The organism is Paraburkholderia sp. PREW-6R (assembly GCF_039621805.1).
Taxonomy (GTDB): Bacteria; Pseudomonadota; Gammaproteobacteria; order Burkholderiales; family Burkholderiaceae; genus Paraburkholderia.
In genome coordinates this window covers 459,754-516,778 of record NZ_CP155075.1, presented here as the reverse complement: position 1 = coordinate 516,778, position 57,025 = coordinate 459,754, and the positions used below count along the sequence as shown (strand labels likewise).

The following is a 57,025-nucleotide window of genomic DNA, read 5'->3' as shown; positions in this document are numbered from 1 at the left end:
GCAACCTGCTCGAGATCTACGACTTCATCGCCTACGGCATCTTCGCTGTTCCCATCTCCCGCACTTTCTTCGCCACCCACTCCGAATTCGTGTCGCTGCTGCTGACGTTCATCACGTTCGCAGTCGGCTTCGTCGCGCGTCCGCTCGGCGCGCTGGTGCTCGGCCTTTACGCGGATCGCGCCGGCCGGCGACGCGCGCTCAGTCTCACGCTGCTGCTGATGGCAGCGGGGACGCTCGTGCCAGCCGTGTGTCCGCCGTACGCGGCGATCGGTATCGCGGCACCAGTGATCGTCGCGTGCGGTCGTCTGTTGCAAGGCTTTTCCGCGGGCGGCGAGATCGGTGGTGCGGTTGCACTGCTGGTGGAGAACGCGCCCGAATCGCGCAAGGGTTTCGCTTCGTCGTTCCAGCAGATGTCGCAAGGCGGCGGCGCGATGCTCGCGGGTCTCGTCGGACTCATGCTGACGCATCTGTTCACCGACGCGCAGATCACGGGCGGCGCATGGCGTCTAGCATTCGTGTTCGGTCTGCTGATCGGGCCGGTCGGCTGGTACGTGCGCCGTTCGATTCCGGAGACGGCCGCCTTCGAACGCGCGAGCCTGCAACGCAAGGCCGACCTGTGGCCGCAACTCGTGCTGTATCGCTGGCGTCTGCTCGGCGGCATCGGCATCCTGGTCTTCTGGACGATTGCCACGTACGTGTCGAACTATTTCACCACCTACGCGGTGCGCGAGTTGCATCTGAGCCTCTTCGACAGCTATCTCGGCCAGCTCGGCTACGGCATCACGATGGTGATCGCGTGCCCGCTGATCGGCGCGCTGTCCGACCGTATCGGCGTGCGCAAGCCGATGCTCGTCGGCGCGCTCGCCACCGCTGTGGCCGCGTATCCGCTGTTCTGGTTCCTGGCCCAGCATCCCAACCGCTTCACGCTGATCGCGGTGCAGATGGTCATCTCGATCCTGCTCGCCTGCTATGCGGCCTGCGCGTCGAACATGCTGGCGAGCTTCTTCCCGGTGCAGTTTCGCGCGACCGGCGTCGGCTTCTCGTATGCGACCGGCGTGACGATTTTTGGCGGTCTGACGCCGCTGCTGGTGACGAGCCTCATCGCTGTGACGGGCGACAAGCTCGTGATCGGCTACTACCTGGCCGCTGCCGCGCTCGTGAGCTGCATTCCGGTCGTGCTGTCGCCGCGCACGCACACTTCCTCCCAACCACAGGCACCTGTTGCCTTGACCGAATGACCATGCTGAATGACCCGCGTCTCGCCGCTATCGAAGACGAACTCATCAAGATCCGCCGCCATCTGCACGCTCATCCGGAGCTGCGCCACGAAGAGGAACAGACGGCCGACTATGTGGCCGCACGACTCGCCGAGTGGGGCATTGACGTCGTGCGCGACATCGGCGGCCACGGCCTCGTCGGTGTGCTGCGCAACGGCACGTGCAGGCGTTCGATCGGCCTGCGCGCCGACATGGACGCGTTGCCGATGCAGGAGCAGAACCGCTTCGCACATGCGTCGCGTTTTCCCGGCCGCATGCACGCGTGCGGGCACGACGGCCATACTGCGATGCTGCTGGGCGCCGCGCGCTACCTCGCGGCGCATCGTGAGTTCGATGGCACCATCAACTTCATTTTCCAGCCGGCTGAGGAGGGCGGCGCCGGTGCGCGCCTGATGATCGAAGACGGTCTCTTCGAACGCTGCCCGATGGATGCCGTGTTCGGCGCGCACAACTGGCCAGGCATCGCAGCCGGCGCATTTGCGTTGCGGCCCGACGCGATCATGGCGTCGAGCAACACGTTCAAGGCGGAACTGTCCGGCTTTGGTTCGCACGCGGCACAGCCGCATCGCAGCGTGGACCCGGTGATGGCCGCCACCACGCTCGCGCAGGCATGGCAGACCATCGTGTCGCGCAACATCAATCCGAACGACGCCGCTGTGCTGTCGATTACCGAGATCCACGCGGGCTGCACCGTCAACGTGATTCCCGGACACGCGAGCCTGAGCGGCACGGTGCGCACCTTCAGCGTGGACGTGCTCGATCTGATCGAGCGGCGCATGCGCGAAATCGCGCAAGGGGTGGCCGCCGCGTTCGACGTGCGGGTAAAGTTCGAATTCCGGCGCATGTATCCGCCGCTCGTGAACGATCGCGAATCCACCACGTTCGCGGGGAACGTGCTGAAAAAGGTGTTCGGCGAGGATAACGTGGACGAGAACGTCGCTCCGCAGATGCCCTCGGAGGACTTCGCGTTCTACCTGCAGCACAAGCCCGGCTGCTACGTGTTCATCGGCAACGGCGATGGCTCGGAGTACGGTAACTGCGGCTGCGCGATTCCGCTGCACAGCCCGAACTACGACTTCAACGATGCGTTGCTCAAACCGGGCGTTGCGTGGTGGGTGTCGCTGGCTCGGGCGTTTTTGCCGCAGCCGCGCTGACGCGGTTCGCCGCGGCCGGCGTGCGTCGTCCTGCCGGCCGATGCGGCTTCGGTTGATGCCCTGGCCGTGCCGACCGCCGCATCAGATGGCGCAATGCCATTATCGCGCCGATCGCTTCATGCACGCCGGCGGGCAACCACATGACGAGTCCGCCGAGGCTTTGATCGAGCGACGCGGGTAGCGATGTGAACGCGCGCCCGCACAGCGTGAACACCGGGTAGAGGTCGTGCTGCGAGAACGTGATGATGGCGCCGACGACAATCTGCGGCGTCATCGTGACGACCGGCGACAGCACACGCAGGCTGGGCCGTGCTTGGCTCGGCGGCGACGGACCATGGTCAGGCAGCATCCACCAGTACAGCAGACTGCTGATCGCAACCCTCCGGTTCATCAACCTGTAGAGCCGCCAGTCGACAGTTGTTGCAGGTGACACAGGCCGGAACCTTCAGCAAACGTAGAACAAAGTAATTTCGTCACCAAAACGAAGTAAATGTGTGTCGCCACCCGTTTTTGCGTACTTTCACGGGCCAGCTCCGTTGCAATGATCGGCGGAGCTTTTGCCGCATCGAGCGTCCGCTCCTGCCGCTCAAGGGTTCGAGTTATACGTCGTGATCTTCATCGCCAAGGCAGAAGCTGACTGCCTTGCGGTTATGGAGGTGTCGCGCGGTCGCAGTTCGATGCTCCTTGCGCATCGCCGTCGCGTTGCAACGGGGAGGATATCGAGTCGCGTCACGCTCGCCGCACTGCGCACCGCGATACGGAGCGCCCACAAGACTTGCATCGAGCGTGTAGCGCATCTCTCGACCGCACCTAAGGCCCTCAATCTCAAGCTTTCGCCGGACCGGAGAAACGGTCTTTGCTTGACATCGGGCGCGTCACGCTGTGTTGACCGAGCAAAATGCACTGCCTTCGATCCGGAAAACCGAACGATGCCTACCTACCTGGTCCGCCTCAAGTAGCAAAGCGCGCGCACCGTGCCAAACATCAGCAGCATGCGCCGCAGATGTCACACATCGACGGCATCGCGCTTCGGCTCCACGCCTTCGTAAGGGTCAATATCAGCGGGCACCAGCCGCAAAAGCGCATGCCCGGAAAGCCCGTTCGCACGCGCGAACTTCAACAGGATCGATACGATCAACTCGCCAGGTAACACCATCTGGAATTGAATATGAAGCCAAGTACCGGGGTCAGCCGTTGCTCACCCGGACTGAGCATCGTGAAGCGCGAGGCAATGAGCGCGGACGCCTTCATACGCGTGGACAAGCACACGACCGGTTGCATGGCGGACGCCGAAGGCCTCCTGATCAAAGTCAATACGGTTTGCGGACGATCGTCCGTAGCGGCCACTTCCGATAGTAGTACCAGGTATTCTCGGTCATAAGACGTCGTCCAGAAATTGACGATGCAATGTTGTCCGTCCAGTGCAATGAAGCATGCTCGCTGACAGAACGTCGTTGAAGCGGGATCCGCTTCCGGCCCTATCCGGGCTTGGAAGGCGCTGCGCCGATATAGCGTCAGGCGTCACCCGAGTTTGGACGGAAAACGTCTACCGGTGCGCGCCGCGAGGACGCCAGAGCATGAGCAGATCGAGGCTTCGAAAAAAATCGACCATGTGTTCAACCTGCCAGAGAAAGTTGTCGCTACAACGAACGGGCAGTGACAGATTTACTTCGCACTGAGGCGAAGTGACGGGTTTACTTCGCGGACAAACGAAGTAATCTCGTCACCTTAAAGGCGTCCAGCCTTGGCCTAGCGTGCATCAGCCGGTGACAAGATTACTTCGCTGTACGGCAATGCTCATGAGCGCCACCGTCTGACGCTGCACGCACGACGCAATCTCGTCGACGAGCGGCAGCATCGACTTCGTGTCCGTGGTTTCGCCCAGACGCGCGTCCGTGAAAATAGTGCCAATCTTGCTTTTCGCGAGCGTACAGATGGTCTGCGCGCGTTTCCCTCTCGTCGCGAACCGACACGCGTTGATCATGCGCAGCCGCCGCCGTCTCGACGATTTTTTCCGGCGGAGGGCTATCCGGCGGCGGGTTAAAACCCGACCGCGACAGATGCCGCTGAAACAGGATAGACGGCTTTTCATCTTCCGCGACACGACGTGCGGGTTTCAGGCCCTTTTCCGGGTCGATCCACACTTCGTCAATGCCGGCGTCGATAATCGCCTGAAGATCTCCCCGTTTGTCCAGCAGAAAACGCGACCGGAAGAACGGATGGCTAAGCCACGACCCGCCGAGCTTCTGGATATACATCCCTACTCTGAGCTGGTCCGCCGATATCTTGAGAACCGTAAATGTTTTGCCTTCTATTAGCGACAGTCTGAACCGGGCTCGACCTGTTACCGCGACTGTTCCATGCGTTCCGCTGTCCCCGTCTGACAGCTTGCCCGTTCCGGCCAACGAGATTACGACTGCTCGTTTCCGGTTATCAGCACGCGACTTGATAAATACAGGCCGATCGAGCGGTAAAAAATGGACGCAAACGTTTTCTGTATATTCATTTTTCAATCGCTCCAATCAATTCATTAGAAAAGCGCAAGCTGAAAGAAGGCTTCCCGCAAAATGCGAATAACAACCAGGGAATATGCGGTGGTCAACCAGGCGTGGTTGAAAACATGATTTTCACCTGGCGTTCAGACAATCCCGGTAATATGAGCCGGCTTTAAGCGGACCGATTTTCAGGCGATTTTTTCGCGTGGCATGCGCAGGTGCTTCGATGCTAAAGGACGGGAGCGGCAGGCCGTAATCCAGTTAACGCCACTGTTTATTCGCCTGACGGGCACGGCGCGCGACGCGATCCGGGGCGAGGTTCCAGCTAGCAACGGCGACGACGAGCGCGAAAGCGCCTGGTGACTATGAATCCGACTGCCGCACATTCTCCGCCTCTCGCCGGCGCCCAGGCGTCGCATCACGAGACGCGGCGCGGCGCCGGCCTTGCGCGCCGCGCATACGGCTTGCGCTGCGTCGGTCTCGCCATGGGCTTTTTCCTGGTGCAGACAGTGCTGTGGCTTCAGCACGCAAGCCTGTTTCCGCGCCTGTTCGTACTGGTTTACTGCTACGGCTGGCCGCATTTCGCGTTTCTGATGACGCGGTGGAGCGCTCAGCCGGGGCGCAGCGAGCGCGTGAATCTTTTCGTGGACAGCATGGTCGGTGGGATGATCGTCGTGGCGATCAAATGCACGTGGCTACCCTCCACGCTCATTCTGCTGATGTTCATGATGAACAACGTCGCGGCTGGCGGCCCGCGTCTGCTTGCCCGCGGCGCGCTTGCGTGCTGCGTCGGTTTCGGGCTGGGCGCGCTCGCGTTCGGCGTGCAGTTCGACTGGGGCAGCGTCTCCGCCACGACCATCGCTAGCGCGCCCATGCTGCTCGTCTATCCGCTCTCGCTCGGCGTGGTGACGTACCGCACGTCGATGAAACTCGGCGAACGCTCGCGCGCGCTGAAGGTGCTGAGCGAGCACGACACCCTCACGGGGCTGCTGAACCGCGCGACGCTCGCGCGGCACCTGTCCGACACGCTGGCGCGCGCCCGCGCGTCACGCGACCGGGTCAGCGTGCTTTTTATCGACCTGGACGGCTTCAAGACGGTGAACGACACGCTCGGCCACCAGCACGGCGACCACCTGCTCACCGCCGTCGCCCTCCGGCTGATGGAAGCGTGCGGCGCGACGGAACGGATCGGCCGGTATGGCGGCGACGAGTTCGTCATCGTGTCGACGCAGCGCGCCATGCAAAACGTCGAGGCGCTGGCCAGCCGCATCGTTCTGTCGGTCAATTCGCCGCTTGCGCTCGGCAGCTCGACTATCCGGCCCTGTCTGAGCGTGGGCATCGCCGCGTTCCCCGATCACGGCGAGGACGAACAGACACTGCTGAGCAAGGCGGACGCGGCGATGTACGAAGCCAAAGGCAGCGGCACGAACTGCGCCGTGACGTACAACAACGGCAACGGCATTGACGGCGAAGCGGACAGCTTCGCTTCGACCGATCACGCGGACGCCGCCGCCTGACTCCGCCGCTCACACGTGAAAAATCTGCGCAACCAGCGCGGCGCCCACGAACGTGCCCGCATTCGCCACGAAAGACACCAGCACGATGCGCCAGCCAAGCCGGCGGAACGCGGGAATGTCCTTCGCGATGGAAAGGCCCGCGAACGTCAGCATGGGCGTGACGACACCGAGAAAGTCGTTCTTCGCGCTCAGCGCGGCGATCTGCGTCGCCCACGGGCACAGCGGCGAGGTCATGAACATCGCGACAATGGATACCCAGCACACCGCCGGAATCTTGCGCCGCGTGACGACCGCCAGCCCGTCGCCGATCACCGTGGCGAGCACCATGAAGCACATGCCCGGCAGCCCCATCAGCAGCGTCGTGCCGTGCGTGATCCAGTCGCATACGAGCGAGAACACGGCCGTCAGCACCCACGCGGCCATCTTCCCTGAATAGCTGAGCGTGGGCGCTTCGGTCTGCACGTCGCCGAGTTTCGGACGCGTGGCCTCGATGGCTTCTGACGCGCCCGATGCCTTCGTCGTCCGGCCAATCAACGGCTCCAGCACCCGGTAGCCGAACACCGCGAGCGGCAGCGAAATGAACAGCGTGAAATACGTGCCGATGGTGGTCGTAATCAGGTTACTGGCCGCCGCGAACGTCAGCACGTCTTTCGCGACGTCGGGCGACTGCTGCGCCGCCGCGATCGCGCCCGAGGCCGCCGCCATCATGCTGCCCGAACCCACGCCCGCGCCCATCGCCAGCGCGAGCGGATGAAAAATGTGCAGGCTCGCAATGAAACCCGCGAAGATCGCGATGAACACGGCGCCGAACACCGTGCCGGTCAAATACTCGGCCAGCACGCCGCGCCCTTCCGCCGAATCCATCCCATACTTTTCGCCGATGATCGCGAGGCTCGGCTCGCGGCCCACGGAGAAGGTGGCGCCAATCGCTTCGCGCTTGATGCCCAGGACCAGCGCGAGCGGCAGGCCGAGCAGAATGGTGCCGACAAAGTGCCCGAGTTCCTGGAAGGCGAGCGCCCAGCCCGCCGCGGCGAGCTTAGGCAACGCGCTGCCCACCATCAGACCGAGTTTGGAGACGAACAGCAGCAACGCGGGTTGCAGCACGGCCGCCGCGAGGAACTGTGTCTTCACGTCGAGCCGCATGCTGCTGCGCCAGCGTTCGGAGACGAGACCGAGCGCACCGCCCATCAGCAACGCCCACACCATGGGCAACAGCACGACCTTGCCCGGACCGACGCTGAACGTCGACGCGCCGATGAATTGCGCGATCAGCAGAATTGCCGCCGCATAGACCAGCAGCTTTGCGCCCGTAAAGCCGACGCTCCCCGCGCGGTTCGTCGTTATCGTATGTTCCATGCTGCTCTCCGCCCCGTGGCACGCCGGCCCGGTATCAAGGTTGTCAACGCTGGTTCTGGTCTTCGTCTTTGTCTTCGTTTATTGCGCTTACAGATAGCCGAACGCGGTGGGCGGCGCCGCCGCCGTTTCGACCCACACGCTCTTGGTCTGCGTGTACTCGTACAGCGCCTCCACGCCGCTCGAGCGTCCATAACCACTCATGCCATAACCGCCGAACGGCGACGCGACATTGATCGTCTTGTAGCCGTTTACCCAGAACGTGCCGGCGTCGATCTGCGCGGCCACGCGGTGCGCGCGGGCCACGTCGTTGGTCCATACCGCGCCGGCCAGGCCGAAGTCGGTGTCGTTGGCGATACGGATGGCTTCTTCCTCCGTGTCGAACGGAATTGCCACCACGACCGGCCCGAAGATCTCGGTACGCGCCACGTCCATCTCGTTGGTCACATTGGCAAGCACGGTGGGTGCGACGAAATAGCCGCCGTCCGAGCGTTCCGCCGTGCCGGCCGTGAGCGTCGCGCCCGCCGCCACGCCGCTCGCGATCATCTTCATCACGTGGTCGTATTGCGTGCGATTGCAGATGGGGCCGACTTCGGTGGCGTCGTCGGTCGGCGCGCCTACCTTGATCTTTTTCGCGCCCGTGGACACCCTCGCGACGAACTCGTCGTAGATGGAGCGCTGTACCAGCAGACGCGAACCCGCCACGCAACTTTGCCCCGCGCCCGCAAAGATCGCGGCCTGCGCGGTGAGCGCCGCGCGCTTCAGGTCAGCGTCCTCGAACACGATGTTTGCCGACTTGCCGCCTAGTTCCAGCACGCAAGGCAGCACGCGCTTCGCCGCCGCTTCCGCGATACGCGCGCCGGTCGCGGGTGAGCCGACAAAGACGACCTTCTTGATGACCTTATGCGCGATGGCCGCCTGCGCGACCGTGTGGCCGTAGCCCGCGAGCACGTTGATCAAGCCCTTCGGCACGCCGGCCCGCTCGGCCAGCCTGCCGACCGCGAGCGAACTGAACGGCGTAAGTTCGGACGGCTTGAGCAGCACGGCGTTACCCATCGAAATAGCGGGTGCGACCTGCCAGCCGCATGTGAACACCGGCGCGTTCCACGGCGTGATCTGCAACACGGTGCCCGCCGGTTCGCGGCGCGTGTAGTTCAGGTGCGAAGTGGGCACCGGAATCACGTCGCCATAGAACTTGTCGGCCCAGCCGCCGTAGTACTCGAACATCTCCGCGACCTTGGCGACTTCGCCACGGCAATCGCGAATAGGCTTGCCCGAGCCGAGCGATTCGAGGCGCGCGAGCGCTTCGGCGTTCTGGCGCACCTCACGCGCCACGTCGAACATCGCGCGGCCGCGCGCGGCGTGCGTCAGCGCCCACCACTGCTTCTGCGCGGCCTGTGCCGCCGAGGCCGCGAGCGCCACCACTTCCGCGCCGCCATCGCGGTAAGCAATGCTCTTCTCGCCGCTTGCCGCGTCGTACAGCTGAATGAGGTCGCCCTGCCCTTCGACCAGTTCGCCGTTCACGTACGAGCCAATGGTTTTCGCGGCCGGAAAGAAGTGCTGAAAAGCCGCGAGCAGGTTATCCGCAATGCTTTGAGTCATGACGTTTCCTCTTTATATTCCGTGGGCCATCAATGCGTGTCAACGAACTGGACGATGCGGTTGAAATCTTCCGCGTCGCCAATCGATTCCTCGCTCTTCGCCCACAGCCGCCCCGCCTCGTTCGCGACCGGCGCGCTGATGTTCTTGCTTCGCAGCAGTTCGAGCGCGAGGCGCATGTCCTTGCGCATGAGTTTCATCGTGAAGCCCGAATCGAATTTTTCGTTGAGAATCCAGGTGGGATAGTTGGTGAGCGTCGCGCTGTTCTTGCCCGAGCCGCCGCTGAGCGCTTCGATCAGCCGGGTCTTGTCGACGCCCGCCGCTTCCGCCGCGCGCACCGCCTCGCTCGTCACAAGCAGATGAACGCCCGTCAGCAGGTTGTTGATGAGCTTGGTCACGTGACCCGCGCCCGCCGGGCCCACATGCACCTGCTTCGCGCTGATCGCCGAGAGCACCGGCTGCACGGCGGCGATATGGTCCTCCGCGCCGCCAAGCACCATCGTCATCGTGGCGGTGGCCGCGCCCTTCGGGCCGCCGCTTACCGGGCCGTCAATGAACCCCACGCCGCATTCCGCGAGCGCCGCCGCCACCTTGCGCGTGCTGTTCGGATCGGCCGTGGTCGTGTCGATCACGATCAGGCCGCGTTTCGCGTTCGTCGCCACGCCGCCTGCGCCGAGCACGACTTCTTCGACAATCGCCGAGGTGGGCAGCGAGAGAATCAGCACGTCGACCGCGCCGGTCATCTCCGCGATCGAAGCGCACGGCTTCACGCCCTCTGCCGCCAGCTTCTGAACGCTGTCCTGACTGGCATCGAACCCCGACACGTCGAAACCCGCCCGCTTCAGTGACAAGGCCATTCCGCGGCCCATGTTTCCGAGTCCGACGACACCTACCTTTTTCATTGCTGCGCTCCTGATCAGTGCATGGGAATGCCCGGCGGGAAGTCAGATTCCGCGCCGGTTGTCGTCGATATTCGATCCATTGGCCATTTCAACCAATAAGTGCCAATATTGAAGTTGTTCTAAAAATTCGAACGCTCGCCATGTCCAATGCCTTGACGGAAAGCCGGATTGCCTATTTCTTCGAAGCGGTACGCTGCGGCACGATCCGCGCGGCGGCGGACTGGCTCGACGTTGCGCCTTCGGCGGTGAGCCGCCAGATTGCTTTGCTCGAAGAAGAACTGGATGCGCCGCTGATCGAACGTCATGCGCGCGGCGTCACGCCGACCGAAGCGGGACAGTTCGTGATCCAGTATTTCCGCGAGCAGCGCGCGCATCGCGACGATCTGCTGTCGCGGCTACATGATCTGCGCGGCCTGCGCACGGGCCGCGTGAGCGTGGTGTTGGGTGAAGGATTCGTCTCGGACCTGCTGGGCGGCCCGATGCAGCACTTCTGCAAGCTCTACCCAAACATCAAGGTCAATCTCGACCTGGGCAGCACGAACGACGTGATGACCAGAATTTCCGAGGACGAAGGCGAGATCGGCCTCGTCTACAATCCGCCGGCCGAGCCGCGCATCGTGTCGCGTGCGTCGCGCCGCCAGCCGATGATGGCGATTGTCGGCACCAAAACGGCACGCAGCATCAAGCGCAAAAGTCTGACGGTGCAGGAACTGGCGTCCTACCCGATCGCCGCGACGCACGCCACGTACGGCACGCGGCAAATGCTGCAAGCGGTGGAATACGCCGAGAAAATCAGCCTGGAACCGGCGGTGACGACCAACTCGATCAACATCATGAAGCAGTTCGCCCGCTCCGAGCTGGGCATTGTCGTGCTGCCCGCGTTCGCCGTCACGGTCGAACTGAAGGCCGGCGAACTGAAGGCCATTCCGATCGAACATCCGATCCTGCAAAATGCCGAGGCGCATCTCGTCACGCGCGTGGGACGCACGCTTTCCGCGGCGTCGAACAAGATGCTGCAGATGATGGCTTCGCAGATGAGTGCGTTTCGTTGAGCCAGCCGGTTCCAATGGAGGCACACGCCTCGCTCACGTTGCAAGCAACGACCGATACAACTTCAGGTGACGGTCGAGCATTTTCGTATGCGAGAAGCGCGCCGACCGCATGCCGTCGACAGTTCTCCGACCAGCGAGCCGCGCGCGCGGGTTCAATGCCGCGACGCAGCGCCGGTTCGTCGCCGGTCGGAACGAGAAAGCCGGTCTCGTCGTGCAGCACGATTTCGGGAATGCCTTCGGTTGCGAAGCCGACGAGCGGCGTGCCCGCGCTCATCGCCTCGATGATCGACAGAGGCTGGTTGTCCGCAATCGTAGAGCGAAGTAAAGTCGTCACCAAAAACGAAGTAAAGTCGTCAACGCCCATTATTGCGAATCTTGCACGACAGTTTCTGCCCGCGGTGAGCGTCAGCCCCCTAAGCAGATAAATTAGCCATGCCGCGCGCCAGGGAAATTCCAGTCTATGACGTTAATCCCCGACGATATGAAAGGTCGTCCTGTCAGGTCGGTCGGCCAAGGGTTGCGGATCAGGTACCGGGCCGCAGATAACTGAACAACCTCTCCCGGCTGGACAGCTCGCGGCCCTACAAGATCGGGCTTTCGGGCCGGCACAGTCCCAGCGCTCATCGACACTGGCACCGCGCCAGCGACGGCACGCACAAATTCGAGTTGTGCCTTCAGTGCCCCGACGTCGGAAAGTGCATGCGCCAGACGCGTTTGCAATTCTGCAATAACCTGCTCGCTTCTCGCCTGCGTGCAGGCCGCTTCCGCGCGCTCATCCACGAGGCGGCGCACTACCTGCAAAACGCGTCGCTCGGCAGCCAGCGTTGCCCGCATCTCGGCACGGGCGACCAGGTCGGCAACCTCCCGTGTGATGCCCGCCGTGAATGCAGCGAGGTCTTCTGTCGTTGTGGCGGCTTCGGTCGATGCAGTGTGCGAAGCGACGGACCTGTCGGCGGGCAACGCATTGTTCGGATTGGCTCCCGCTATTTGTGTCTTGTCCATGAGCTTATCCAGGTGGGAAACCCGGTAAGCTTACCGCAATCGCAAACGTCGATATGCAGTCCGTCGATATGCCATCATATTGGTGCGTTCAAGCGAAAAAGCGGCATTCAGGAAATGAAAGTCGCGGCACACGGTCTGACACACTGCACTCAGACAACGGCGCCTTGAGCGTTCAGCGCGATGAATGGAGAATAGCCGGCGAACGCCGCGCGAGTAGCGACAGCGGAATCGCGGCGGACTGCATCCCAATCGCCGGAGACTCTCCCGACGGCACCCGCTGACGGGTCAGCGTCGAAGGAGCTGGTGGAATCGCTTCGCAACCGCTTGCAACCGATTACATGGCGAGCATCGATCCGCTGCACCGTTTTGCCCCGCAATAACAGACATAGTTGGCGACAACTTCCGGCGTCGGCACTTCATCGATCGTCAGTCCGTACGCGATAAACAGCTCGTCGTCCGGCATTACCTTCCTGATAGTTTCGATGAAGACCCGTCCCCGCTCGTCCTCGATTGCCTCGCAGTTCGGCCGGCACGAGTGGTTCAGCCAACGCGCGCTATTGCCGCCCACACTGCCATCAATCACGCGTCCGTCGGCCAGGCCGAAAATAAATGTATGGCCCGGCGCGCCAGAGCGTTTGTGTCTGGCCGCTGCCCGGCGCCAGGAGGTGATTTCGCCACGGTATTCAAGGATCCGCTCACCCGCAGCGATAGGCTGCAGCGCAAAAACGCCCCGTCCATGGATTGAAGATTTTCTGACCGTTACACGCCGCACGTTTTGCCCCTGCCATCCTTGATGGCAACGAGCATATCGGGAGCCGTGTGGCACGGCAACCGCCCGCGTGCTCTAGAAGAGACGGGTCTGTCGGGGGTCGCGCCCGGGCGGCCGGGACGTAGCAGCACGGGCGCCCTGGCGGTGACCGGCCTCTCCCTGACCACCAGCGTCACACCGGAGCCCCCTACCACGCGAGCGCTTCAGTCCATCGGCTAATTTCGACCGGTCGCCCTCCCGCATTGAGCGTCCCTGCTGTGCTCCAGAACAGGCAGTTATGTGTCGCCTGTAAATGCGGTTCGGCGCGCCGCCATAAGACCGTAGCGTGCGCCGAACGAGCTCCACGATGAAACTTCGGCACCCTCATGAGCTCGAACCCGTTCCCACATCGTCAGTTCCCGGCTCGAGCGGGTCTCCTGCGCTCAGGGGCCGCTTTGCCGGTGTCGACCGGAATAAACGGCGCTTCGAAATGCTTGACCAGGAAATCTATGAACGCTCTAGCGCGAGTTGACTGGTTGCGCTGGCCGGGGTAGTAGACGAACAGATCCGCAGACGGCAAACCCACCTCGGGCAGCACAAGACTGAGCCTCCCGCTCTGGATGTATTTCGCGAGATCCCATTCGGAGCGAATCAGAATGCCGTGCCCATCCAGCGCCCATCGCAGCACGATATCCCCATCATTGCTGGATAGCGAACCATTCACCTTCAAAGCCTCCAGATGATCGTCCTGCATGAATCTCCAGACACCAAATGCATCGTCGTTCTGCGTGTGAATAATGCAGCGATGATTGACGAGATCCTCTTTTCGCTGTGGAACGCCGTGCCGTTCGAGATATTTTGGCGACGCACATAGAAATCGACGATTGCTCATCAATCGGCGCGCTCTCAGGCGCTGATCCGGCAGTTCGCCAAACCGGATCGCCATATCGAATGCACCTTCGACCAGATCGACGGGCCGGTCCGTCACCACGAACTGGATATCGACGTGTGGATACCGTTTCGCAAATGCCGACACTAAAGGCGCGATCGTCGTTCGCCCAAACCCCAAGGTCGCGTTGACGCGCAGGCGGCCGTGCGGATCGGCGGGCGTCCCGGCGATTGCATCCTCCATTTCCCGCATCTGGTCGAGAATCTGCGCGGCGTAGCGCGCATAGATCTCGCCTTCTGAGGTCAGGCTGACGCTGCGCGTCGTCCGATTCACCAGTCGCGCTCCCAATCTTTCCTCGAGTATGCCGAGCCGCTTGGTGGCCGCAGGCGGCGTGAGGCCTAGTGAGCGCGCCGCGCCAGACAGGCTCTTCAGCTTCGCCAACTGGACAAAAAACTCAAAATCGGTCGCGGAATCAGTTCTCACTTTTGGTAAAAAATGAAATGAATTCTGGTGAAGTATAAGCCGTTCTCACGCGGCTATGCTACCTCCCATTGCAGCACTGACAGTCCAGAGACACCACCATGAAAATCGTTGAAATCCGCGAAAAGACCGTTCCGATCAGCTCCCCGATCCGCAACGCGTACATCGACTTCAGCAAGATGACGCTGAGCCTCGTCGCCGTGATCACCGATGTAATCCGCGATGGCAAGCCGGTCGTCGGCTATGGTTTCAATTCGAACGGCCGTTACGGCCAGGGCAAGCTGATGCGCGAGCGCTTCATCCCGCGCATTCTTGAAGCCGATCCCGCCTCGCTCGTCGACGACGCGGGCAACAACCTCGATCCGCACAAGATCTGGGCGACGATGTTCACCAACGAAAAGCCCGGGGGCCACGGCGAGCGCTCGGTCGCCATCGGCACCATCGACATGGCGGTGTGGGACGCCGTGGCCAAGATCGAAGGCAAGCCGCTCTTCCAGTTGCTGGCTGACCGCTATGGCAACGGCCAGCCAGAGCGCAAGATATTCGTTTACGCGGCGGGCGGCTACTACTACCCGGGCCAGGATCACGAGAAGCTGAAGGACGAGATGCGCAGCTACATCGACCGCGGCTACACGGTCGTGAAGAAGAAAATTGGTGGCGCGTCGCTTGACGAAGACCTTCGCCGCATCGACTCGGTCCTGGGCGTGCTGGGCGACGGCCAGAAGCTCGCAGTCGATGCGAACGGCCGCTTCGATCTCGATACCGCGATCCAGTACGCGAAAGCCCTCTCGCAATACGATCTGTTCTGGTACGAGGAACCGGGCGATCCGCTCGATTTCGAACTGCAGGCGACGCTGCGCAACTACTACGACAAACCGATGGCGACCGGCGAGGACCTGTTCTCGATGCAGGACGCACGCAACCTCATCCGTTACGGCGGCATGCGCGCGGACCGCGACTGGCTGCAATTCGACTGCGCGTTGAGTTATGGCCTCGTCGAGTATCTGCGCACGCTCGACATGCTGCGTCAGCATGGCTGGTCGCCGCGTCGCTGCATCCCGCACGGCGGCCATCAGATGTCGCTGAACATCGCCGCCGGTCTCGGCCTGGGTGGCAACGAATCGTATCCGGATCTATTCCAGCCATACGGCGGCTTCCCGGACGGCGTGACGGTCGACAACGGCTACATCACCATGCCGGACCTGCCAGGCATTGGCTTCGAAGGCAAGGCCGATTTGTTTGCGGAAATGGTGAAACTGTCGGCGTGACGCAATCAGTGAAACAAGCAGAGCCGCGACCGGAAACACAATCGCTGCACGCACAGCGATTGGCGGTCGCCCGGATTCAGGTAGATGGCGCCATGCTCAGGAGACAGACATGCGGCCCTCAAAACTCAAAAAGACCCTTTCGAAGCTCTATGTCCAGGTGCTGATTGGTATCGTGGCCGGCATTCTCGTCGGCCACTTTTACCCGGATATCGGCGCCGATCTCAAACCGCTTGGCGACCTGTTCATCAAGCTGATCCGCATGTTGCTCGCGCCGATCATCTTCGCCTCGGTCGTCGTCGGCATCGCGCGCATGAATGACCTGCACGAAGCGGGTCGCGTCGGCGTAAAGGCGGTACTCTATTTCGAGGTTGCGTCGAGCATTGCGCTGCTCATTGGCCTCTTTGTCGTCAACGTGATCAAGCCCGGCAGCGGCATGAACATCGACCCGACGCACATCGACAGCTCGGCGATCGCCACCTACGCACACGCCGCGCATGACCACACGGCGCTCGGTTTCCTGATGAGCATCGTGCCGAACAGTATCGTCGGCGCATTTGCGAACGGCGAAATCCTGCCGATCATCTTCTTCTCCGTGCTGTTCGCCGTCTCTCTGGCGAAACTCGGCCCGCGCACCGCGCCGCTCGTGGATACGCTCGACATGTTTCTGCAAGGCATGTTCGGGGTCGTGCGCATCGTGATGTACGTCGCCCCCGTAGGCGCGTTCGGCGGCATGGCCTTTACCATTGCCAGGTATGGCCTCGGCACGCTGACATCGTTCGGGCAATTGATGCTATGCCTGTACATCACGTCGATTTTCTTTGTGGTGGTCGTGCTTGGCATCGTCATGCGGCTCTGCGGGCTGTCGATCTGGAAGTATCTTCGCTATATCCGCGACGAGATTCTGATCACGCTCGGCACGGCGTCGACTGAAGCCGTGCTGCCTCAGATGCTGATCAAGATGGAGAATCTCGGCTGCTCGCGACCTGTCGTCGGCATGGTGCTGCCGACCGGCTACACCTTCAACGCCGATGGCACTGCGATCTACCTGACGATGGCAGCGATGTTTGTCGCGCAGGCGATGAATATCCATATGACGCTGCTCGATCAGCTTGTCGTGCTCGGCGTTCTGCTGCTGACGTCGAAGGGATCGGCCGGCGTGGCGGGAGCGGGTTTCGTCGCACTCGCAGCGACACTTGCGTCGATGCACAAAATACCGGTCTCGGGCCTCGTGCTGCTTCTGGGCGTGGACCGCTTCCTGAACGAAGCTCGCGCTGTGACGAACCTGATCGGCAACGGTGTAGCGACCATCGTGGTCGCACGCTGGGAGGGCGCGATGGATGTCGATCGAGCCCGTGCGGTGCTCAATCGCGATCCCGACTACAGCGTGGTTGACACAAATGCGGAAAAGCCACAGTCCGCGGCTGTTTCTTCGCTAGTTGGCGAGCGCGCAACAGGCATCGGAGGTGGCCGGTGACCGGGGAAATAGTCTTCGCCTGACATTGGGCAAGTCACGCGGAGGTGGCCGAGCCATATGCACTGCCCTCAATCCGGAAGACCGAACGAAGCCTACCTCGCTGGTCCGCCTCAGGGAGCAAAGCGGGCAGCATCGCCAGACACTGGCAGCATGCGCCGCAGATGTCCCACATCGACGGCATCGCGCGTCGCCTCCACGCCTTCGTATGGGCCAATATCAGCGGCCACCAGCTGCACGAGCGCGGGGCGCGCGGGCAAGCGTAGTGTCCTGATGTCGGTGACGATAGACATCAGCAAAGGCAATGAGAGTCGATTCCTTGCATCTTTTTGCCACATGCGAAAGCTGCCAATCGGATTGCGTGAATTTGTCTGACAGAATTGCTCTCAGAGATACGGCGCGCTGCGCACGTTGGTCGGGTGATACACGGAAAACTCACCGTTGAAACGCAGTTGGGGCGGCGGTGCGTCATCGGTCATGGAGAGCAGTCGCGCAAGCGCCGTGACGGCTTGCCCGTCCGGGTCCTGATCGATGGCGACGTCCATCAGGCGTGCTTCGAGCAGACGGCGATGCAAGTCCTCGATTTCGTGTCCCGCCCACACGACGCGTCCCAGCAGTTGCGCGCGCTTTAACGCGGCCTCGATGCCCTCGCCTCCATCGCCCGTGTTGTAGATGCCCGCAATGGGACCGTCGCGCAGTGCGTGTTGCACGAGACGGTAGCAGCGCGCGGCATCGTCGAGCGTGTCTTCGTCGGGAACGATCAGGCGGCGCCCGGGGAAATGTGTCGCGATTTCTTCAACGCAGCCCCGCACACGCTCCGCATGCGCGCGATACCCACGCATTGCCTGAATGATCAACACAGCGCCATCGCCTTTCGCGAGCCTCCCCAGCATATAGCCCGCCGTGCGTCCAGCGCGGTAGTGATCGATGCCGACATAGAAGCGCTGCGGCACTTCCGGCACATCCGAGACCATCGTCACCACTGACGCGGCGCAATCACGCATGCGAACCCGACGGGAGCGGCCATGCCCGCATTCGCGTGGAAGCTGTCGGACGAACAGATCGCGGCGGTCATCACGTATGTGCGCAACGCGTGGGGCAACGCCGCGCCGCCGATCACGGCGCAAAACGTGAAGGATTCGCGCAAGGCACGCGGCGCATCGCAGCAGCTGGCGACGCACTAGGCGTCGATGCTTTTTGACACCCGTTTTCAACGAAAAACCAAAGATCTCGGATAGACACGACGTGCCAGGTCGAATTCAGATCAACAATTCCACCGATCGCAGCACGTGCTGCGTCTCCGATGATGTCGATGCGACGCCCTCTCGAATCGTCTCGATCATGCAATCAAGAAAGCACGTCGACGCGGCGCTCAGTGGATGGCCGCTACGGAAAATCACGCCGACCATCGCGTCTTCGACGTCTTCTCTCAGCGGAATTGCGCACAGTCCTTCGCGAGCCGCGGTCACCTCGACCAGCGGCCACGGAAACACGCTGACCATATCCGTTTTCCTGAGCAACGATAGCGCGATGGACAACGAATGTGTGACGTGAATCTTGCGCGGCGTCGCCACGTTGTACCGGTGGAACATCGAGTTGGAGCCGGGTGTGTCCGTCTCCGGATCCCACGTTAACAGCCAGTCGAGATCGACCAGATCGGCGAGCGAGCGGGCGTTCGCAAGCGGATGCCGGTCGCGTGTCACCAGCGCACACGTCGAAGAAAACAGCAGGCGGCAGTCGAATTCCGTGCTCGATACCCCCGGTGTCGGGCGGCCAATGAAAAGATCGAGGCTGCCATCGCGCAAACGTGGATTCGCAATGGACAGCAAGCCCTCGAAGAATTCGAGGCGGATGTTCGGCATACGCTCGCAGAAGCGCGTCACGGTGTCGGGCAGGAACGTCATCGCGATCCATGGCGTCACCGCGATCGTGAGTTTGCCGTGCGTGACCCCGCGTAGCGTATCCATTGCTTCCTGCGCACGCGCGATCTGACCGATCATCAGCCGTGCATGAACCAGCAACGTCTGGCCGCTCTCGGTGAGCGTCACACCGGTCGAAGTCCGGGTAACCAACGACATCTGCACGCTTTCTTCGAGCTGCCGCAAATTTTTCGTGATCGCAGCTGGCGATGCGTTCAATGCGCGCGCAGCGCCACGCACGCCCCCAGCTTCGGCGATCGCGACGAGGGTTCGCAGGTGGTGCAGTTTCATGCTTCTCCTGGAACAGGATTGGGTGGCGCACAGCCTAACCGCCAAACCGTGGGCGACGAAGTGTTCACCTTTGGTTGACGTGTTCACAATTCTAGCTCTCCCGGACCTTTTTCTGAAAAGCTACGTTAGCGCTACGTGTTCACTTTTCGGAACCAGGCGACCCGACACGAATGGCCTCTACCCCGGATAATCTCGCCTGCGGCGACGAGATGATTGCGCTGCGCCAGCGCATCCATGCGCATGCCGAACTCGGCTACGAAGCGTTCATGACCTGCGATCTATTCGCGGAGCGCCTTACGCAGTGGGACTACAGCGTCGAACGCGGGTTCGGCGCGACCGGTCTGGTCGGCACGCTGAAGGCAGGCGATGGTGCTCGCAGTTTTGGATTGCGCGCCAACTTGGAAGCGCTGCCGGTCACCGAAAACACCGGTTTGCCCTACGCCAGCGTGCATCCCGACAAGATGCGAGGGTTTCGCGCCGGGCCGTTCATCGCGTCGGCGGATCAGGCAACGGTGCGCGTAACGGGGCACGGCGCGATGCCGCGCAAGAGCGTCGGCCCTGTCGTCGTGTGTGCGGCGATCGTAGTCGCGTTGCAGACCATCGGGCGGTTGGATGCCCATTCACTTTAGACACAACCTCACCGGGGAATGCCATGAAAAACGCGATCTACTCAACCCTTTGGGCGCTAACGATGGCGTCGTTCGCCGCGCACGCGCAAGATCCGCAGACGCTGCGCTTCGGCGTCGATCCGAGTTATCCGCCGTTCGAATCGAAGGCGCCCGACGGTTCGTATGTCGGCTTCGATATCGATCTCGGCAACGCGTTGTGCGCACAATTGCACAAAAAGTGCGTATGGGTCGAGCAGAATTTCGACGGCATGATTCCCGCGCTGAAGGCTCGCAAATTCGACGCGATCCTATCGGCAATGTCGGCAACACCGACGCGCCGTCAGCAGATCGACTTCAGTGATCGCCTGTATATGAGCAGCTCGGCGCTGATCGCGGCTGCGGGTTCGAGTCTTCAACCGACGGCGCAGGCGCTGCAGGGCAAAAGCGTGGGCGTGGTGCAGGGCTCGACGCAGGAAAGCTATGCGAACGCCGAATGGGCGCCTAAAAACGTGAAGGTGGTCGCGTATCAGACGCAGGATCAGATCTATCAGGATCTGGTGACGCACCGGATTGATGCGGCTTTCCAGGCAGCCGTCCAGGCGGATTTCGGTTTTCTGAAGACTCCGCGTGGCGCGGGCTTCGCGCTCGTCGGCAAGCCGGTGAGCGACAGCCGCGTGGCGGGCGATGTCGCGATCGGCCTGCGCAAGGGCGATACTGCACTCAAGACGCAGTTGAATCAGTCGATCATGGCGATTCGACAGGACGGCGTTTATCAGAAGGTCGCCGCGAAATACTTCAATTTCAATATCTACGGCGATTGAACCGCTGGGCCACGTTATTCAGGAGGAGGCAAACAATGGCTGAGTCTTTGAACGAACGCATCGCGCGTGCGGTCACGCCGCAGCTGATCGACGATTTTCGTCGCGATGGCGCAGTGTGTGTCCGGCAGATATTCACCGCCGACGAGATCGACCTGTTACGCGCCGGCATCGAAAGCAACATCGCTTCGCCGAGTCCGCGCGCGAAAGTGGCGAGCCGTCCTGACGACCCCGGCTGGTTCTTCGAAGATTTCTGCAACTGGTCGGAAATCGACGCATACCGCCGCTTCATTTTCGACTCCGCCGCGCCCGCGGTCGCCGCCGCATTGACCGGCAGCGAAACGGTGCGTCTATATCACGATCATCTGCTGGTGAAGGAACCGAACACGCGGCAGCGTACTCCCTGGCATCAGGACCAGCCTTACTACAACATCAGCGGCGGCGACAATGTCAGCATGTGGATTCCAGTGGATCCGGTCACGCACGCGTCGCGGCTCGAATTCGTCGCAGGTTCGCATCTCGGGCCCTGGTTGATGCCGCGCACGTTCATGGATAATCAGGCGAAGTGGTTTCCGGAAGGAAGCCTCGCCGACCTGCCGGATATCGAAGCAAACCGGGACGCGTTTCCGATCATCGGCTGGGCGCTCGAGCCGGGCGATATGGTGTGCTTCAACATGCTGACGTTGCATGCATCGGGCGGCGTCGGCGGGGCGTCGCGGCGCCGCGCGTTTTCGGTTCGCTTCATTGGCGACGATATCCGTCATGCACCGCGTAAGTGGCGCACATCGCCGGAGTTTCCCGGCCTCGCCGAAACTTTGGGAGAAGGGGCGCAGATGGAAAGTCATCTGTTTCCGGTGGTTTGGTCCCGGAGAGGCTTGGAGAAGGCAGAGTAGTCCTGAAATTTCGGGGCTACCGCTGAGTTCCTCAGGCCCCGTCATGTCGGGACGACAGGCGCATCCCGCCAACAGCGGCGGAGAATCGTCGTCTGGATGGCTATGGCCTCGCGTATCTGCATGTCGTCGCGCCACGTGTGCGTGGTAACGATGACGTCACCGCAGTCGGATCTGCGGTATCAGCGAAAGACTTGCGGCGCGTGTTCAACGGCACGCTCATCGCGGCGGGTGGCTTTACTGCGGATAGTGCCCATCGCATGATCGAAGCAGGCGACGCCGATCTCGTCGCATTCGGGCGCCTGTTTGTTTCCAATCCGGATTTGCCGAGCGACTGCGCCTCGGGGCACCGCTGAACCATTACGACCGCTCGACGTTCTACGGCGGCAACGCGCGGGGTTACACCGATTATTCCTTCCATAGCGCTGCGGCGGTTCTCTGAACCGGACTGCGCGCATCGCAAACCGGCCCTGCCGCAGGCGATCCTGCGGCAGGCGATCCTGCGGCAGGGCCGGCTCTTTTGCGGATTGCTTTTGTGAACGGGAGTCAGATGACAAAGACCGATCATTGGCAATTTCATCTCCCTGAGGTTCTGACGCGCTAGACTTCCGCCTGAACACATCTCAGCCACAGATTAACCACAGATCGACCACAGCAGGGACTTTCACGGTCCTCATGGAGAAGCCACAGCATGGACCGGATGGCAGCAATGGAAACGTACGTCAGCGTCGTGGAGGCGGGCTCGTTCTCGGCAGCCGCCAAGCGGCTCAAGCTCGGGCAGCCGGCCGTTTCGAAGTCGATCGCGCAGCTCGAAGAGCGGCTTGGCGTGCGACTGCTGTTGCGCTCGACGCGCGGCCTGACGCCCACCGATGCAGGTCAGCGATTCTACGAGCACGCGAGGCGCGCAATCGAAGAAGTGGACCTGGCCGAGCATGTCGCGCGTGACGCGTCGACCGGGCTATCCGGCGTGCTGCGCATCAGCGCAGCCGTGACCTTCGCCCGGCTTCACATTCTGCCGGCGTTGAAGGCGTTTCTGGACCGGCACCCGAACTTGCAGATCGATATCGTACTGGACGATCGCACCATCGACCTGCTCGAAAACGGCGTGGACGTGGCGCTGCGCATGGGTTCGCTCGACGATTCGACGATGACCGCACGCCGCATCGCGCAAAGCCGTCGGCTGGTAGTCGGAACGCCTGCTTATCTTGCCGGAGCGGGCGTGCCGAAGACCCCTGCGGAGCTCAGCCAACATCAGGTCATCGTGTATTCGTTGCGAGGCGGCGGCGAGTCGTGGGCGTTCAGCCAGCAGGGAAAAGAAGTGGCGGTGGTGGTGTCGGGGCGTGTCAGCGTGAGCGCGGCCGAGGGCATGCGTACGACCTTGCTCGGTGGCATGGGCCTCGCAATCGCGTCGGAATGGATGTTCTCGCCCGAACTTGCCGACGGCACAGTCCAGGCGGTATTGACCGACTGGGAACTGCCCCCGATCGACCTGTGGGCGGTATTCCCGGCGGGACGGCTGGTGAGTGCGAAGGCGCGGGCGTTCGTCGCCTTCGTGGAAGAGATCCTTGGTGTCGCAGGCACGGGCAACGGCAGCGCGCCATCAGAAAGCGAGCTTGCCGATTGACGCACCGCCGTCGACGTAAAGCGTCTGACCGGTCATGAAACCGGCGGCATCGGAGAGCAGAAACGCGATCGTCGCGGCTATTTCATGGGGCTGGCCCAAACGACCCACCGGCACCGAGGCCAGATAGCGCTTCTCGCCTTCACTGCCGGGAGGATTGTTCGCGCGAAACAGCACGGTCTCGGTCGGCCCCGGCGCGACGGCATTCACCGTAATGCCCGTGCCCGCCAGTTCCAGCGCCCACGAACGCGCAAAACTCACCAGCGCGGCCTTCGCTGCTGCATAGGCCGTGCGTTGCGTCATGCCGAGGATCGTCAGGCTGGAAATATTGACGACGCGTCCCCACCCCCGGTCCCGCATGCCGGGAAGCAACGCCTGCACGGTCTGCACGGCAGGGTGAAGATTTAGCGCGAGAACGTCGTCGAGATCGTTTAGCGCGACTTGCCCCAGACGCTGCGGCCTGACTAACGCAACATTGTTCACCACACCATCGAACGCATGACGTCGAACGAGGTCATCGAGCACCGCACCGGTAGCGGCACGGTCGGCCAGATCGACACGGACCAGTTCGCCCGGAAAATTGTTTGCTTCGCGCGAGACCTACCACGTGGTGGCCCTCGGCAATCAGACGTTCTGTCAGCGCGAGGCCAATACCCCTGGTCGCGCCGGTTATAAGGAATTGACGCTGTGTCATCTGATGCCCTCTACGAATCAGAAGGAAGGGAAAGCCGCGCCGAATTCTCCGGCGCGGCGCGGCGTGACGTGGCAGTGGCCAGACGTTGAGCGGTAGGGCTCACGCGTTGGCCGTCGCCTTTTCCAGAACCGGGAACATGTCCGACGGATCGGGACGACGCGTGTAATCCGGGTTGACCTCCGAATACAGCACGATCCCATCCTGTCCGATGACGTAGCGCGCGGGCATCGGCAATGTCCAGCCCGGATCGCTATTGAATGCGGGCAGGTCATTCTTCAGGTTTTTGTACAACTCGATCAGGTAGTCGGGCAACGCGAAGCGCAGGCCGAAGTCAGCGCCCGTCTGACCGTTCACGTCGCTCAATACCGGGAAGCCAAGTTCGTTAGTGCGCACAGACTTTCGGCTGTTGACCGGCGTCTGCGGAGAGATCGCCACCACGTTTGCGCCGTAGGCCTGGATCTGCGGCAGCACTTCGTTGATCGCCTGCAATTCGATATTGCAGTACGGACACCAGACGCCGCGATAGAACGTCACCACCAGTGGACCCTTCACCAGCAGCGCGGCTGAAGAGACGTCGTTGCCATCCTGATCTTTCAGATTGAAATGCGGCGCGCGGTCGCCAGCCTTGATCGCGCGGGCTGCCTGGCCGCTCGTAATCAGCTCTGCCGTGGCGCGTTCCATCACCGGATGAATTTCCGGCGGCGCGTTAAACGGCGGTTTGCCTGCCTTGAAGTCGGCCCGGAAAGCGTCGAGTTTGTCCTGAAGTGACATGAGTGTTCTCCGTTGAGAGGAACTGAGCAACTGACGGATGAGAAGATCAAGCTGCGTTTTGCGCGGCGGCCATGCGAGCCACTTCGGCCGCAGTAATACCTTCGAGGGCCAGGCCATAACCGATGCCTTCGTCGATCACGCGCCGCAGTCGCTGTGTCAGTCCGATGCGGGTGTATCTGGTGGTGAGTGGGGGCTGCTTCGCGATGGTCGATGCGATGGCGTGCGCGCGCAGAAGCAGTTGATCCGCGGGAACGATCTCATTGACGACGCCAAGCGATTTCGCCTCGGCTGCGTCGAGCTTTTGCTGCGTGAGTATGAAGTACCGGCCGCGAATACTGCCGATCATTTCCGGCCAGAGCAGATGGACGCCGTCATTCGGAGCGATGCCGAACGCGGCGTGCGGCATGTCCTGGAAGATCGTGTCGGACGTGGCCAACACGATGTCGCACAGCAGGACGTATTCTGAATGCAGCAGGACGGGGCCGTTCAACGCGGCAATCATCGAGACTTCGATGTCCAGGATGTTCATCAGGATCTTGCGCCCTTCGCGGAAGATCTTGTCGTAGCCACGCGGCGTGAAGAAATCGAACCCGTCCGGAGAGATTGCGTCCATGAACGCGTCACCGCTTCCTGTCAGGATGACCACGCGGTTATCCGGATCTTCGCCGATCTGATGAAACATGTCGGTGAACTGTTCATGCGTATGTCCATTGAAGACAAGCTTCTTTCCATCAGTATGAAACCGGACTTCGAGCACACCGTCCGGCGTGCGGGTCAGCGTCGCGTTAGGGTAGGCGTTTTTATAGTGGTCGAACGTGGACATTTCAGTTCCTCGATAAGGCTGGCAGCAGATTGGACGGAGCCACTCGGCTCCCGAGAATGGATCAGGCGGTGACGGCGACAGGTTTGGTCCACTCGTTACCGGCCATGAAGGCGTCGAGTTCGGTGTGGACGATGTGGTTGGTGTAGTTGCTCATCACCTTGGTGGCCACGCCCAGGATCACTTCAAGCACGTTCTGACGGGTGTAGCCAGCGGCGAGGAAAGCGTCGACTTCGGCGTCGGGAACGAAGCCCCGTTCACGCACCACGAGCGTCGTGAATCGATGCAGCGCTTCGAGCTTTGCATCGGGCAGCGGCGTGCCGGCGCGCAGCGCTGCGATCACACCTGCATCCATCTTGATCATCTTTGCGAGCGTGCTGTGACCGGCCATGCAATAGTGGCAGTTGTTCTCGAAGTTCGAGGTCAGGTAGACCACCTGCTGTTCGTGCGGTGTCAGCGTGCTCTTCGAGAACAGATCCCACAGCGCCGAATAGCCGGCGAGCAGCGCGGACGATTCCGCCATATGCGCCTGAAGATTGGGGACGAAGCCAAAGGCACGTTTCGTGTCTTCGAGGCTGGCCTTCGAGGCAGCCGGTGCGTTATCGATCGTGTACTTCTGGAAGTTGCTCATCGTTTTGCTCCTGTCGGTTGACGGTGAGCAAATGATGAAGGTCAGCGCCTTTTGGAAGAAGGCAGGTGCCGTCGATAACAGTCATTCCTGGGAGGCATAAAGCAAGGCGACATTCAAGCGGACTGACTGAAAAGCGCTGATGGTCCACGAACCGGAAGAAGACTTGCAACGGGCTGTACCCGGCCACGAGCCGTCGTTCGAGGTCGCTGTTCAATTTGAATAGCAGAGGTCTAGTCGGTCCCCGCTCAATGGCCCGTTTCCGGCGAGCAAATTGCCCGTTGGCACCGCCTCAACCCGACCAGGACGGGACGTTGCGACGTAGCACTGAACGGCCGCTCCAGTGTCCGAAAGAGACGCTCGTCGCGCAAAGTCACACGCAGAAAGTCCGAGTGCGTTCTGGAAAAGCACGGCTGTGCAGTCCGGCAGAAAAACGCATGCGATACCGGGCGCGCGCGATAGTTCCTGCGATCGCTGTGGCGAGCATCCCACCCACAATCGGCGCGGACTGCACGAGCGCTGTTGCAATCCCCAACTGCCGCTTGCCCGCGACCTGTTGCGCGAAAACGGGATCGCTGTATTCGTCGTTCAAGCGCTCAGCACCAAGCCTGGGTCCGCAACATGTCGATAAATGCGACCGCGCAGCCGCTTTAGTGGCCGAATAAGCCAGTTAATGAAGGGCCCGCCGACCACCCCATCACGAATTACGTGACACTTACAGGACCGGTTTGTGCGCGCCAACGGGCGCTGCGGGCGTCATCGCCCCTACCCGTCCACTGCAGTCCTGCACATTCTGTCGAGGAAAAAGATGAGTCACTACGATGTCATTGTGATCGGGAGCGGACCAGGCGGTGCTTCGCTCGCCCATAAACTGGCTTCGACCGGCAAACAGATCCTGCTGCTCGAGCGCGGCGACTACCTGAAGCGCGAACCCGCGAACTGGGACTCGAAAACAGTGTTCGTTGATGGCAGGTATCAGACTCGTGAGACCTGGTATGGCGCCGATGGCAGCAGTTTTCATCCCGGATTGCACTACTACGTAGGCGGGAATTCGAAGGTATATGGGGCGGCGCTCTTCAGGCTTCGCGAGCGCGATTTCGAACAACTCCAGCATAAGGACGGGATATCCCCTGCGTGGCCGTTGAAATACGCCGACTTCGAACCGTATTATGCCGAGGCGGAACGCCTGTTCCACGTCCACGGGCAACGTGGCGAAGATCCTTGTGAACCGGTCGCCAGTACCCCGTACCCCTATCCGGCGGTATCCCATGAGCCGGCGATCCAGGCACTCAACGACGCGTTGCTCAAGGCGGGCCTTCATCCGTTTCACCTGCCACTCGGCATCCTTCTCGATGAACAAAACGGCAATGTCACGCCGACGAGCACGTGTATCCGTTGCGACGCCTTTGACGGTTTCCCCTGTCTGCTCAACGGCAAAGCGGACGCGCAGGTAATGTGCGTCGACCCGGCGCTGGCGGCTTATCCCAATCTCACACTGAAAACGAAAGCGTACGTGAGCCGGCTTGAAACTGATCCGTCTGGACGAACGGTAACGGGCGTATGCGTTCAACGCCCGGACAGGGAGGAGCGCTACACGGGCGATATCGTCGTGGTCGCATGTGGAGCGTTGTCATCGGCGCTATTGCTATTGCGCTCCGGCAGTGACAGACATCCTGGCGGACTGGCTAACGGCTCCGATCAGGTCGGCCGCAATTATATGCGTCACAACCAGTCGATATTGATGGCGCTCATGCGCGAGCCGAACGACACGGTCTTTCAGAAGACACTGGCCATCAGTGACTTCTATTTCGGGGCGGACGACTGGGAATACCCGCTTGGCCTCATCCAGATGTGCGCGACCTCCCACGCCGACCAGATCCGGGGGGAGGCGCTGCCGGGCTGGCTGGAATGGCTCCCCGAAATGCCGTTCGAGTCGATGGCACGCCATTCCATGGACTTCTGGCTGTCGACCGAGGACCTGCCGCGCCCCGACAACCGGATTCGGTACGACGGGCAGCGGGTGGTCCTCGACATCAGGGAAGGCAATATGGAAGCCCATCACAGGCTGAAGAAAAAACTTGAAGCGCTGCTCGCTGACGCGGGGGCTCATGCAAAGATGATGGAGCGAAATCTTTACCTCGGAAAAAACATTCCCATTGGCGGGACTGCTCATCAGGCGGGTACGCTGCGCTTTGGTACGAACCCGGCGACATCGGTACTCGATGTGAATTGCAAGGCGCATGAAGTCGACAACCTATACGTCACAGATGCCAGCTTCTTTCCGTCGATCGGCGCGGTCAATCCGACCTTGACCATCATCGCCAACGCGCTGCGTGTCGCTGATCGGATCGGCGAACGGCTTGGCGTGAAGCCGGCGGCCGCATGACAACCAGCAGAAAAAAGATCACGGTATGAAGCGATCAGCCTTGCCCGTTCAGACATGCAGCGCCGACGGCAGCTAGCGGAGCCCTCTTCTTTCTTATATCAACCTGATCTCCGGGCGAAGCATACTCTTTTCGCATCGCCGGGTTATTGCGAAAGCTGGAAGCGAATGGGCTGCGTGCTTGCGACATTGAGTGTATCGATACGGTGCGCGCTCAAGGCTTGCGTTCAGCATGCACCTGTCGACGTAATGTCGTTCCAAGGCAGACGCGAGTTTCAAGCAAGCGATTCCAGATAAGACATTGGGAGTAAAACTAGCCAGCAACAATAGCTTCGCGGTCCTTGAGCATTTGAGCCAAGCACGATTCATCCCAAGCATAAAGGAACCGTCAGTATGAGACGCGCGGCGCTTCGCACACCGAGAACCATGCTCGTCGCCCGCTCGGGCCTACGGAAAGCGAGTCAACAGAATGCCAGGTCTGGTTTCGAATATTCCAGCCACAGGCGTGCAATCTGCTACGGATGCCAGCATTTGAGTCTCAACGTCATCTGGAGGCGCACTTGGCACGCTGGCAATGGATTTTGTTGCAATTCGTGCGGAAATTGTGGGTCAGGGCGACTCTCATAGGCGCGCTCGGGGTGCTGGCAGCGGTCGCGGCGGCGGTTGCCGAGCGATATCTGCCCTGGCAATTTTCCGGCAACATTGGCGCGGACGCAGTCGAAAGCATCCTCTCGATTATGGCGTCGAGCATGCTGGCAGTCACCACGTTTTCGCTGAACATCATGACTTCCGCCTACGGGTCGGCCACCAATACCGTCACGCCGCGCGCGACCATTCTGCTGATTCAGGACAGCGTCACGCAGAACGCGCTGTCAACGTTCGTCGGCTCCTTTCTGTTCAGCATGGTTGCGCTAGTCGTGCTCAAGGTGGGCGCGTATGGGCCGCAGGGGCGTTCAGTGCTCTTCGTGATGACGATCATCGTGATCGCGCTCGTGGTCATCGCCCTGCTACGCTGGATCAATCACCTGACGCTGCTCGGCCGCGTCGGCGAGACGACTGACCGGGTCGAGGAGGCCACCCGTTCTGCTATCGAGGACCGGCTCGACGAACCGTTTCTTGGCGGCAGGGAGCTCGGTGATCCCTCCACCCAGATTCCCGATGGCTGCGAGCCACTTCATGCGGGTGCCACCGGCTATGTGCAATACGTGGATATGGCTACCATCCAGGCTGAGGGAGAGCGGACCGGCCGCGAGATTTACGTGCTTGCCATTCCAGGGATGTTCGTCTACCCGAATTCTGTCGTCGCGTGGCTCGGCGCGCCGGAGCAGGAAGCTGATGGAACGGCGAAAGAAGCGTCAAAAAGGATACGGAGTGCTATTCGTACCGGCGTGAGACGCAACTACGATCAGGACCCACGCTTCGGTGTGGTCGTGCTGAGCGAGGTCGCCATTCGCGCATTGTCGCCCGCCGTAAACGACCCCGGTACCGCGATCGACGTGATTGGACGGCAAGCCCGATTGCTCTCGCTCTGGGCGGAAGGCCCACGCCTGAAAAAGGGCACGCCGCCGCGCTTCAGTCGCGTTCATGTTGTCGCGATCTCTTCGCACGACCTGTTCGACGACGCATTCCGCGTTATCGCCCGCGATGGCGCCGCAATGGTCGAAATCCAGCTGCGGTTGCAGAAGACATTTCGCTCACTCGGACAAATGGGCGACAAGCTATTTCAGGAGGCCGCACGTCATCAGTCTGGGCTTGCACTGACACGGGCCTTGGATGCCATGACTCTCGAGGATGACAGGATACTGGTCAGGTCGGTTGTTGAACGTCCTACGTCGACGTTGAGGCGAACAGGTAATTAACGAGGTTGGGTGTCAAGTATCCTGTTCCGCGGTGGCAAGTGCTGCATTAGCGTTGTGGGTGCGCGGCGCAACAAGGATTCGTTCGTGTGAGTCCGGATCGCCCACTGTACTCGGCTGGCTGCTTCCCGCGACCGAATGGATTCTGCATCCATGGCCACCCGGCTTTGTGTCTCTCGATGCCGCGATTCTGACGAGCGCGTACAGGTACTCGTTCCAGGCCAGACACACGCATTCTGGAGTAGATTCATGGCAGCAGTGAGTCGATGGTGCGCTATCGCGACGTTGGGTGGGTGTTCCGGAGCGTGCTGCATGGCGAAACGCCCGACGAAGCGCTGTGCGTCCAAATCGACAATCAGGCGGCATCGCACCTCCTGATCAGAAGGCTGACGGCAAACTACATTCCTTTTTATACTGCAGACGTGCCTCTGCCCGCCGAACCGCAGGCGTTTGTTCGGCTCAACCCCGCCGTACCTGGTGAAGTCGTCTTATCGATAACGCGCGGCTGAGGCATTCCTGGCATCAGGCCGTGCAAGGCGTCGCTAAACGCGCGTTCCGCCCGAACCCGGCGTCGTCGCGAAGTGAGCGAGCCGAATAAAAACTTCAAGGAGAACGCAGGAATGAATACGAACCATATGAAGCGCAGAAAGTGCCGGTCGTGAGCGGCAGTTCCGGAATCGGTGGGGCCGCCGCGCAGGCTTCCATCGCACATGGCGGGATTCGACACGGCACATACTGCGGCATGATCCTGGCAGCATCCGGCTGCAAATGCGATAGCGCATTGGATGTACAGGTGCCGCTCCGCTAGCTCTCGAGTACCGCCCCCTCACGGCTAAGCGTACGCGCGTGCGACCACGCGGGCAAAGCGTCGCCGGCAATCGCCTGTGAGAAGAGGAAGCCCTGCAGTTCATCGCAGCCGAGCCCGCGCAGCGTCGCCGCCTGATGTTCGCTCTCGACGCCCTCCGCGACCACACGCAAGCCGAGGTGGTGCCCGAGATCGACTATCGCCCTGACGATCGCAAGGTCAGCGGCAGCGTCGAGCATGTCGCGCACGAACGCGCGGTCGATCTTCAGTCGGTCGAGCGGAAAACGGTTCAGATAGCTGAGGCTCGAATAGCCGGTGCCAAAGTCGTCGAGCGACAGCCGTACACCGAGCGCACGCAACGCGCGAATCGCGATGACATAGCTTTTGTCGTGATCGACCAGCACGGTCTCGGTGATCTCCAGTTCGAGGCAATGCGGCGGCACGCGATGCTTCTGAAGACTCTCCGCCACCACGCCGACCAACGCCTCGTCGCGCAACTGGATCGCCGAAAGATTGATCGACGCACTCAGCACGAGACCGTCGCGCTCGCGCCAGCTCGCCAACTGACGGCACGCCTCGTCGATCACCCAGGCGCCGATCGGAATGATCAGGCGCGTTTCCTCGGCCAGCCCGATGAACTGCGCCGGCGCCACGTTGCCGTGCGTGGCGCTGTGCCAACGCAACAGTCCTTCGACGCTCGCCAGCGCTCCGGTATTCGCGTCGACACACGGCTGCCATGCGAGGCGCAGTTCGCCCTGCTCAATGGCGCCGCGCAGACACGTTTCGAGCGACAGCCGGTAACGCGTGTGCGCGGCCATGTCGGCGGAGAAAAACGCAACCTGATTGCGTCCCGCCGCTTTCGCCTGATACATGGCGGTGTCGGCGTTCTGCATCAACGTGTCGATGTCGCCGCCATCGTCCGGATAAAGCGCGACGCCGATGCTGCACGACACCTGCAGCGTCATGCCGCCCACTTCGTGCGGCTCGGAAAGCAGCGCGACCAGTCTTTCGTCGATCGTGCGCATCACGTCGCTCACTTCATGCACGTCGTTGAGGATCACGGTGAATTCGTCGCCGCCGAGGCGGCTAACCGTGTCGTGGCTGCGCACCGCCTGCAGCAGACGCCGCGACACCGAGCGCAGCAGCCCGTCGCCAACGTGATGACCGAGCGAATCGTTGATGTTCTTGAAACGGTCGAGGTCGATGGACAGCACGGCGATGCGTTGCCGCGTGCCGCGCCCGCGAGCGATCGCGGCGTCCAGACGCGTGCCGAACAGCGCCCGATTCGGCAATTCGGTGAGCACGTCGTGTTCGGCGAGAAACTGGATGCGCGCCTCGCTCTTTTTTCGGTCGGTGATGTCGATCAGCGTACCGATGTAATGTGACACGCTGCCATGCTTGTCGCGCACAGTGCTGATCATCATCCACGCCGGGTAATCGCCGCCGTGCCGACGCCGCACCAGCGCCTCGCCGTTCCACGTGCCCTTGCGTTCGGTACGCTCGACAATGCGCGCGAACGGCACGAGCGCGCCGTGTTCGTCGGTAGCGCGCTCATGCACGGCGACGAATGCGAGCGGTTTGCCCGCAACGTCGTCGCTGCAATAGCCGGTCGCGCGATAGAACGCCGGATTGCCGGTCACGAAGCGCGCGTCGGCGTCGAGAATCACGATCGCTTCGGACGACGCGTCAAACACGCGTCCCCACAACGCAAGGCGCTGCTCCATGAGCTTGATCTGGTTGATCGGCGTGAATGCGGTGAGAATGGCATCGCGGCCCTGAAAGTCGAGGCGGCGCGCCGACAACATCGCCCACGTCGGCTGTGCGGTCGCTTTCCAGTGCACCTCGAACTGATCGATTGCCTCATGATCCGATAGTTGCTGAAAGAAACGCGCGCGCGTTGACGAGTCGAGACCGAGCGCCCACGGATCTTCCGTCGAGCCGTTCAGCCAGAAAAGCCCGGGCTTGTTCACATGCAGCACTTCATGACCCGGAATCGCGGTGACGACCATCGGCACCGGCGTCGCCTCGACGATCGCGTGCTGCGCCGCCGACGCGCGGGTCGTCGCCGCGAGCTCTTTCTGCACGTCGCGTTCATGATCGAGTTGCGCGAGCATGTCGTTAAAGCCACGCACCAGCTGACCGATCTCATCCTGACTGTGCCAGCTTGCGCGCTGCGAATGGTCGCCCGTGCGACGCACCAGATCCATCACGCGCGCGAGCTTGCGCAACGGCGACGAGATCTGCTGCGCGACGGTGTAGACCATGCCGAGAATCCCGCACAGCAGAAACAGTGCGGTGCCGAGATGCAGCCACATGCGCGAGAACAAGCCGGCGACGCGCGCTTTCAGCATCACGTCGAGGCGCTCGTTGGTGATGCGCCAGCTCTCGCTCGCACTGTCGATGAAGGCGCGCTGTGTCGCGTCGACAATCGACAGCGTAGCGGCGTCGAGCACGCCAGCGTCGCCGTCCACCGCTACACGCGAGGCATGCCGGAACGCTTCGACCGACGTGCGCATGCGCGCCACCGAAGGTGCGAGCGCTGTCGCGAACGCGTGATTCGCCGCCCCCGCCTCGGAGAAATCAGAGCCAAACTGCTGCATTACTGCGTCGAGTTGACCTTCGAGCACGAGGTAACGCGTGCGCACTTCCGCGCGTGTGCGCGCACTGTCCGCCGGCCGCGAGCGGCTCAGACCGTCGTGCAGCTGCTTGCCGATCGCATCGATCGCTGCAATCAGCGCGGGATAACGCAGGATCGATTGAGACATGGCGTAGTAGCTGTCCAGGTCAGGATCGAGGATCAGGTTCGACTGATTGCCCACACGCGTAATGAGCTCGCCGCTCGCGGTCAGCGCGGCTGCGGTGCTGACCCCGTGCGGAGTTTCTTGCGTTGTTTGTGGAGACGTACGGCTCGCCACGGTCTGATGCGACAGCGTGTCGAGCGCGTCGCGCAACGCGCTGTTCAACTCCGCGCTTTGCATGCCTTTGCCGTAGCGCTTCTCGGCGTGCGCGAGATCGTCGATCGCTGCGCGCCATGTCGCCGGCGACAGATTTTCGCCCGCGCCCGCCATCGCGACATCGACGAGCGCGTTCTTCACCACGCGCACATACGCGTCGCCGTCGATCTCCTTGTTGGAGAAGTTGATTGCCAGGTACTTTTCGTGGATCAGAATGCCGCTGATGTAGAACACGGCGGTGAGATCGAGAAGATAAATGAGCAGCAGCTTGCGCCCGACCCGAAGCCGCGACAGCAGCCGCGAGAACGGATTGCGCGTGATCGCGCTACGCGCCGCCCGGCCGCACACCTGCGCAAGACGATGTACGCGCCGGCGAACAAAGTGAGGCAGCACAGCCGTGACGTGGCGAAGCATAGAGGCGATCCGTTAGTGAGGACGAGCCGGCCACCCATAAAATCGACCGGATACCATCCCTAACGGCGTCTAATATTTGAACTTTAGCGCCTGCTTAATATTCCCACTTAGTGTGCCTTGATGCGCAATTCGAGTGCGTTCCAGGCCACAAACGGGCGCGTAACGGGTCGACATGGGCAGTCTGTGCTACCCACCTTTCTTCCATAACGTCTATGCCCGCAACTGAAACCGCCCTGCCGCCGCCTTCAGCATCACCGTCTGTTCCTTCAGCGACGCCGCCGCGGCAGCAGCCTGTTCCACTAACGCCGCGTTCTGCTGCGACATCTCGTCGAACTGCGAAACCGCGCGATTCACTTCCTTGATGCCTTCGCTCTGTTCAGCGGACGCCGTCGCGATTTCGTTCATGATTGCCGTCACGCGGGTGACCGCGCTGCGCACTTCGCTGATGGTTTCACCCGCGCGGGCGACGAGTCGCGAGCCGTCCGCGACACGCGCGGTCGAGTTGCCGATCAGTTCCTTGATTTCCTTCGCCGCCACCGCCGAGCGTTGGGCGAGCGTGCGCACTTCGCCTGCAACGACGGCAAAGCCGCGTCCCTGTTCGCCGGCCCGCGCCGCTTCTACGGCGGCGTTGAGCGCCAGAATATTGGTTTGAAACGCAATTCCTTCGATCACGCTGATGATCTCGCTCATCTTGCGCGCACTTCCGTCAATTTCGCCCATCGTGGTGATGACCCGATCGACAACCTCGGTGCCCGCTGCGGCCGCCGTGCTCGTCGATTCGGCAAGCGCCTGCCCCTGGCGCGCGTTTTCGGCGTTTTGCGTGACGGCGTTGGTCAATTGCGCCATGCTCGCCGCCGTTTCCTCGACCGACGCCGCCTGTGCTTCCGTGCGTTGCGACAGATCGCTGTTTCCCGCCGAGATCTGGTGCGTAGCCGCGGCAATGGATTCCGTGCCGCTCGCAATCTGCTCGATCATCGTGGCAATGCCTTGCTGCATGGTGGCGACGCTCCCCACCAGTCGGCCCATCTCGTCGCGGGAATCAAGATGCAACTCGCCGCTCATGTCGCCTTTCGCAATCCGCTCGAAGTGACGCACCGTGAGATCGAGCGGACGCGAGATCGCGCGCAGCAGCGTGAAACCGCTCGTTACGCACGCGATCAGCCCCAGCGCGATCGCGACGAGCGTGAAGGTCAGCAGCGTGTTGTAGCGAACCTGCGCGGATTCGTAGCGCGCCGCGCCCTGCTCGTTGCGGAATTTGTCGAGCGCCGCTGTTTTTTGCGTCAACGCGGCGGCAAGCGGCGGAATGTCGACCATCGCAAGCCGGTCGGCGGAGGCGTGGTCTCCTTTGCGCATGGCATCGACCATCGGCTGGATCGCCTTGTCGAGCAGCGCGCCGCGTGCGTCCGCCACGTCCTTCGACAGCGCGGCCTCTTCCTCGGACGCCGGCAGCGCCTGATAAGCGGCCCACGCCTTGTTCGACACCGCCAGATAGTTGAGCGCCTTGTCAATCAGCGCGGGTGTGTCCGCTGCTTCAGGGTGCAGCAGCACGCGGTCGAGTGTCGTGCGCACCACCGTCAGGTTCAGATTCGAGCGGCCGAGCGCTGTCGCGGCCGTCACGTCATTCATATAAGCCTGTTTAACTGTGCCGTTCGAAGCCCGCATACCGGCCATCCCGAACAGGCCGGTCACAACCAGCAATACGCCGAGCAGCGCCAGGGTCGCCAGGAGGCGAAATTTGATCGTCATATTCAGGCGCATGCCGGGTAATCCTGTAGGAATCGAGACTGTTTAACGGCACGCAAGCCGCAAACTTGACGTTCCCTACGGATCGGTCAACGCCTTCGTGGGTGTCGATGTCCGCACCCGCAGCCGGACTATCGCGTGCCAAGAAGTCCTTTGTGCGCGAGAACCTCCGCAGGATCGACACGATGGAGTCGCCAAACAACAGCCATCATCCATCGAATAGTTATCCGAGTGCCTGGGTATGTCGTTGCTCATCGAGGCGGAGGAGAAAAGCGCGGCGTGATCAGCACAGGCGGGCCTACGTGTAACCGGGTACACGGCCGGTCGCAGAGCGGAGTGAAGTCATCATTACGAGCCATCATGCAAGTCGTCGATGAGCGACGATGACTTCCCTACACACAGCTCGAGTCCCCGATCAGCGACCGGTGATCGTTCGTGCTACTCGATAGCATCAAGCCGGAAGTCCGGTTTGCCGACAAACATGTTGGCCGCTCGGCCAAGGTGCGTGTGTACACAGTTCCCTTAGAACGCTTGATGACCGTGACTTCTTCGTCTCCGGTTTAAAAACAAATTCGGACTACGATTTTTTATTGAAGGTTGTCGACGATTGCCCGTCGCGTCAGGCATTGGCCCATATTCGCTTCAACCATTCGCACCAGTTAAGAGTAAGGACCGGTTATGAGGTGTAACGGTCTTTCCGTCGAATCATTGGCGATCAGACGCTCAGGAAGGGAATGTCTTTACGGAGCAAGAGTCCTGGAAGCAGGAACTCGATGCATGGTGTTGCAAGCGCCTGGCTCCTACGGCATAACGCCGTGGCGTCCCTCTCGAACCGGGTATTGGCTGCGCTCGTGCATTCAATTTCGAATTCATCGTTTACCCCACTTCTTACATAGTCGGTCCTCGACATTGAGTTGCGTCTCCTATATTGAGGTCGTATCTCGAGGTATCGAGTCCCAGATTTCCGGCCAGTTTATTTTTATCAGACTAACAACAAACATTGGAGATGAATCATGAGAAGAGTTATCGGTATCCTGATCTCGCTGACAGTCGCCACCATTATGAGCGCGTGCGGCGGCGGCGATATTAACTCTACCCCGCCAGCGCAATTACGTGTCTTCCACGCGTCTCCCGACGCACCGAACGTCGACGTATATGTGGATGGAGCAAAGGTGCTCGCCAATGTGCCCTACTCAACGCTATCACCGTATTTGTCGCTGCCTGCGGGCAAGCACCACATTCAGGTTAATGCTGCTGGGACAGCCACGACAGTCATCGATGTAAGTTTAACTTTAGGGTCAAGCGACGCCTACACGGCAATTGCCGCCGGCTTCCTCGCAAACATTGAGGCCCTGCTCGCGGCCGACGATACCTCGCCCGCAGCATCCGGCCAGGCGCGCCTGAGGGTAATTCACGCGTCGCCTGACGCAGGTCCGGTAGACATCCTGGTAAACGGACAGGTGGTTCTCTCAAATGTGGCGTTTGGTACCATCAGTAATTACCTGACGGTTCCAGCTGGGACGTACACGGTCCAGGTCAATGCAGCCGGCACATCCACGACAGCGATTACGGCCAGCGTCACGCTCACCTCACAGAGCAACTACTCCGCGGCCGCCATCGGGTCTCTCAAAACCGCCGGCACCCATCCTTTGGCGCTGAAGCTTCTGACGGACGGCTGATATTTCGTTTAACCGATCACGCCTGGTGGCGCCGTCCGGTTCAGCAATCGTTGACGCATGGTTGCATACAAACCCATCGGCTGGGTTCTCGCTGTGATGCCATGGAACTTCCCGGTGTGGCAGGCGTTGCACTTCGTTATTCCGTTCATTGCGACAGGCTCCGGGTTAGCCTGCTCAAAGTGATCGATCTATTTAACCGGAGTCAGCGCGCAACTGCCATCGAGTACGCGGTGAATGTTGTCCAGCGCAAGACGGAGCATGGTATGCCTCGTTTCCTCGGTAGCAGAGCCGGCGTGCGGGGTAAGGATCACGTTGCTTAACGTAGCCAGTCTGGATCCAATCAGTGGTTCTCTTTCGAAAACATCCAACGCGGCACCACGAATCAAGCCGTTCTCCAGTGCATCGACGAGGGCCGCTTCATCGACTACCGTGCCGCGCGAAACATTGACCAGAAAGCCGCTTGAGCCGAGTGCGGACAGGACTGTGCCGTCGATGAGATGGCGAGTCTTCTCACCGCCAGGACAGCACACGATCAGGATGTCGGAGAAAGACGCAAGCTCCCGCACGTCACTGATCATTGCGTACGGCAGGCCCTCGACCTTCGAGCCGCAATAGGCGATCTCCACGTCAAAACCAGTCAGACGACGTGCGATACCCTGGCCGATCCGACCGAGGCCCACGATGCCGATCCTTTTGCCAGCCAGGCTCGAAGTCAACGGGAACAGTTGATGAGCCCATGCCTCGTCCCTGACAAATCGGTCTGCTGATGGAATACGCCGTAAAAGGGAAAGCAGCAATCCGACAGCAAGTTCACAGACCGCCGCGTCAAGGACACCTGGCGTATTCGTTACGATGACCCCTCTGCTACGCGCAGCGTCGACGGGGATGCCATCAAATCCCACTCCTGAGGTCGCGATGATTTTCAGATTTGGCAAACTGGCCAGTAATGACGCTGGCAATTGATAACTGCTGCGCGTCAGGATGGCTTCGATGCGCTCGGATACCGCGGAATCCCGCTGCAGGTCTTCTGGCGTATAGCGGCGCACCTCTGCGTCGATGATGTCCTGCTGCGCAGAGGGAAATTCCCCAATCTGTAAAACGTTTGGGCGAGGCATAGTTTTCTCTGTGATATGAGCGCGGAAGTTCCGTAGCGTATGAAGGTTCACTAACCGACATTGTCATCGACGACATCGGCGTTCGAGCGCCGGCCCGCAACGGATTTGCCTGATGAGCATGTCGCGCGTTCTGAGTCGTTCATTGCAGCCAGGATATTCCTCGCGGCTGCAACGCCCATGCTCACGACGGCATCGCTCGTGGTGCCGCCCATGTGAGGGCTGAGGATGATGCGCTCCTGATGTCGGAACACATGGGGCACGGGGAGCGGCTCGACGGCGAAGCTGTCGAGGCCGGCCATCGCCACCTGGCCCGACTGCACTGCAGCCAGGAGCGCAGGCTCGTCGATAAGGCCGCCGCGTGCGGTGTTCACCACGATGACGCCTTTCCTGCATTGTGCCAGCGTCCGCGCATTAAGCATGTTGCGGTTGTCTGCCGTCAGCGGGCAGTGGAACGACAGGACGTCCGATTCACGCCAGATGGTGTCCAGGTCAGATGGCTGGATATAGCGGGGCAAGTCCTTCGCATAGGGGTCGAAGCCCAGCACACGCATGTCCAGTGCATCCACCATGCGCGCAAACTTTTGTCCGATGGCGCCCAGGCCAATCAGACCGATAGTTTTGCCGTTCAGTTCGACGTTCTTGTGTGTGGCCTTGTCCCAGTGACCGGCCTGCATGCGCGCGTGGAGCTTGACCACCGATTTGGCGCAGGCCAGTGTCAGCGCCAGGGCCTGCTCCGCCACCGCCGCAGCGTTCGAGCCGACGGCCGCGACCACCTTGATGTTACGCTCGGCTGCAGCCTGCTTGTCGATAGTGTCGGTGCCGCTGCCATGCTTGGAGATGACTTTCAGCGCGGGAGCCGCATCCATGATGACGGGAGTCACGCCGCCGAAGCGGACGATGATGGCTGTCGGGTTGTGCTGGCTGGTCAGGCGCAGCAGCTCATCCGGGCTTGGCGTCGCGCCGGCGTAGACCATCTCGTAGTCCGCCAGCAGGGCGACGGCCTGGGGCGCGAGATCCGCGCCCGTGACCAGAATCACAGGCTTGGCACTCACAGCGTTTCACCTTCCTTGATGACCCCTGCGGTGATGAGGGCCTGGGTCAGATAGGGAGGGTTCAGTTTGCCTTCCTTGATGTCCGCGATGCGCCTCGCTTCCCACGCAACCTTCTCGGCTGCCTTTTCCAGCAGTGATTCCAGCTTCTCGCGCTCAACGCACATCACGCCATCAGCGTCAGCAATGATGAAGTCGCCCGGATGCACGGTGACACCACCGCAGGCGATGGGGTGTCCGATACGGCCGCCGACTTCCTTGGTAGGGCCATTGGGGTTCGTGCCGACGGAGAACACGGGGAAATCCAGCTCGTCGAGGTCGAGCGAGTCGCGCACGGCAGCGTCCAGCACGACGCCCGCGAGGCCGCGTTCGCGGGCGGCATGCATCATGATGGTTCCCATCAGGGCGCAGGTCTGGTCGGCCTTTCCGTCGATGACCAGCACGTCGCCGGGCTTGGCTACGGCCAGGGCGGCGTGAATCATTAGGTTGTCGCCGGGTCGGACTTCCACGGTAAAAGCGGGGCCCGCCAGCTTCATGCGAGGATACAGCGCCTTGATGCGGCCATGCAGGGCACCTCGCCGACCGTTCACGTCGGAAAGAATCGCTGGCTGGAATTGCGAAGCCTTCTTCACCAGTTCGGAAGAAACGCGGTCGAAGTCTTTAATGATGTTGGGTTTGCTCATGACGAAAGTTTCCAGGTACAGGTCAGATGGAAGGAAAAGCAGTGACAGGGCTCAGTTCAGGCTGACACCGGACTCCGTGCTGATGGGAGCCCAGCCAGCTCAGGAGACCCTGGTCCAGCGGCCGTATCGGGCGACTTCCGCTTCATCGAAGTTGAAGCCCAGACCAGGGGTTTGATGAAGCAGGACGCGGCCTTCCCTGTGAGTCAACTGCCGGTCCACCAGACGGCGGAAGTTCAACACCTGGTCGTCCCAGAAGAACTCGACGTATCGAGCGTTCTGGGTGGCGGCTACCAGAGGAGCGTGCACGTCGTGGAACCAGTGCGGGCACATCTGGATACCGTAACCCGAGGCCATTGCTGCGATTCGACGCCATTCGGTGATGCCTCCGCAGACAGCTGCGTCGGTTTGCAGGATGGAGGCACCGCCCATGTCCAGCAGCTGCTTGTGGTACCAGCGGCCGTAGCCGATTTCGGCGGTGGCCACCGGAATGCGGGTCAGCTTCGCCAGACGGGCGTGGCTTTCGATGTCGTCCGGGCTGAAGGGCTCTTCGATAAAGTACGGGTCGTACTGCTCGATGCGGCGTAGGTATTGCATGGCCTGAACGGTATCGATCCAGCCGTTGTTGCAGTCCAGCATGAGTTCGACATCAGGGCCGATCGCTTCGCGAGCAGCCTTCACGCGAGACTCTTCGCCAGCGGGGCTCCAGCGACCGGTCTTCATCTTCACGGCCTTGAATCCCAGAGCCACGTAGCTCGCCATTTCTTCGCCGACCTCCTGGGCAGTCTTGCCGTCAACGTAATAGCCGCCACTGGCGTACGCATCCACATGGTCCAGCTCGACTGCACCCAGGTACTTGTGCAAGGGCAGCCCTGCGGTGCGTGCATTCAGGTCCCACAGCGCAATGTCCAAAGCGCTCAGCGCGCGCATCACGGTGCCCATGCGACCTTGCAGGAGCGACTCCTGATACATCTCTTTCCAAAGGCCTTCAACCGCCAGCGAATCGCGGCCGATGAGGACCGGTGCCAGCAGCTGCTCAACGGCAACGCGGAAAATCTCACCGGCGGCATTACCCACGTAGCAAAAGCCAATGCCTTCTGCGCCATCGCTGCTGCGAACCTTGACGAGGCCGTAGTGACGGTCCACGACGGTACGGTTTGAGAGGTAGGTGACCTTGTCGAGCGGGACGCGAGCGACGCAGACTTCGATGGAATGGATAGTGGCCACTCTTCCTCCTTTGGCTTGGGCTTTTTCCGTAGAAAGACTGTACGCGCCCAACGCAATTCAACAAAGGTGTAGTTACCGCGTTCAGATGACGTAAAATACGTCGGATGGACACGCGTTTCCTTCAAAGCTTTGTAGCCGTGGTTGAGAGTGGCTCTGTTGCTGACGCTGCTCGCAGGCTCGGCCTGGCACCGACCACAATCGCTCAGCAGATGAAAGCGCTTGAGGCCGATATCGGCTCTGAATTGCTCATGCGAGTGGGGCGAACGGTGAAGCCGACGGTCGTTGGCGCACGCATCGTCGAGCAAGCGCGCGACTTGCTCCGAAGCGTGCAGGATCTTCGATCCGCGGCATCGGACACCGGGCTCCCGGCAGGGCCGCTGCGTTTAGGCGCCACCCCGACGGCCCTGATGGGGTTGCTGCCACCCATCCTCAGACGATGGATGAGCGCCTATCCGGCGACGCAGATTTACATCGAACCAGGGACGTCTGCGACGCTCTTGCAGCGGGTGATGTCTGGTCAGCTCGATGCGGCCATTTTGGTCCATCCCCCCTTCGCCCTGCATAAAACGTGTGCGTGGGAGCCCTTGCGAGCAGAGCCACTCATCATGCTCACGCCCAGCGAAATGAAGGTTCAGGACGTCTTTATCACGGCGGCGCGGGAACCCTTCATCCTGTATGACAGAAACGTCGTGGCGGGAAAGATGGCAGACGACTACCTGCGACGCAACAACGTTCGCCCGAAGGTGCGGTTCGAACTGGACGGCATCGAGCACATCGCGCAGCTCGTCGCAGAAGGGTTTGGTGTTTCCATACTTCCGGATTGGCCACTACTTGGACCACCCGACCCTCGGACCAAGCGGTGGAAGCTTCCAGCGCCGTGCCCATCAAGAGAGGTAGGGCTCGTCTGGTTGAGGCATTCGACCCGGTCGCCTCTTGCAACAGCGCTCTACGGCTTGGCCAGGTCGAGCGCAGTGAAGTTTTCCCGGTAGACGGTGCCATGCGACGCGATGAAGAAGTTGCCGCCCTTCCCGGCGGCCGTCGAGACACATGCGCAGGGTGCGACCAGATACTTTCTCAAGACCGCTCAGTGAGCCAACTTCACTTGTTGCAAACTGGAGTGCCAATAAGCTGCCGTCGGCGACCTCACCGAATCGACTATCAGTGATCAGTCACGCACTGACGCCTACTGACCATCGCTGATTAAAGAGCTGCTGTTCGATAAAAGCAGCCATGAATCACAGGAGGACATTTCGAATTCCTCCTCGTAGTAAGGCTTTGACCCCGTGAGCCCGACGGCTCACGGCAACTCCTTTGGATTTAACCGAAACTGCTCATGGTCCGCTAGCTCGCAAGGCGGGCAGCACCGGAAGTGCCGCTAGCGCACGCGTCCAGATCTGACGTGTGCGAAACCACGCCAAAGCGCGCCAGTCCGCATCAGCGGGCATGAACGATTCGAACAGACGGTGGGTGATCTCACGCCCGCGCGCGTCGCGCGGATCGCCGTACAAGAATAGCCAATGATCGTCGCGCAAAGCCGTGTGCATCTGCGCTTCCGGATACGTGCCGCACTCGATCACGAGCGGCATCAACGACCGATGCGGCACCGAATCAATCAGCATCTGCGACGTGTAGCCTGTTGCGCGCGCGACCACGCCCGTATCGCTGACGGGTGCATCGGGACGCGTCACCAGCGTATAGAGCCATGCACCGAACAGGTTTTTCGCGTCGTCCAGTGCGGGGTACGGCGTCTGTGCGATCGTCATCAGCATTGGATGGCCAAATGGCCCCGCGCCGGTGTGCAGGTCGAACACGATCGCCGCTTGTGCCGGCGCGACGAAGCGCTCGACGATCTCGCGCAACGTGTGGTTCGACCATGTCGCCTGCTGGCCGCCGAAATAGAGCCCATCCTGATGTGCGTATTGTCCCGCCCCGACGATCGCGTTGACCGCCGACCAACTGGATCCGGCGATAGCTTCGGCGAGCAGCGCATCGGCACGACGCCGCTCGTGGCCGTCAATATCGCGCGCCGTGTAGATGGCGTGAAGCGGCTCATAGTGCGGGTTCTGCGGCAGGGCACGCGCGAAATCGACGTAGTTCCGATTCAGATCGACATTGTCCTCGTTCACGCGGCGCACCCATGCGGTGCCATGTGGATTGATCAGATGGATGAAAAGGATCGCGACGTCATCGGGTAACGGGGTCTCGGCTAGTTCGTGCAGCCATTCGGTCTGGCACGTGGAGCCGTAGTAGCCCTCCACGCCATGCGTGCCCGAAAGCGCGACGAGGACACGCCGCGCACCGGCGCTGCCGAGCCATGCGATATCCGTTGCGAGCGCTTCGCCCTTCGGCCCCTTCAGCGGGTGATCGTAAGTCGTGACGCTCGCGCCGGCGGCATGCGCCGCCGCAAGAAACCGCGACCGCTGCGTGTCGAAATCAGGCGTGGTGGGAAAGCCATACTTCATGAATACCTCTTGCCAGTAGGAACGGCGCGAACAGCATATGGCACGATGACGAGCACGCGTCGCACGTATTTGGCGTCTTCGCCGATCAGCTTCGTTTTACGAGGCGGCAGAATCAGCACGGAGTTGCCGCCAACCCATTCTCCTCTTCGATCATTTTCGCGAGCGCCCGCCGGAAACGCAACGGTCCCAGATCGATGGCGAGATCGATATTCGGCGTGCGTTTGTCGCGCATGCCTCGGTGCACTGCGGCCAGCACCGCCCGATCTTCCTCGAACGCATGACGCACGTCTTCGTCGAAACGGCGCGAGATGTCGTCGTCGTTCGGCGAGAAATTGCGCGTCTGGAACCAGTAGTAGCGCGTGCGCGAGTCGTCGACCGGCGTCATGAAGTTGTACGAGTTCATCAGGAACACGTCCGGGTGCGCCGCGCCCAGGTCGGTGCCGGTGCCTGCCGGCGCGAAGATCGCCTTGATGATCGCGTGTGACGGAAAGCGCACTTCATAATGCTGCTTGCGGTCGCAGTTGCCGTCGAAGCGCACAAATTGCGCATAAAACGGCGCGACTTCGACATTGCGCATCCAGCGCGACACCGTGACGCCGTTGTCCGCGACCACGGTGTCGAGCGGCTCCGCCTCGCACGCTGCATTGCCGAACGACGACTGGTGCACCCACGCCACGTGCGACGGGTCGAGCAGGTTGTCCGTTACGTACAGATAGTGGCAATCGACCGTCATGGCGTCGCCGCGATTGATGCCCCACGACGGATCGCCCCATTCGTCGATTTCAACGATCGCCCGCGGATCGGCGCGCTGCGGATCGCCCATCCAGATCCATAGCAACCCGTAGCGTTCCGCGAGCGGATAGCTGCGTACCTTCGCGCCCCGCGGAATCCGGCCGGTCGCGGGTGCGCGGACGCAGGCGCCGGATGCGTCGAAAGTGAGACCGTGATAGCCGCATTCGACGTGATCGCCGCAAAGCCGACCCATCGAAAGCGGCAACTTGCGATGTGGACAGGCGTCTTCAAGCGCGACTGCCTCGCCATCCTCGCCGCGATAGAGCGCGACGCGTTCGCCGAGTATTGTGAGCGGCATCAGCGCGTGCTTCACGTCCGCGGCCCATGCGGCTACATACCACGCATTCATCAGAAACATCGAATGGCCTCCGTCATTTGAGAGAAAAGCGACATTGCGCACGCGTTGAAAGCATAAGTTGAACTGCGGTATTAACCAGAAGCTGAACGCTTCCGGTTGTTTTAGAAACGCTAAACTGTCATCTGGTCTTCCGCGCACATCGACCACAGGGACCGCATCAAGATGACTGACAAGCTCTCACCGCCGCTGCGTGCGCTGCAGGTATTCGAAGCGCTCGGGCGCTGTAACGGCGTTGCCGAGACCGCGCGGCGGCTCGGCATTTCTCCCGGCGCGGTCAGCCAGCAACTGAAGCTGCTCGAAGACACGCTCGGCATGCATCTGACGGAGAAGGACGGCAAGCGGTTGCGTCAGACAGCGATCGGCCGTCAATATCACGAGCGTTGCGCGACAGCGTTCGAGAGTCTGCGTGTCGCGCATGCCGATATTCAGCGAGCGAAGAACGCGCGCAACCTCAGCCTGAGCGCGCTGCCTTCGCTGCTGTCCAAATGGCTCGCGCCGCGCGTGCTCGAGTGGCAGAACCGCCGTCCACAACTGAGCGTCTATCTCGACGGCACTCACACGGAGCCTTCGCCTGAAGGACTCGAAATTGATTTCCGTATCAGCTATGGCGAACGCATCGCCAACGTCGAAAACAGCGTCGAACTGTTTCGCGATAGCGTCGTGCCGGTGTGCAGTCCGCGTCTGATCGCCGGCGACGCGCCGCTCTCCACGGCCGCCGAGATTTTGCGTTATCCGCTGATCTCGGTTGACTGGCGTCCCAAATTCGCATCGCCGCCCTCGTGGCGCGAATGGTTCGAAGCAAACGGCGTCGTGTTCGGCGACCGCGACCGCATCGACGCGAGTCGTTGTGTCTTTTCGCTGTCGAGCGTCGCCATTCAGGCGGCGATCGACGGACACGGTTTTGCGCTCGCGCAAAGTTCGATGATCCGCGACGATGTCGCCGCAGGCCGCCTCGTGATGCCGTTCGCGTCCGGCATTTTGCTGCCCTGGCCGTACTTCCTGACATGGCGCCCGACGGCGTTCGATCGCGCGGATTGTCGAGCGTTTCATCGTTGGCTCGTCACGTGCGGCAAGAAGCAGCAGCAGGAAAACGACCGCATGCTAAAGACGCTCGGCTGATTCGCGCGAGCGGCTTCATCAGCCCTTGAGCACATCGAATGTGAAGTAGCGCTGCTCGATGCGCGTGTACGTACCGTCCCTGATCATCGCGTCGATTGCCGCGTTGATCCTGTCGCGAAGCGCCGCGTCGTCCTTGCGCAAGCCGATCGCCGCACCTTTGCCGAGGTATTTCGGATCGTTGATCGGCTGGCCGAGGAATGCATAGCCCGCGCCCTTTGGAGTTTTCAGAAAGCCTTCGCTTCCGGCGATCATGTCGGTGAGCGTCACGTCGATACGGCCCGCGAGTAGATCGTTGACGACCTGCTGCTGGTCCGCGTACGAAACGACGTTGATACCCGCCGGCGCCCAGTAGGCCTTTGCATAGGCTTCCTGCGTGGAGCCCTGCGCGACACCCACATTCCTTCCTTTCAGCGACGCGATGGTGGGGACAATCGGCGAGCCGGCTTTGCCGAGCAGGCTGCTGGGCGTGTCGAACAGGGCGGTCGAAAACGAGACCTGGGTTTCGCGCTGCGGGGTTATGGACAGCGCGGACAGAATTGCGTCGAACTTGCGTCCCTGCAGCGCGGGGATGATGCTGTCGAAAGGTGTCTCCACCCATACGCACTTCACCTGCAGCCGCCGGCAGATCTCATTGCCGAGATCGATTTCGAAGCCGACGAGCTTACCGTCCGCGGCTTTCGATTCGAACGGCGGATAAGTCGGATCAACCCCGAATTTGAGATCCGTCATGTCTTTCGCGGCGACGCTCAAGGACAGCGCGGCAAATATCAGCGGTAAGCCAAGCACCATTTTCTTTAGCATCGTCGACAATCCGTTCTGGTTGGCGGTATGGAGATTGGCGCTTCACGCGCCGGGGACGAGCCAAGAATAGAAACTCAAAATTCCGGCGAACAGTAAGGCGACGCTGCACGTTGATTTAGTTTTTCTAAAGCGTGTCTGGGTCTGCGGGGGCGCGTCACACGGTCGGCGAATCGCCTGCTTATCTCGCACGGCATGGAACGCTCGACTATCCGTCGAGCTCGATCGTCACCGATTCCTCACGTATCCGCATACGAGCTATCCAGAGGACGTGCACTTCGAGCGCAACGGCGAGACGGTGACGAGAGGGATACAGGGAATCGCTAGCGCGAACGACGCGCAGATTCGTCGGCAGGCGGCGAAGGACAGGAGTGGTTGTAGCGCCCTACCTCGATGTCTTACCGATCAAGCGCGCTTAGCGTGTGCTCGTTTTCACGTTGATAACCTCCGGCAATACGTGATGGAGGTACTGTGCGACGGGGGCGACAACTTGCGCCGCTCCCTCACCCGACCTGGGTCGTCAAATCCGGCACGACCGTGAACAGATCGCCGACCAGACCGTAGTCAGCAACGCTGAAAATCGGCGCTTCTTCGTCCTTGTTAATCGCGACGATCACCTTGCTGTCCTTCATCCCGGCCAGATGCTGGATCGCACCCGAGATGCCGACCGCCACGTACAGCTGCGGCGCGACGATCTTGCCGGTTTGCCCGACCTGATAGTCGTTCGGCACGAAGCCCGCATCCACTGCCGCGCGCGACGCGCCGAGCGCTGCGTTCAGCTTGTCGGCTAGCGGTTCCAGCACCTGCGTGTAGTTCTCGCCATTGCCCAGACCACGGCCGCCCGACACGATGATTTTCGCCGACGTCAGTTCCGGACGGTCCAGCTTCGTCACTTCACGGCTCACGAACGACGAGATACCACTGTCCGCTGCCGCTTCGATCTTCTCGACCGTTGCGCTGCCGCCTTCGGCCGCGACTGCATCGAAGCCGGTCGTGCGGACCGTGATGACCTTGATCGGATCAGCCGACTGCACCGTGGCGATTGCATTGCCCGCGTAGATCGGACGCTCGAACGTGTCGGCCGAATCCACCGCGGTGATGTCGCTGATCTGCGCGACGTCCAGCTTCGCCGCAATGCGCGGCATGACGTTCTTGCCGTAAGCGGTGGCTGGCGCGAGGATGTGCGAATAGTCCTTCGCAATGTTCAGCACCGTTGCCTCGACGTTTTCCGCGAGACCCGCTTCGAGTTGCGGCGCGTCGGCGAGCAGCACCTTGCTGACGCCGGCGATTTTCGCTGCCGCATCCGCTGCGGCCTGGGCATTGTGACCCGCCACCAGCACGTGGACGTCGCCGCCAATCTTCTGGGCCGCTGCGATCGTGTTCAGCGTCGCGGCCTTGATCGACGCGTTGTCGTGTTCTGCTATTACCAGATTCGTCATTTCGTCTGTCTCCGTGTCGACCGGACCGGCGCTTCGCGCTCACTCCAGTCACATGCAACATGGTTGCCGTTTGGCTCAAAGCACCTTGGCTTCGGTCTTCAGCTTCTCGACCAGCGTCTTCACGTCCGGCACCTTCACACCGGCAGAGCGCTTTGGCGGCTCGACAACCTTCAGCGTCTTCAGGCGCGGCTTCACGTCGACGCCGAGGTCCTCAGGCTTGACCGTTTCCAGCGGCTTTTTCTTCGCCTTCATGATGTTGGGCAACGTGACGTAGCGCGGCTCGTTCAGACGCAGGTCAGTCGTGACCACGGCAGGCAACGTGAGCGACAGCGTTTCCGCGCCGCCGTCCACTTCGCGCGACACCGTGGCCTTGCCGTCTGCCACCGTGACCTTCGATGCGAACGTGGCTTGCGGCAGCCCGGCCAGCGCAGCCAGCATCTGACCGGTCTGGTTCGAATCGTCGTCGATCGCCTGCTTGCCGAGGATGACCAGCTGCGGCTGTTCCTTGTCGACCAGCGCCTTCAGCAGTTTGGCGACAGCAAGCGGCTGCAGTTCTTCGGCCGACTCGATCAGGATGGCACGGTCCGCGCCGATCGCCAGCGCCGTGCGCAGCGTTTCCTGCGATTGGGCGACACCCGCCGAGACAGCGATCACTTCGGTCGCCACGCCCGCTTCTTTCAGACGCACGGCTTCTTCCACCGCGATTTCATCGAACGGATTCATGGACATCTTTACGTTCGCGATGTCGACGCCCGTACCGTCCGACTTGACCCGGACTTTCACGTTGTAGTCCACTACGCGTTTGACCGCGACTATGATCTTCATATTATTTCCAATGTTTGCAAAGGCGGGCAAGGCGCAAGCCGGGCGAGCGCGTCAGATCACGCCAGACGTGCGCATATCCGCGAGATGGCGCTTCATGTCCTGCACGTCGCGCGCATGGGCTTCGCCCTTTTTCAGCGCGACGCTGGTGGAGAGAATATCCACCACCACCAGCGCCGCGAGCCGCGACGTGGTGGGCGTGTACACGTCCGTGTTTTCGAGCGTTTCCGCCACCACGGCGACGTCGCAGTAACGCGTGAGCGGCCCCTGCGAGCCAGTGATCAGCACGACATGCGCGCCGCGATCCTTCGCCGTGCGCGCGACCTCGATCAGCGAGCGCGTCGCGCCGGTGTTCGAGATCGCCACCACAGCGTCGCCCGGCTTGAGCATGGACGCCGCGATGAACTGCTGGTGCGAATCCTGATGCGCGATGCACGGCACGCCGAAGAGCGGAAACTTCTGCTGAGCATCCAGCGCCACAATGCCCGACGCGCCGAAGCCGAAGAACTCGATGCGCGACGCCGCCGCAAGCAGATCGACCGCGCGCCCCACGGCCTCGAAGTCGAGTTTCTTGCGGGCCCAGTCGAGGCTCGTGATCGTGTAGTCGAAGATCTTCGTGGCAACCGTTTCGGGCGTGTCCGCGCCGGACAGCACCGAATGGGTGGCGGGCGCGCCCAGCGCGAGGCTCTGCACCGCGCGGATCTTGAAGTCCTTGAAACCATTGCAGCCTATGGTCGCGCAAAAGCGCAGCACCGTCGGCTCGCTCACCTGCGCAAGACGTGCCAGTTCGGAAAGGCTGATTTCCGCGATGGAGTGAACGTTCTCCAGAATGTAGTCGGCAACCTGCCGGCTGCCACGCCGCAGATTGGGCCGGGCGCGGTCAATCACTTCGAAGATGTTGTAATCGGGCACGCAGGGTATTCCTTCTTTGACGTACTGGACGCGCCGGCTCCGGACACAGCCCCGAGCAGGTGGGCGCGCCGCGTCGCCGCGAACAGACGACGCGCGCGCCAGGAGAGCAGTTTAGCGGAATATCCAGCGGCGCCAGGAGCCTGCGCCCTGCTGCATCAACACGGCGGCGACGATGATCGCCCCCATCACCACCTGCTGGTGATAGCCCGGCACGCTCGCGAGATTCATGATGTTGCCGATCACGCCGAGAATCAGCACGCCCATCAGTGTATTCAGGACACCTCCCTTACCGCCAGCCAGACTCGCGCCGCCTATCACCACCGCCGCGATCACAGTCAGTTCGTCACCCACACCGACTGTCGGTGCGCCCACGCTGGCGCGCGCCGTCGATATGATGCCCGCGAGCGAGGCCAGCACGCCGGAGCACACATACGTGCCCAGAATGTGCCGCGCAACCGGCACGCCCGAGAGCCGCACCGCTTCTTCATTCGAGCCGATCGCGCGCACCACCCGGCCGGCACGCATGCGGCCCAGAGCGATGCCGCCCGCCACGAACACCACCAGCATCACGAGCGTCGGGCCGGGAATGCCGAAGTAGCTATGGCGTCCGAAATCGAGCAGCGCCTGGCCGGCGTCGTCGACGAGAATGGGCGAGCCGTTCGAGACGATCATCGCAACGCCGCGCGCGACAGTCATCATCGCGAGGGTCACGACGAACGGCGTGAGACGGCACCACGCCACCAGCACGCCCGACACGAGTCCGCACAGCCCGCCTATCACGAGCGTGGCCACGAGCGCGAACATCAGGCCATGCTCGGGAATCAGCATGGCCGACATCACGCTGCCGAGGGCCGCGACCGAGCCCACGGAAAGGTCGATGCCGCCGGTCAGCACCACGAGCAACATGCCGACCGACATGATGCCCACGCCGGCCACCTGGCGGGAGATATTCGCGAGGTTGGGCACCGAGAAGAAGTCGTCGGAAATGAACGACGCCGCCACGATCAGCACGGCGAGAATCGCGACCGTGTTGACGCGGCGCGCGCCCTGCCAGAAGTGCCTCATGCCGCCGGCCTCGCGCCGGCTCGGGTTCGGGGTCGTTGCACTGGGATTCATGATGGATGTCTCCAGACTCTTGATGCTGTGTGAGGGGACGCTCGCACGCGAGCGTCAACCGTGAATGAATGTGGCTTTTTCACCCGCGCCGGCGTCCTCGCCATGCAGGCCGCCATGTGTCTCGCCGGGTTCCCGGCGCAGCGACAGCGCGAGAATCGCCTCTTCGCTGAACTCGTCCGGCTGCAGTTCGCCACGAATGCGGCCTTCGCCCATCACCATGATGCGGTCGCACAAGCCCATCAGCTCTTGGTGTTCGGAGGAAATCACGAGCACCGCCTTGCCACGCTCCGCAAGCTGGTTGATGAGCGTGTAGATTTCGACCTTCGCGCCCACGTCGACGCCGCGCGTCGGCTCGTCGAGAATGATGAGGTCGCCGTCCGCGTGAAACCATTTCGCCAACACGACCTTCTGCTGGTTGCCGCCGGACAGCGTGGAGACGTCGGCGTCCATCGAGCGGGCCTTGATACGCAACGTGTCCATCAACTGCGAAACGTAGCGGCGTTCGCGGCCGAACGTGAGAAAGCCGCCCGGTCCGCTCACCGACCTGAGTGACGCGAGCGTCGCATTGATGCGAATCGGCATGGACAGCACCGCACCCTGTCCTTTGCGATCCTCCGGCACGAGGCCGATGCCCGCGCGCACCGCCGCCATCGGCGTGCGTGCTTTCAGCAGCTTGCCCTTCAGTTCGATCTCGCCGGCATCGGCACGGTCCGCGCCAAAAATCAGCCGTGCGACTTCGGTGCGGCCGGAGCCGATCAGGCCGCCGAGTCCGACCACTTCGCCGCCACGCAATTCGAACGACACGTCGCGCACCGCGTCGCCGCGCGACAGGCCGCTCACTTTCAGCACGACCTCGCCCGCCGTAGCGTGGCGCTCGGGGAACAGCACGGAGAGCGGGCGGCCCACCATCTTGCGAATCAGTTCGTCGCGTGAAATGGCTTGCGGCGTGACGGTGTCCACGCGCCGTCCGTCTTTGAGGACGGTAATGCGGTCGGCGATCGCGAACACCTCTTCCAGGCGGTGCGAGATATAGACAATGCCCACGCCGCGCTGACGCAGCGAGCGCACGATCTCGAGCAGCCGGTCCGCGTCGGAAGGCGCGAGCGCGGCGGTCGGTTCATCCAGCACGAGCAGCTTCAGCTCGCCCGAGAGTGCCTTGGCAATTTCGATCACCTGGCATTGCGCGGCCGAGAGCGTGCCGACCAACGCCGCCGGGTCGATGTCGAAGCCGAGACTTTCGATCAAGGTCCGCGCCTTCGCACGCAAGCCGCGCCAGTCGATCACGGCGGGTAGCGCGCCGAGGAAAACGTTCTCCGCCACCGAAAGATCAGGCGCGAGCGCCGTCTCCTGGTGAATCACGGCAATACCCTCGGCAAGCGCCGCATGCGGGTTGCGCAACGTCATCTGGCGGCCCTGCACGCTGATCGTGCCCGCGTCCGGCTGATGGCCGCCGCCAATCACGCGCATCAGCGTCGATTTGCCCGCGCCGTTTTCGCCGACCAGAGCGTGTACTTCGCCGCTGCGGACCTCGAAGTCGATGTTCTCGATGGCGTGAATACCGCCGAACCGCTTGTCGATGCCCGTAAGTGCGATGAACGGAATCATTGAAGTGTCTCCACTCAGGCGCGCGCCGGCGGCTTGCCGGACGCGCGCATACAACGAGGAATGCGCGTCAGAAAATCGCTTTCGGGTTGTAGTACTTGTCGACGTTACCTTTCGAGATCGCAACCGCCGGCGTGTAGGTGACCTTCGGCACCGTGCCCGCCTGGCCCTTCGCGGCCTTCATGCCGACGTCGACGGCAGTACGCGCCACCAGCGCCGGATCGTTCAGCGCGGTCACGCCGTACTTGCCCTGCTTGATGAGCGCAAGCGCTTCTTTCTGGCCGTCCGCCGCGGCCACCAGCGTGATGCCGTCGCGGTTCGCGCTCTGGATTGCGCGGCGCGCGCCGAGCAACATGCTGTCGTTTTCGCTGAGCACCATGTTGATGTCCTTGTTGGCCACCAGCAGGTCTTCCATCGCTTTCAGGCCGCCTTCATCGGACCAGTTGCCCCAACCTTGTCCGACAATCTGGATGTTCGCCTTGCCGGTCTTTTCAAGCTGCGCTTCCACGATGCCGTCGAGCACGCCGTCCCGGCGTTCCTTGCCGACCGGATTGCCCTTTTCGCCGGACAGCAGAGCAATCTTCAGCGGCTTGTCGCCCAGGTTGTCGATCACCCAGCGGCCCACCAGCGCGCCATTCTGGCTGTTCGACGACTGCACGAGCGTCAGGTAGTTGGCCTTCGGGTCGAGCGTGCTGTCGAACACCACCACCTTCACGCCCGCCGCGCTTGCGGCGTTCACCGCGCCGACCAACGCTTCCGGGTCGGCCGGATCGATCAGCAGCACCTTGACGCCGCGCGTGACGAGGTCTTCCACGTCGGAAATCTGCTTGCCCATCTTGCCTTGCGCATCCGCAACGATCACATCCGCGCCGAGTTCCGACGCATGGGCCTTCGCCGATTCCATGGCTGCGGCGAAGTAAGGCGCGTTGAGAACCTTCATCGAAATGCCGACCTTCATCTTGTCGGCGGCGAATGCGGGCGACGCGGTCATGATTCCGGCTGCGGCCAACGCGGCCGCACAAAACAACTTCTGCATGAGACGCGACATGTCTCCTCCTCTTTTAGGTGTGTCACGCGATTAAGGTGCGCGTTATGCGCGATTTTTTCACTACGGACTACGTTGAATGCAGAACAAGGCGATGCAAGGCAATATAAGGACTAGCCGGCGAGCACTTTGCCGGGATTGAGAATGTTGCGTGGATCGAGCGCGGCCTTCACGGCGCGCATGGCCGCCAGTTCCGCCGGTGTACGCGACAGCGCCAGCACCTCGAGTTTCTTGGTGCCAATGCCATGTTCCGCCGACACCGAACCGTCCAGTTCGCCGGTCACGCCGTACACCACGCGCTTGACCTCGGCGGCCGCGCTCGCGGGCCAGTCCGCCTGGTGCACGACGATGTGCAGGTTGCCGTCGCCGAGATGGCCGTAGATCAGGACCGTCGCGTCGGGCCAATGCGCGCGCAGCCGTTGCTCGCAACGCTCGGCCGCAATGCCCACCTGCGCGACCGAAAAGCTCACGTCGAACGACACGCGGCCCGGAAGGTAGCGGCCATACTCGCCCGGCGCATCGCGTATCGCCCAGAACGCGGCCGCGTGCGCTTCGTTGGCGGCAAGCGCCGCGTCTTCGAGCGTGCCCGCTTCGAGCATGTCCGCGAGAAACGTTTCGAACACCACCGTCTGTCCTTCCGGGTCGGCGCCACTGCTTTCGAGCAATACATAGAACGCGTGACGGCCGGCGAGCGGCGCGCGCAGTTCGGGCAGGCGCCATAGCACGAAGTCGTAGTAGCCCGGCCACATCACCTCGAATGCGGAGACGCCTGCGGGCAGACGTTCCTGCGCGAGCCGCAGCAGCGTGGTAACGCTCTCGTAGTCCGGCACCCCGCACCACGCCGTGGACACCGCGCGCGGCTTGGGGCGCAGCCGCAATACCGCGCGCGTCATGACGCCGAGCGTCCCTTCGCTGCCAATCAGCAGATTTCTCAGGTCATAGCCCGTGTTGTTCTTGATCATCTTGCGCAGACCGCCAACCACGCTGCCGTCCGCGAGCACGGCTTCCACGTCGAGCACCTGCTCGCGCATCATGCCGTAGCGAATCACGCGGTTGCCGCCTGCGTTCGTGCCGAGATTGCCGCCAATCGTCGCGCTGCCGCGTGCGCCGAGGTCCAGCGGAAACATGAAGCCGGCCGCGTCGGCGGCTTCCTGGACTTTCTGCAGCGGCGTGCCGGCTTGCACAGTGATGGTCGCGCTTACCGGGTCGATTTCCTCGACCGCATTCATCAGTTCCAGGCTCAGCGCGACTTCGCCGCCGAGCACGCACGCGCCGCCCGCTAAACCCGTCAGACCGCCCTGCGTCACTACCGGCCAATGGTGCTCGTGACAGATGCGCAGCGCGGTCGAAACCTGTTCCGTCGTGCGCGGCCGCACGAGCGCAATGGGTTCCGCGCACGGCATGCGGCTCGAATCGGCATGCTTGCGGCCGGCGAAGTCGGCCGGCAGGCTCACCACACTTGCACCCAGCGCCACGCGCAGTGCCTGCGCGACTCTCGCTGTTTTCGCTTCGTCGCGCGCCACTTCGGACGTTTCCCGCATAGCTTTTCTCTCCGCGTTCCAGCGTGCTGTGCAACGTCGTGTCGCACCGCATGTAAGAACATATACGATAGTGTTGCAATCATTATATTTGCAAAAATTGCGTTTTAATCTAGTGAAAACCCGTATATTCGTTTGTTTCGCAAACTATATCATTATCAACACTAACGTTTGATTGATGTCAATTTCAGGGAGAGACGCATCATGCAATGGCCCGAACCGCGTTCGTTCGAGGTGAATCTGGAGACCGGACTGATGACCGGCACGGATTCGCACTACAAGAAACGTCTTGGCGACCTGGCCGGCCTGTACGCCGATGCGGCCGCGTTCGAGTCGCTCGCCGCGGCGCGCGGTGGCGAGGTCGTGTATGAGGTCACGGACCACCGGCCGAATGCCGAACCGGGCGATCTGATTACGGGCGTGACGCGCATGAGCGCGGGCAAGGTGGGCAACGAGTACTTCATGACGCGCGGACACATTCACGCGAAGATCGACCGCCCCGAGTTGTACTTCGGGCTCAAGGGGCGTGGCCTCATGCTGATGGAATCGCCGGACGGCGACACGCGCATCGTCGAAATCCAGGCCAATACGGTTTGCTATGTGCCGCCGCGCTGGATTCATCGCTCCGTGAATCTGGGCGACAGCGACTTCGTGATGCTGTTCTGCTATCCCGCCGACTCCGGGCAGGACTACGAAATCATCGAGCGCTCGAATGGCATGCGTGAGCGCATCGTGGCCAACGGCGACGGCGGCTGGCGCAGCGAGCAGAATCCCGAGTGGCGCCCCCGCACCCTCGAGGAAATCGAGGCGCTCGTGTCGCGCCATCAGGAACCGGAGCAAGTGCGATGAG

At 61.7% G+C, this 57,025-nt stretch carries 50 protein-coding genes and 2 pseudogenes (2 of these 52 running past the window's edge); 20 read left to right on the top strand and 32 right to left on the bottom strand.

Features of this window, described 5'->3' with window-relative positions; all coding sequences use genetic code 11:
* Positions 1–1,238: the 3' portion of an MFS transporter gene (locus AAGS40_RS26895; RefSeq protein ID WP_345817558.1), read on the top strand. The gene continues 73 nt to the left of window position 1, outside the view; 1,238 of the gene's 1,311 nt are visible here — the last part of the coding sequence; its start codon lies off the left edge, out of view; it ends in the stop codon at positions 1,236–1,238.
* Between the two features lie 2 nt (positions 1,239–1,240).
* Positions 1,241–2,431: a M20 aminoacylase family protein gene (locus tag AAGS40_RS26890; RefSeq protein ID WP_345817557.1), complete on the top strand. Its 1,191-nt coding sequence runs from the start codon at positions 1,241–1,243 to the stop codon at positions 2,429–2,431.
* Here the strand turns inward: AAGS40_RS26890 and AAGS40_RS26885 are convergent.
* From AAGS40_RS26885 to AAGS40_RS26875, 3 genes are all read right to left on the bottom strand, one after another.
* The gene (locus AAGS40_RS26885; RefSeq protein WP_345817556.1) at positions 2,370–2,822 is read right to left on the bottom strand and encodes a cytochrome c oxidase assembly protein; all 453 of its coding nucleotides are present in this window, start codon (positions 2,820–2,822) and stop codon (positions 2,370–2,372) included. The two genes, AAGS40_RS26890 and AAGS40_RS26885, sit on opposite strands and share 62 nt — an antisense overlap.
* 615 nt (positions 2,823–3,437) lie before the next feature.
* A complete protein-coding gene (locus tag AAGS40_RS26880; protein WP_345817555.1) occupies positions 3,438–3,587 on the bottom strand; it encodes a hypothetical protein in 150 nt (49 codons plus the stop codon).
* 619 nt (positions 3,588–4,206) lie between these two features.
* Positions 4,207–4,953 (bottom strand): DUF3391 domain-containing protein, encoded by a 747-nt coding sequence (locus AAGS40_RS26875; protein ID WP_345817554.1) that lies wholly within the window; start codon positions 4,951–4,953, stop codon positions 4,207–4,209.
* Between the two features lie 338 nt (positions 4,954–5,291).
* Between AAGS40_RS26875 and AAGS40_RS26870 the strand changes: the two genes are divergently transcribed.
* On the top strand, positions 5,292–6,443 hold the full coding sequence (locus AAGS40_RS26870) for a diguanylate cyclase (RefSeq protein ID WP_345817553.1): 1,152 nt from the start codon (positions 5,292–5,294) through the stop codon (positions 6,441–6,443).
* Between the two features lie 9 nt (positions 6,444–6,452).
* Here the strand turns inward: AAGS40_RS26870 and AAGS40_RS26865 are convergent, their stop codons facing one another.
* From AAGS40_RS26865 to AAGS40_RS26855, 3 genes are all read right to left on the bottom strand, one after another.
* Positions 6,453–7,799, bottom strand: coding sequence for a DUF3100 domain-containing protein (locus tag AAGS40_RS26865; protein WP_345817552.1), 1,347 nt, complete (start codon positions 7,797–7,799; stop codon positions 6,453–6,455).
* An 87-nt stretch (positions 7,800–7,886) separates the two neighbouring features.
* A complete protein-coding gene (locus AAGS40_RS26860; RefSeq protein WP_345817551.1) occupies positions 7,887–9,398 on the bottom strand; it encodes an aldehyde dehydrogenase family protein in 1,512 nt (503 codons plus the stop codon).
* Positions 9,399–9,427: 29 nt separating this feature from the next.
* On the bottom strand, positions 9,428–10,297 hold the full coding sequence (locus AAGS40_RS26855) for an NAD(P)-dependent oxidoreductase (RefSeq protein WP_345817550.1): 870 nt from the start codon (positions 10,295–10,297) through the stop codon (positions 9,428–9,430).
* 140 nt (positions 10,298–10,437) lie between these two features.
* Between AAGS40_RS26855 and AAGS40_RS26850 the strand changes: the two genes are divergently transcribed.
* Positions 10,438–11,349 carry a LysR family transcriptional regulator gene (locus AAGS40_RS26850; RefSeq protein ID WP_345817549.1) on the top strand — a complete coding sequence of 304 codons (912 nt, stop codon included), beginning with the start codon at positions 10,438–10,440 and terminating at the stop codon, positions 11,347–11,349.
* A 426-nt stretch (positions 11,350–11,775) separates the two neighbouring features.
* Here AAGS40_RS26850 and AAGS40_RS26845 read toward each other — a convergent pair whose 3' ends face one another.
* The 3 genes from AAGS40_RS26845 to AAGS40_RS26835 all read right to left on the bottom strand — a co-directional run bounded on the left by AAGS40_RS26845 (position 11,776) and on the right by AAGS40_RS26835 (position 14,471).
* Positions 11,776–12,351, bottom strand: a complete 576-nt coding sequence (locus AAGS40_RS26845; protein ID WP_345817548.1) for a hypothetical protein — start codon at positions 12,349–12,351, stop codon at positions 11,776–11,778.
* 334 nt (positions 12,352–12,685) lie between these two features.
* Positions 12,686–13,123: an SET domain-containing protein-lysine N-methyltransferase gene (locus AAGS40_RS26840; RefSeq protein WP_345817547.1), complete on the bottom strand. Its 438-nt coding sequence runs from the start codon at positions 13,121–13,123 to the stop codon at positions 12,686–12,688.
* A gap of 388 nt (positions 13,124–13,511) precedes the next feature.
* A complete protein-coding gene (locus AAGS40_RS26835) occupies positions 13,512–14,471 on the bottom strand; it encodes a LysR family transcriptional regulator (RefSeq protein ID WP_345817546.1) in 960 nt (319 codons plus the stop codon).
* 98 nt (positions 14,472–14,569) lie between these two features.
* Here AAGS40_RS26835 and AAGS40_RS26830 point away from each other — a divergent pair, with 98 nt between their 5' ends.
* Positions 14,570–15,736 carry a mandelate racemase/muconate lactonizing enzyme family protein gene (locus AAGS40_RS26830; protein ID WP_345817545.1) on the top strand — a complete coding sequence of 389 codons (1,167 nt, stop codon included), beginning with the start codon at positions 14,570–14,572 and terminating at the stop codon, positions 15,734–15,736.
* 109 nt (positions 15,737–15,845) lie between these two features.
* Positions 15,846–17,210, top strand: coding sequence for a C4-dicarboxylate transporter DctA (dctA, locus tag AAGS40_RS26825; protein WP_345817544.1), 1,365 nt, complete (start codon positions 15,846–15,848; stop codon positions 17,208–17,210).
* Positions 17,211–17,320: 110 nt separating this feature from the next.
* Here dctA and AAGS40_RS26820 read toward each other — a convergent pair whose 3' ends face one another.
* On the bottom strand, positions 17,321–17,545 hold the full coding sequence (locus AAGS40_RS26820; protein ID WP_345817543.1) for a hypothetical protein: 225 nt from the start codon (positions 17,543–17,545) through the stop codon (positions 17,321–17,323).
* Positions 17,546–17,593: 48 nt separating this feature from the next.
* Entirely contained in the window at positions 17,594–18,211 is a 618-nt protein-coding gene (locus AAGS40_RS26815; RefSeq protein ID WP_345817542.1) for a substrate-binding domain-containing protein, read from the bottom strand.
* Between the two features lie 21 nt (positions 18,212–18,232).
* On the opposite strand from AAGS40_RS26815, the gene AAGS40_RS26810 reads away from it, so the two are divergent.
* Positions 18,233–18,391, top strand: a complete 159-nt coding sequence (locus AAGS40_RS26810; protein WP_345817541.1) for a cytochrome c — start codon at positions 18,233–18,235, stop codon at positions 18,389–18,391.
* A gap of 75 nt (positions 18,392–18,466) precedes the next feature.
* Here AAGS40_RS26810 and AAGS40_RS26805 read toward each other — a convergent pair whose 3' ends face one another.
* The gene (locus tag AAGS40_RS26805; protein WP_345817540.1) at positions 18,467–19,417 is read right to left on the bottom strand and encodes a LysR family transcriptional regulator; all 951 of its coding nucleotides are present in this window, start codon (positions 19,415–19,417) and stop codon (positions 18,467–18,469) included.
* Positions 19,418–19,587: 170 nt separating this feature from the next.
* Here AAGS40_RS26805 and AAGS40_RS26800 point away from each other — a divergent pair.
* The 5 genes and pseudogenes from AAGS40_RS26800 to AAGS40_RS26780 form a co-directional block, all read left to right on the top strand.
* Positions 19,588–20,016 (top strand): annotated as a pseudogene (locus AAGS40_RS26800) (hypothetical protein); the annotation flags it as partial.
* A gap of 53 nt (positions 20,017–20,069) precedes the next feature.
* Positions 20,070–20,846, top strand: a complete 777-nt coding sequence (locus tag AAGS40_RS26795) for an ABC transporter substrate-binding protein (protein ID WP_345817539.1) — start codon at positions 20,070–20,072, stop codon at positions 20,844–20,846.
* Between the two features lie 35 nt (positions 20,847–20,881).
* The gene (locus AAGS40_RS26790; protein WP_345817538.1) at positions 20,882–21,736 is read left to right on the top strand and encodes a phytanoyl-CoA dioxygenase family protein; all 855 of its coding nucleotides are present in this window, start codon (positions 20,882–20,884) and stop codon (positions 21,734–21,736) included.
* Between the two features lie 137 nt (positions 21,737–21,873).
* Complete coding sequence (locus tag AAGS40_RS26785; RefSeq protein ID WP_345817537.1) at positions 21,874–22,089, top strand: hypothetical protein; 216 nt, start codon at positions 21,874–21,876, stop codon at positions 22,087–22,089.
* Between the two features lie 335 nt (positions 22,090–22,424).
* Positions 22,425–23,357: a LysR family transcriptional regulator gene (locus AAGS40_RS26780; protein ID WP_345817536.1), complete on the top strand. Its 933-nt coding sequence runs from the start codon at positions 22,425–22,427 to the stop codon at positions 23,355–23,357.
* Here AAGS40_RS26780 and AAGS40_RS26775 read toward each other — a convergent pair.
* From AAGS40_RS26775 to AAGS40_RS26760, 4 genes and pseudogenes are all read right to left on the bottom strand, one after another.
* A pseudogene (locus AAGS40_RS26775) lies at positions 23,334–24,048 on the bottom strand (SDR family oxidoreductase). The gene AAGS40_RS26780 and the pseudogene AAGS40_RS26775 sit on opposite strands and share 24 nt — an antisense overlap.
* Positions 24,049–24,147: 99 nt before the next feature.
* Positions 24,148–24,819 (bottom strand): peroxiredoxin-like family protein, encoded by a 672-nt coding sequence (locus tag AAGS40_RS26770; RefSeq protein ID WP_345817535.1) that lies wholly within the window; start codon positions 24,817–24,819, stop codon positions 24,148–24,150.
* Positions 24,820–24,865: 46 nt separating this feature from the next.
* On the bottom strand, positions 24,866–25,642 hold the full coding sequence (locus AAGS40_RS26765; protein WP_345817534.1) for an enoyl-CoA hydratase/isomerase family protein: 777 nt from the start codon (positions 25,640–25,642) through the stop codon (positions 24,866–24,868).
* 61 nt (positions 25,643–25,703) lie between these two features.
* Positions 25,704–26,270, bottom strand: coding sequence for a carboxymuconolactone decarboxylase family protein (locus AAGS40_RS26760; RefSeq protein WP_345817533.1), 567 nt, complete (start codon positions 26,268–26,270; stop codon positions 25,704–25,706).
* A gap of 805 nt (positions 26,271–27,075) precedes the next feature.
* Here AAGS40_RS26760 and AAGS40_RS26755 point away from each other — a divergent pair.
* From AAGS40_RS26755 to AAGS40_RS26745, 3 genes are all read left to right on the top strand, one after another.
* Positions 27,076–28,653, top strand: a complete 1,578-nt coding sequence (locus AAGS40_RS26755; RefSeq protein ID WP_345817532.1) for a GMC family oxidoreductase — start codon at positions 27,076–27,078, stop codon at positions 28,651–28,653.
* Between the two features lie 557 nt (positions 28,654–29,210).
* Positions 29,211–30,509: a DUF2254 domain-containing protein gene (locus AAGS40_RS26750; protein ID WP_345817531.1), complete on the top strand. Its 1,299-nt coding sequence runs from the start codon at positions 29,211–29,213 to the stop codon at positions 30,507–30,509.
* 263 nt (positions 30,510–30,772) lie between these two features.
* The gene (locus tag AAGS40_RS26745; protein ID WP_345817530.1) at positions 30,773–31,015 is read left to right on the top strand and encodes a hypothetical protein; all 243 of its coding nucleotides are present in this window, start codon (positions 30,773–30,775) and stop codon (positions 31,013–31,015) included.
* Between the two features lie 295 nt (positions 31,016–31,310).
* Here AAGS40_RS26745 and AAGS40_RS26740 read toward each other — a convergent pair whose 3' ends face one another.
* Together AAGS40_RS26740 and AAGS40_RS26735 are read right to left on the bottom strand one after the other, a co-directional pair.
* Entirely contained in the window at positions 31,311–34,586 is a 3,276-nt protein-coding gene (locus tag AAGS40_RS26740) for an EAL domain-containing protein (RefSeq protein ID WP_345817601.1), read from the bottom strand.
* A 303-nt stretch (positions 34,587–34,889) separates the two neighbouring features.
* Positions 34,890–36,425: a methyl-accepting chemotaxis protein gene (locus tag AAGS40_RS26735; RefSeq protein WP_345817529.1), complete on the bottom strand. Its 1,536-nt coding sequence runs from the start codon at positions 36,423–36,425 to the stop codon at positions 34,890–34,892.
* 1,010 nt (positions 36,426–37,435) lie between these two features.
* On the opposite strand from AAGS40_RS26735, the gene AAGS40_RS26730 reads away from it, so the two are divergent.
* Positions 37,436–38,101, top strand: a complete 666-nt coding sequence (locus tag AAGS40_RS26730) for a DUF4397 domain-containing protein (RefSeq protein ID WP_345817528.1) — start codon at positions 37,436–37,438, stop codon at positions 38,099–38,101.
* Between the two features lie 188 nt (positions 38,102–38,289).
* Here the strand turns inward: AAGS40_RS26730 and AAGS40_RS26725 are convergent, their stop codons facing one another.
* The 4 genes from AAGS40_RS26725 to AAGS40_RS26710 all read right to left on the bottom strand — a co-directional run bounded on the left by AAGS40_RS26725 (position 38,290) and on the right by AAGS40_RS26710 (position 42,172).
* The gene (locus AAGS40_RS26725) at positions 38,290–39,216 is read right to left on the bottom strand and encodes a 2-hydroxyacid dehydrogenase (protein ID WP_345817527.1); all 927 of its coding nucleotides are present in this window, start codon (positions 39,214–39,216) and stop codon (positions 38,290–38,292) included.
* 50 nt (positions 39,217–39,266) lie between these two features.
* Positions 39,267–40,268: a hydroxyacid dehydrogenase gene (locus tag AAGS40_RS26720; protein ID WP_345817526.1), complete on the bottom strand. Its 1,002-nt coding sequence runs from the start codon at positions 40,266–40,268 to the stop codon at positions 39,267–39,269.
* Entirely contained in the window at positions 40,265–40,948 is a 684-nt protein-coding gene (locus tag AAGS40_RS26715) for an RraA family protein (protein WP_345817525.1), read from the bottom strand. Before AAGS40_RS26715 ends, AAGS40_RS26720 begins: the two co-directional genes overlap by 4 nt.
* A gap of 99 nt (positions 40,949–41,047) precedes the next feature.
* Positions 41,048–42,172: a mandelate racemase/muconate lactonizing enzyme family protein gene (locus tag AAGS40_RS26710; RefSeq protein ID WP_345817524.1), complete on the bottom strand. Its 1,125-nt coding sequence runs from the start codon at positions 42,170–42,172 to the stop codon at positions 41,048–41,050.
* Positions 42,173–42,276: 104 nt separating this feature from the next.
* On the opposite strand from AAGS40_RS26710, the gene AAGS40_RS26705 reads away from it, so the two are divergent.
* Positions 42,277–43,161: a LysR family transcriptional regulator gene (locus AAGS40_RS26705; RefSeq protein ID WP_345817523.1), complete on the top strand. Its 885-nt coding sequence runs from the start codon at positions 42,277–42,279 to the stop codon at positions 43,159–43,161.
* A gap of 342 nt (positions 43,162–43,503) precedes the next feature.
* On the opposite strand, the gene AAGS40_RS26700 is transcribed toward AAGS40_RS26705, so the two are convergent.
* Positions 43,504–44,634, bottom strand: a complete 1,131-nt coding sequence (locus AAGS40_RS26700) for a DUF2817 domain-containing protein (protein WP_345817522.1) — start codon at positions 44,632–44,634, stop codon at positions 43,504–43,506.
* Between the two features lie 112 nt (positions 44,635–44,746).
* Positions 44,747–45,784 carry an aromatic ring-hydroxylating dioxygenase subunit alpha gene (locus tag AAGS40_RS26695; protein WP_345817521.1) on the bottom strand — a complete coding sequence of 346 codons (1,038 nt, stop codon included), beginning with the start codon at positions 45,782–45,784 and terminating at the stop codon, positions 44,747–44,749.
* A gap of 162 nt (positions 45,785–45,946) precedes the next feature.
* Here AAGS40_RS26695 and AAGS40_RS26690 point away from each other — a divergent pair, with 162 nt between their 5' ends.
* Positions 45,947–46,903, top strand: coding sequence for a LysR substrate-binding domain-containing protein (locus AAGS40_RS26690; RefSeq protein WP_345817520.1), 957 nt, complete (start codon positions 45,947–45,949; stop codon positions 46,901–46,903).
* Positions 46,904–46,921: 18 nt separating this feature from the next.
* Here the strand turns inward: AAGS40_RS26690 and AAGS40_RS26685 are convergent, their stop codons facing one another.
* The 8 genes from AAGS40_RS26685 to AAGS40_RS26650 form a co-directional block, all read right to left on the bottom strand.
* Positions 46,922–47,704 (bottom strand): ABC transporter substrate-binding protein, encoded by a 783-nt coding sequence (locus AAGS40_RS26685; protein WP_345817519.1) that lies wholly within the window; start codon positions 47,702–47,704, stop codon positions 46,922–46,924.
* A 500-nt stretch (positions 47,705–48,204) separates the two neighbouring features.
* Positions 48,205–49,140: an FAD-binding protein gene (locus AAGS40_RS26680; protein ID WP_345817518.1), complete on the bottom strand. Its 936-nt coding sequence runs from the start codon at positions 49,138–49,140 to the stop codon at positions 48,205–48,207.
* Between the two features lie 75 nt (positions 49,141–49,215).
* Positions 49,216–49,965 carry an electron transfer flavoprotein subunit beta/FixA family protein gene (locus tag AAGS40_RS26675; protein ID WP_345817517.1) on the bottom strand — a complete coding sequence of 250 codons (750 nt, stop codon included), beginning with the start codon at positions 49,963–49,965 and terminating at the stop codon, positions 49,216–49,218.
* 51 nt (positions 49,966–50,016) lie between these two features.
* On the bottom strand, positions 50,017–50,874 hold the full coding sequence (locus AAGS40_RS26670; protein WP_345817516.1) for a MurR/RpiR family transcriptional regulator: 858 nt from the start codon (positions 50,872–50,874) through the stop codon (positions 50,017–50,019).
* 111 nt (positions 50,875–50,985) lie between these two features.
* Complete coding sequence (locus tag AAGS40_RS26665) at positions 50,986–51,990, bottom strand: ABC transporter permease (protein WP_345817515.1); 1,005 nt, start codon at positions 51,988–51,990, stop codon at positions 50,986–50,988.
* Between the two features lie 54 nt (positions 51,991–52,044).
* Entirely contained in the window at positions 52,045–53,595 is a 1,551-nt protein-coding gene (locus AAGS40_RS26660) for a sugar ABC transporter ATP-binding protein (RefSeq protein WP_345817514.1), read from the bottom strand.
* A 67-nt stretch (positions 53,596–53,662) separates the two neighbouring features.
* Complete coding sequence (locus tag AAGS40_RS26655) at positions 53,663–54,640, bottom strand: substrate-binding domain-containing protein (RefSeq protein WP_345817513.1); 978 nt, start codon at positions 54,638–54,640, stop codon at positions 53,663–53,665.
* 110 nt (positions 54,641–54,750) lie between these two features.
* Entirely contained in the window at positions 54,751–56,178 is a 1,428-nt protein-coding gene (locus AAGS40_RS26650) for an FAD-binding oxidoreductase (protein WP_345817512.1), read from the bottom strand.
* A gap of 201 nt (positions 56,179–56,379) precedes the next feature.
* On the opposite strand from AAGS40_RS26650, the gene AAGS40_RS26645 reads away from it, so the two are divergent.
* Both AAGS40_RS26645 and AAGS40_RS26640 read left to right on the top strand, forming a co-directional pair.
* The gene (locus AAGS40_RS26645; protein WP_345817511.1) at positions 56,380–57,024 is read left to right on the top strand and encodes a glucose-6-phosphate isomerase; all 645 of its coding nucleotides are present in this window, start codon (positions 56,380–56,382) and stop codon (positions 57,022–57,024) included.
* Positions 57,021–57,025: the 5' end (the start) of a shikimate dehydrogenase gene (locus AAGS40_RS26640; RefSeq protein WP_345817510.1), read on the top strand. The gene runs 967 nt beyond the window's last position; the window shows 5 of its 972 coding nt (coding positions 1–5); it begins with the start codon at positions 57,021–57,023; its stop codon lies off the right edge, out of view. Before AAGS40_RS26645 ends, AAGS40_RS26640 begins: the two co-directional genes overlap by 4 nt.

What these genes read in the sequence shown, in the direction of transcription:
- AAGS40_RS26890 (WP_345817557.1), top strand. Translation starts at nt 1,241, where the DNA reads ATGCTGAATGACCCGCGTCTCGCCGCTATCGAAGACGAACTCATCAAG.
- AAGS40_RS26885 (WP_345817556.1), bottom strand. Translation starts at nt 2,822, where the DNA reads ATGAACCGGAGGGTTGCGATCAGCAGTCTGCTGTACTGGTGGATGCTG.
- AAGS40_RS26880 (WP_345817555.1), bottom strand. Translation starts at nt 3,587, where the DNA reads ATGGTGTTACCTGGCGAGTTGATCGTATCGATCCTGTTGAAGTTCGCG.
- AAGS40_RS26870 (WP_345817553.1), top strand. Translation starts at nt 5,292, where the DNA reads ATGAATCCGACTGCCGCACATTCTCCGCCTCTCGCCGGCGCCCAGGCG.
- AAGS40_RS26865 (WP_345817552.1), bottom strand. Translation starts at nt 7,799, where the DNA reads ATGGAACATACGATAACGACGAACCGCGCGGGGAGCGTCGGCTTTACG.
- AAGS40_RS26860 (WP_345817551.1), bottom strand. Translation starts at nt 9,398, where the DNA reads ATGACTCAAAGCATTGCGGATAACCTGCTCGCGGCTTTTCAGCACTTC.
- AAGS40_RS26855 (WP_345817550.1), bottom strand. Translation starts at nt 10,297, where the DNA reads ATGAAAAAGGTAGGTGTCGTCGGACTCGGAAACATGGGCCGCGGAATG.
- AAGS40_RS26850 (WP_345817549.1), top strand. Translation starts at nt 10,438, where the DNA reads ATGTCCAATGCCTTGACGGAAAGCCGGATTGCCTATTTCTTCGAAGCG.
- AAGS40_RS26845 (WP_345817548.1), bottom strand. Translation starts at nt 12,351, where the DNA reads ATGGACAAGACACAAATAGCGGGAGCCAATCCGAACAATGCGTTGCCC.
- AAGS40_RS26830 (WP_345817545.1), top strand. Translation starts at nt 14,570, where the DNA reads ATGAAAATCGTTGAAATCCGCGAAAAGACCGTTCCGATCAGCTCCCCG.
- dctA (WP_345817544.1), top strand. Translation starts at nt 15,846, where the DNA reads ATGCGGCCCTCAAAACTCAAAAAGACCCTTTCGAAGCTCTATGTCCAG.
- AAGS40_RS26820 (WP_345817543.1), bottom strand. Translation starts at nt 17,545, where the DNA reads ATGTGGCAAAAAGATGCAAGGAATCGACTCTCATTGCCTTTGCTGATG.
- AAGS40_RS26815 (WP_345817542.1), bottom strand. Translation starts at nt 18,211, where the DNA reads ATGCGTGATTGCGCCGCGTCAGTGGTGACGATGGTCTCGGATGTGCCG.
- AAGS40_RS26810 (WP_345817541.1), top strand. Translation starts at nt 18,233, where the DNA reads ATGCCCGCATTCGCGTGGAAGCTGTCGGACGAACAGATCGCGGCGGTC.
- AAGS40_RS26805 (WP_345817540.1), bottom strand. Translation starts at nt 19,417, where the DNA reads ATGAAACTGCACCACCTGCGAACCCTCGTCGCGATCGCCGAAGCTGGG.
- AAGS40_RS26795 (WP_345817539.1), top strand. Translation starts at nt 20,070, where the DNA reads ATGAAAAACGCGATCTACTCAACCCTTTGGGCGCTAACGATGGCGTCG.
- AAGS40_RS26790 (WP_345817538.1), top strand. Translation starts at nt 20,882, where the DNA reads ATGGCTGAGTCTTTGAACGAACGCATCGCGCGTGCGGTCACGCCGCAG.
- AAGS40_RS26780 (WP_345817536.1), top strand. Translation starts at nt 22,425, where the DNA reads ATGGACCGGATGGCAGCAATGGAAACGTACGTCAGCGTCGTGGAGGCG.
- AAGS40_RS26770 (WP_345817535.1), bottom strand. Translation starts at nt 24,819, where the DNA reads ATGTCACTTCAGGACAAACTCGACGCTTTCCGGGCCGACTTCAAGGCA.
- AAGS40_RS26765 (WP_345817534.1), bottom strand. Translation starts at nt 25,642, where the DNA reads ATGTCCACGTTCGACCACTATAAAAACGCCTACCCTAACGCGACGCTG.
- AAGS40_RS26760 (WP_345817533.1), bottom strand. Translation starts at nt 26,270, where the DNA reads ATGAGCAACTTCCAGAAGTACACGATCGATAACGCACCGGCTGCCTCG.
- AAGS40_RS26755 (WP_345817532.1), top strand. Translation starts at nt 27,076, where the DNA reads ATGAGTCACTACGATGTCATTGTGATCGGGAGCGGACCAGGCGGTGCT.
- AAGS40_RS26745 (WP_345817530.1), top strand. Translation starts at nt 30,773, where the DNA reads ATGGTGCGCTATCGCGACGTTGGGTGGGTGTTCCGGAGCGTGCTGCAT.
- AAGS40_RS26735 (WP_345817529.1), bottom strand. Translation starts at nt 36,425, where the DNA reads ATGACGATCAAATTTCGCCTCCTGGCGACCCTGGCGCTGCTCGGCGTA.
- AAGS40_RS26730 (WP_345817528.1), top strand. Translation starts at nt 37,436, where the DNA reads ATGAGAAGAGTTATCGGTATCCTGATCTCGCTGACAGTCGCCACCATT.
- AAGS40_RS26725 (WP_345817527.1), bottom strand. Translation starts at nt 39,216, where the DNA reads ATGCCTCGCCCAAACGTTTTACAGATTGGGGAATTTCCCTCTGCGCAG.
- AAGS40_RS26715 (WP_345817525.1), bottom strand. Translation starts at nt 40,948, where the DNA reads ATGAGCAAACCCAACATCATTAAAGACTTCGACCGCGTTTCTTCCGAA.
- AAGS40_RS26705 (WP_345817523.1), top strand. Translation starts at nt 42,277, where the DNA reads ATGGACACGCGTTTCCTTCAAAGCTTTGTAGCCGTGGTTGAGAGTGGC.
- AAGS40_RS26700 (WP_345817522.1), bottom strand. Translation starts at nt 44,634, where the DNA reads ATGAAGTATGGCTTTCCCACCACGCCTGATTTCGACACGCAGCGGTCG.
- AAGS40_RS26695 (WP_345817521.1), bottom strand. Translation starts at nt 45,784, where the DNA reads ATGTTTCTGATGAATGCGTGGTATGTAGCCGCATGGGCCGCGGACGTG.
- AAGS40_RS26690 (WP_345817520.1), top strand. Translation starts at nt 45,947, where the DNA reads ATGACTGACAAGCTCTCACCGCCGCTGCGTGCGCTGCAGGTATTCGAA.
- AAGS40_RS26685 (WP_345817519.1), bottom strand. Translation starts at nt 47,704, where the DNA reads ATGCTAAAGAAAATGGTGCTTGGCTTACCGCTGATATTTGCCGCGCTG.
- AAGS40_RS26680 (WP_345817518.1), bottom strand. Translation starts at nt 49,140, where the DNA reads ATGACGAATCTGGTAATAGCAGAACACGACAACGCGTCGATCAAGGCC.
- AAGS40_RS26675 (WP_345817517.1), bottom strand. Translation starts at nt 49,965, where the DNA reads ATGAAGATCATAGTCGCGGTCAAACGCGTAGTGGACTACAACGTGAAA.
- AAGS40_RS26665 (WP_345817515.1), bottom strand. Translation starts at nt 51,990, where the DNA reads ATGAATCCCAGTGCAACGACCCCGAACCCGAGCCGGCGCGAGGCCGGC.
- AAGS40_RS26660 (WP_345817514.1), bottom strand. Translation starts at nt 53,595, where the DNA reads ATGATTCCGTTCATCGCACTTACGGGCATCGACAAGCGGTTCGGCGGT.
- AAGS40_RS26655 (WP_345817513.1), bottom strand. Translation starts at nt 54,640, where the DNA reads ATGTCGCGTCTCATGCAGAAGTTGTTTTGTGCGGCCGCGTTGGCCGCA.
- AAGS40_RS26650 (WP_345817512.1), bottom strand. Translation starts at nt 56,178, where the DNA reads ATGCGGGAAACGTCCGAAGTGGCGCGCGACGAAGCGAAAACAGCGAGA.
- AAGS40_RS26645 (WP_345817511.1), top strand. Translation starts at nt 56,380, where the DNA reads ATGCAATGGCCCGAACCGCGTTCGTTCGAGGTGAATCTGGAGACCGGA.